General features: G+C 39.6%; 64 protein-coding genes, 3 pseudogenes and 1 riboswitch (1 of these 68 running past the window's edge). Of the genes and pseudogenes, 59 read left to right on the forward strand and 8 right to left on the reverse strand.

Annotation, left to right across the window (positions count from 1 at the left end; genetic code table 11):
• Positions 1-72 precede the first annotated feature (72 nt).
• The 3 genes and pseudogenes from ABD010_RS15225 to ABD010_RS15235 all read left to right on the forward strand — a co-directional run.
• Positions 73-1,023: pseudogene (locus tag ABD010_RS15225) on the forward strand (transposase); the annotation flags it as partial.
• Positions 1,016-1,816, forward strand: coding sequence for an ExeA family protein (locus tag ABD010_RS15230; RefSeq protein ID WP_343814929.1), 801 nt, complete (start codon positions 1,016-1,018; stop codon positions 1,814-1,816). The pseudogene ABD010_RS15225 and the gene ABD010_RS15230, both read left to right, overlap by 8 nt.
• A 14-nt stretch (positions 1,817-1,830) precedes the next feature.
• Positions 1,831-2,076 (forward strand): hypothetical protein, encoded by a 246-nt coding sequence (locus ABD010_RS15235; protein WP_343814931.1) that lies wholly within the window; start codon positions 1,831-1,833, stop codon positions 2,074-2,076.
• Positions 2,077-2,215: 139 nt separating this feature from the next.
• On the opposite strand, the gene ABD010_RS15240 is transcribed toward ABD010_RS15235, so the two are convergent.
• Positions 2,216-3,277 (reverse strand): GerAB/ArcD/ProY family transporter, encoded by a 1,062-nt coding sequence (locus tag ABD010_RS15240; RefSeq protein WP_343814932.1) that lies wholly within the window; start codon positions 3,275-3,277, stop codon positions 2,216-2,218.
• A 697-nt stretch (positions 3,278-3,974) separates the two neighbouring features.
• Here ABD010_RS15240 and ABD010_RS15245 point away from each other — a divergent pair.
• The 27 genes and pseudogenes from ABD010_RS15245 (at position 3,975) to uppS (ending at position 25,461) form a co-directional block, all read left to right on the forward strand.
• Positions 3,975-4,208 (forward strand): DUF3951 domain-containing protein, encoded by a 234-nt coding sequence (locus ABD010_RS15245; protein ID WP_343814934.1) that lies wholly within the window; start codon positions 3,975-3,977, stop codon positions 4,206-4,208.
• Between the two features lie 139 nt (positions 4,209-4,347).
• Positions 4,348-4,737 carry a UPF0715 family protein gene (locus ABD010_RS18400; protein WP_390350824.1) on the forward strand — a complete coding sequence of 130 codons (390 nt, stop codon included), beginning with the start codon at positions 4,348-4,350 and terminating at the stop codon, positions 4,735-4,737.
• 181 nt (positions 4,738-4,918) lie between these two features.
• The gene (locus tag ABD010_RS15250) at positions 4,919-5,287 is read left to right on the forward strand and encodes a hypothetical protein (protein ID WP_343814936.1); all 369 of its coding nucleotides are present in this window, start codon (positions 4,919-4,921) and stop codon (positions 5,285-5,287) included.
• Between the two features lie 1,004 nt (positions 5,288-6,291).
• Positions 6,292-6,402: riboswitch (TPP riboswitch) on the forward strand.
• Positions 6,403-6,525: 123 nt separating this feature from the next.
• Entirely contained in the window at positions 6,526-7,119 is a 594-nt protein-coding gene (locus ABD010_RS15255; RefSeq protein ID WP_343814938.1) for a thiamine phosphate synthase, read from the forward strand.
• 12 nt (positions 7,120-7,131) lie between these two features.
• Positions 7,132-8,298, forward strand: coding sequence for a glycine oxidase ThiO (gene thiO, locus ABD010_RS15260; RefSeq protein WP_343814940.1), 1,167 nt, complete (start codon positions 7,132-7,134; stop codon positions 8,296-8,298).
• Positions 8,295-8,498: a sulfur carrier protein ThiS gene (thiS, locus tag ABD010_RS15265; protein ID WP_343814943.1), complete on the forward strand. Its 204-nt coding sequence runs from the start codon at positions 8,295-8,297 to the stop codon at positions 8,496-8,498. Before thiO ends, thiS begins: the two co-directional genes overlap by 4 nt.
• A 1-nt stretch (position 8,499) precedes the next feature.
• Positions 8,500-9,264 (forward strand): thiazole synthase, encoded by a 765-nt coding sequence (locus ABD010_RS15270; RefSeq protein ID WP_343814946.1) that lies wholly within the window; start codon positions 8,500-8,502, stop codon positions 9,262-9,264.
• A complete protein-coding gene (locus ABD010_RS15275) occupies positions 9,264-10,280 on the forward strand; it encodes a thiazole biosynthesis adenylyltransferase ThiF (RefSeq protein ID WP_343814949.1) in 1,017 nt (338 codons plus the stop codon). The genes ABD010_RS15270 and ABD010_RS15275 overlap by 1 nt, the downstream gene beginning before the upstream one ends.
• Before the next feature lie 11 nt (positions 10,281-10,291).
• Positions 10,292-10,747: a PTS sugar transporter subunit IIA gene (locus tag ABD010_RS15280; RefSeq protein WP_343814952.1), complete on the forward strand. Its 456-nt coding sequence runs from the start codon at positions 10,292-10,294 to the stop codon at positions 10,745-10,747.
• Between the two features lie 80 nt (positions 10,748-10,827).
• On the forward strand, positions 10,828-12,162 hold the full coding sequence (locus ABD010_RS15285) for a PTS galactitol transporter subunit IIC (protein ID WP_343814955.1): 1,335 nt from the start codon (positions 10,828-10,830) through the stop codon (positions 12,160-12,162).
• Positions 12,159-12,443, forward strand: coding sequence for a PTS sugar transporter subunit IIB (locus ABD010_RS15290; protein WP_343814957.1), 285 nt, complete (start codon positions 12,159-12,161; stop codon positions 12,441-12,443). Before ABD010_RS15285 ends, ABD010_RS15290 begins: the two co-directional genes overlap by 4 nt.
• 395 nt (positions 12,444-12,838) lie before the next feature.
• Positions 12,839-13,306 carry a hypothetical protein gene (locus ABD010_RS15295; RefSeq protein ID WP_343814959.1) on the forward strand — a complete coding sequence of 156 codons (468 nt, stop codon included), beginning with the start codon at positions 12,839-12,841 and terminating at the stop codon, positions 13,304-13,306.
• A gap of 351 nt (positions 13,307-13,657) precedes the next feature.
• A pseudogene (locus ABD010_RS18405) lies at positions 13,658-13,879 on the forward strand (aminoglycoside phosphotransferase family protein); the annotation flags it as partial.
• 261 nt (positions 13,880-14,140) lie between these two features.
• Positions 14,141-14,272 (forward strand): annotated as a pseudogene (locus ABD010_RS15300) (DUF6429 family protein); the annotation flags it as partial.
• Positions 14,273-14,321: 49 nt separating this feature from the next.
• Positions 14,322-14,717 (forward strand): VOC family protein, encoded by a 396-nt coding sequence (locus ABD010_RS15305; RefSeq protein ID WP_343814962.1) that lies wholly within the window; start codon positions 14,322-14,324, stop codon positions 14,715-14,717.
• 146 nt (positions 14,718-14,863) lie between these two features.
• Positions 14,864-15,277 (forward strand): hypothetical protein, encoded by a 414-nt coding sequence (locus ABD010_RS15310; RefSeq protein ID WP_343814965.1) that lies wholly within the window; start codon positions 14,864-14,866, stop codon positions 15,275-15,277.
• A gap of 216 nt (positions 15,278-15,493) precedes the next feature.
• Complete coding sequence (locus tag ABD010_RS15315) at positions 15,494-15,745, forward strand: hypothetical protein (RefSeq protein WP_343814967.1); 252 nt, start codon at positions 15,494-15,496, stop codon at positions 15,743-15,745.
• 428 nt (positions 15,746-16,173) lie between these two features.
• Entirely contained in the window at positions 16,174-16,710 is a 537-nt protein-coding gene (locus ABD010_RS15320; protein WP_343814969.1) for a GNAT family N-acetyltransferase, read from the forward strand.
• A 154-nt stretch (positions 16,711-16,864) separates the two neighbouring features.
• Positions 16,865-17,752, forward strand: a complete 888-nt coding sequence (locus ABD010_RS15325; protein WP_343814971.1) for a CPBP family intramembrane glutamic endopeptidase — start codon at positions 16,865-16,867, stop codon at positions 17,750-17,752.
• A 237-nt stretch (positions 17,753-17,989) separates the two neighbouring features.
• The gene (locus ABD010_RS15330; RefSeq protein WP_343814974.1) at positions 17,990-18,586 is read left to right on the forward strand and encodes a TetR/AcrR family transcriptional regulator; all 597 of its coding nucleotides are present in this window, start codon (positions 17,990-17,992) and stop codon (positions 18,584-18,586) included.
• Positions 18,587-18,658: 72 nt separating this feature from the next.
• On the forward strand, positions 18,659-19,261 hold the full coding sequence (locus tag ABD010_RS15335) for a GNAT family N-acetyltransferase (protein WP_343814977.1): 603 nt from the start codon (positions 18,659-18,661) through the stop codon (positions 19,259-19,261).
• 422 nt (positions 19,262-19,683) lie between these two features.
• Entirely contained in the window at positions 19,684-20,172 is a 489-nt protein-coding gene (locus tag ABD010_RS15340; protein WP_343814980.1) for a DinB family protein, read from the forward strand.
• 580 nt (positions 20,173-20,752) lie between these two features.
• Positions 20,753-21,718, forward strand: coding sequence for a quinone oxidoreductase family protein (locus tag ABD010_RS15345; protein ID WP_343814983.1), 966 nt, complete (start codon positions 20,753-20,755; stop codon positions 21,716-21,718).
• A 490-nt stretch (positions 21,719-22,208) separates the two neighbouring features.
• A complete protein-coding gene (locus ABD010_RS15350; protein WP_343814986.1) occupies positions 22,209-22,541 on the forward strand; it encodes a PadR family transcriptional regulator in 333 nt (110 codons plus the stop codon).
• Entirely contained in the window at positions 22,538-23,167 is a 630-nt protein-coding gene (locus ABD010_RS15355; RefSeq protein WP_343814989.1) for an HAAS signaling domain-containing protein, read from the forward strand. The genes ABD010_RS15350 and ABD010_RS15355 overlap by 4 nt, the downstream gene beginning before the upstream one ends.
• Positions 23,168-23,274: 107 nt before the next feature.
• Complete coding sequence (locus ABD010_RS15360) at positions 23,275-24,756, forward strand: DUF4153 domain-containing protein (protein ID WP_343814992.1); 1,482 nt, start codon at positions 23,275-23,277, stop codon at positions 24,754-24,756.
• A 6-nt stretch (positions 24,757-24,762) separates the two neighbouring features.
• The gene (gene uppS / locus ABD010_RS15365) at positions 24,763-25,461 is read left to right on the forward strand and encodes a polyprenyl diphosphate synthase (RefSeq protein WP_343814995.1); all 699 of its coding nucleotides are present in this window, start codon (positions 24,763-24,765) and stop codon (positions 25,459-25,461) included.
• Positions 25,462-25,661: 200 nt separating this feature from the next.
• On the opposite strand, the gene speD is transcribed toward uppS, so the two are convergent.
• Positions 25,662-26,054, reverse strand: coding sequence for an adenosylmethionine decarboxylase (speD, locus tag ABD010_RS15370; RefSeq protein ID WP_343814998.1), 393 nt, complete (start codon positions 26,052-26,054; stop codon positions 25,662-25,664).
• 226 nt (positions 26,055-26,280) lie between these two features.
• On the opposite strand from speD, the gene ABD010_RS15375 reads away from it, so the two are divergent.
• From ABD010_RS15375 to ABD010_RS15405, 7 genes are all read left to right on the forward strand, one after another.
• Entirely contained in the window at positions 26,281-26,793 is a 513-nt protein-coding gene (locus ABD010_RS15375; protein ID WP_343815001.1) for a DUF4178 domain-containing protein, read from the forward strand.
• A 76-nt stretch (positions 26,794-26,869) separates the two neighbouring features.
• The gene (locus ABD010_RS15380; RefSeq protein ID WP_343815004.1) at positions 26,870-27,541 is read left to right on the forward strand and encodes a PspA/IM30 family protein; all 672 of its coding nucleotides are present in this window, start codon (positions 26,870-26,872) and stop codon (positions 27,539-27,541) included.
• 69 nt (positions 27,542-27,610) lie between these two features.
• On the forward strand, positions 27,611-28,219 hold the full coding sequence (locus ABD010_RS15385) for a DUF4247 domain-containing protein (RefSeq protein WP_343815007.1): 609 nt from the start codon (positions 27,611-27,613) through the stop codon (positions 28,217-28,219).
• 15 nt (positions 28,220-28,234) lie between these two features.
• Positions 28,235-28,630: a DUF350 domain-containing protein gene (locus ABD010_RS15390; protein WP_343815010.1), complete on the forward strand. Its 396-nt coding sequence runs from the start codon at positions 28,235-28,237 to the stop codon at positions 28,628-28,630.
• Between the two features lie 75 nt (positions 28,631-28,705).
• Positions 28,706-30,256: a polyamine aminopropyltransferase gene (locus tag ABD010_RS15395; RefSeq protein ID WP_343815013.1), complete on the forward strand. Its 1,551-nt coding sequence runs from the start codon at positions 28,706-28,708 to the stop codon at positions 30,254-30,256.
• A 495-nt stretch (positions 30,257-30,751) separates the two neighbouring features.
• A complete protein-coding gene (locus tag ABD010_RS15400) occupies positions 30,752-31,840 on the forward strand; it encodes a type III polyketide synthase (RefSeq protein WP_343815016.1) in 1,089 nt (362 codons plus the stop codon).
• Positions 31,840-32,352 carry an isoprenylcysteine carboxyl methyltransferase family protein gene (locus ABD010_RS15405; protein WP_343815019.1) on the forward strand — a complete coding sequence of 171 codons (513 nt, stop codon included), beginning with the start codon at positions 31,840-31,842 and terminating at the stop codon, positions 32,350-32,352. Before ABD010_RS15400 ends, ABD010_RS15405 begins: the two co-directional genes overlap by 1 nt.
• An 80-nt stretch (positions 32,353-32,432) precedes the next feature.
• On the opposite strand, the gene ABD010_RS15410 is transcribed toward ABD010_RS15405, so the two are convergent.
• Together ABD010_RS15410 and ABD010_RS15415 are read right to left on the reverse strand one after the other, a co-directional pair.
• Positions 32,433-33,107: a queuosine precursor transporter gene (locus ABD010_RS15410; RefSeq protein WP_343815022.1), complete on the reverse strand. Its 675-nt coding sequence runs from the start codon at positions 33,105-33,107 to the stop codon at positions 32,433-32,435.
• Positions 33,108-33,650: 543 nt separating this feature from the next.
• Positions 33,651-33,851, reverse strand: a complete 201-nt coding sequence (locus ABD010_RS15415; protein ID WP_343815026.1) for a cold-shock protein — start codon at positions 33,849-33,851, stop codon at positions 33,651-33,653.
• A 345-nt stretch (positions 33,852-34,196) separates the two neighbouring features.
• Between ABD010_RS15415 and ABD010_RS15420 the strand changes: the two genes are divergently transcribed.
• Both ABD010_RS15420 and ABD010_RS15425 read left to right on the forward strand, forming a co-directional pair.
• On the forward strand, positions 34,197-35,867 hold the full coding sequence (locus ABD010_RS15420) for a formate--tetrahydrofolate ligase (RefSeq protein WP_343815028.1): 1,671 nt from the start codon (positions 34,197-34,199) through the stop codon (positions 35,865-35,867).
• On the forward strand, positions 35,867-36,463 hold the full coding sequence (locus ABD010_RS15425) for an HD domain-containing protein (RefSeq protein WP_343815031.1): 597 nt from the start codon (positions 35,867-35,869) through the stop codon (positions 36,461-36,463). The genes ABD010_RS15420 and ABD010_RS15425 overlap by 1 nt, the downstream gene beginning before the upstream one ends.
• 34 nt (positions 36,464-36,497) lie before the next feature.
• On the opposite strand, the gene ABD010_RS15430 is transcribed toward ABD010_RS15425, so the two are convergent.
• Positions 36,498-37,502 carry a C40 family peptidase gene (locus ABD010_RS15430; RefSeq protein ID WP_343815033.1) on the reverse strand — a complete coding sequence of 335 codons (1,005 nt, stop codon included), beginning with the start codon at positions 37,500-37,502 and terminating at the stop codon, positions 36,498-36,500.
• Between the two features lie 133 nt (positions 37,503-37,635).
• On the opposite strand from ABD010_RS15430, the gene ABD010_RS15435 reads away from it, so the two are divergent.
• The 11 genes from ABD010_RS15435 to ABD010_RS15485 all read left to right on the forward strand — a co-directional run bounded on the left by ABD010_RS15435 (position 37,636) and on the right by ABD010_RS15485 (position 44,323).
• Positions 37,636-38,592 (forward strand): thymidylate synthase, encoded by a 957-nt coding sequence (locus ABD010_RS15435; RefSeq protein WP_343815036.1) that lies wholly within the window; start codon positions 37,636-37,638, stop codon positions 38,590-38,592.
• Positions 38,593-38,616: 24 nt separating this feature from the next.
• Positions 38,617-39,123, forward strand: coding sequence for a dihydrofolate reductase (locus ABD010_RS15440; RefSeq protein WP_343815038.1), 507 nt, complete (start codon positions 38,617-38,619; stop codon positions 39,121-39,123).
• Positions 39,120-39,698, forward strand: coding sequence for a molybdenum cofactor guanylyltransferase (gene mobA, locus ABD010_RS15445; protein WP_343815040.1), 579 nt, complete (start codon positions 39,120-39,122; stop codon positions 39,696-39,698). Before ABD010_RS15440 ends, mobA begins: the two co-directional genes overlap by 4 nt.
• A gap of 115 nt (positions 39,699-39,813) precedes the next feature.
• Complete coding sequence (locus tag ABD010_RS15450; protein WP_343815043.1) at positions 39,814-40,020, forward strand: twin-arginine translocase TatA/TatE family subunit; 207 nt, start codon at positions 39,814-39,816, stop codon at positions 40,018-40,020.
• Positions 40,021-40,039: 19 nt separating this feature from the next.
• Positions 40,040-40,228, forward strand: coding sequence for a twin-arginine translocase TatA/TatE family subunit (gene tatA, locus ABD010_RS15455; protein WP_343815046.1), 189 nt, complete (start codon positions 40,040-40,042; stop codon positions 40,226-40,228).
• Between the two features lie 67 nt (positions 40,229-40,295).
• On the forward strand, positions 40,296-41,051 hold the full coding sequence (gene tatC, locus ABD010_RS15460; protein ID WP_343815047.1) for a twin-arginine translocase subunit TatC: 756 nt from the start codon (positions 40,296-40,298) through the stop codon (positions 41,049-41,051).
• Positions 41,052-41,061: 10 nt separating this feature from the next.
• Entirely contained in the window at positions 41,062-41,274 is a 213-nt protein-coding gene (locus tag ABD010_RS15465; RefSeq protein WP_343815050.1) for a YozE family protein, read from the forward strand.
• A 570-nt stretch (positions 41,275-41,844) separates the two neighbouring features.
• Positions 41,845-42,243 (forward strand): VrrA/YqfQ family protein, encoded by a 399-nt coding sequence (gene vrrA, locus ABD010_RS15470; RefSeq protein ID WP_343815053.1) that lies wholly within the window; start codon positions 41,845-41,847, stop codon positions 42,241-42,243.
• Between the two features lie 95 nt (positions 42,244-42,338).
• Entirely contained in the window at positions 42,339-43,298 is a 960-nt protein-coding gene (msrA, locus tag ABD010_RS15475; protein WP_343815055.1) for a peptide-methionine (S)-S-oxide reductase MsrA, read from the forward strand.
• 29 nt (positions 43,299-43,327) lie between these two features.
• Entirely contained in the window at positions 43,328-43,534 is a 207-nt protein-coding gene (locus ABD010_RS15480; protein ID WP_343815058.1) for a DUF6501 family protein, read from the forward strand.
• A 237-nt stretch (positions 43,535-43,771) separates the two neighbouring features.
• Complete coding sequence (locus ABD010_RS15485; protein ID WP_343815061.1) at positions 43,772-44,323, forward strand: histidine phosphatase family protein; 552 nt, start codon at positions 43,772-43,774, stop codon at positions 44,321-44,323.
• Here the strand turns inward: ABD010_RS15485 and ABD010_RS15490 are convergent.
• Positions 44,320-45,516, reverse strand: coding sequence for a M14 family metallopeptidase (locus tag ABD010_RS15490; protein WP_343815063.1), 1,197 nt, complete (start codon positions 45,514-45,516; stop codon positions 44,320-44,322). The genes ABD010_RS15485 and ABD010_RS15490 overlap by 4 nt on opposite strands.
• A 146-nt stretch (positions 45,517-45,662) precedes the next feature.
• Between ABD010_RS15490 and ABD010_RS15495 the strand changes: the two genes are divergently transcribed.
• Entirely contained in the window at positions 45,663-45,902 is a 240-nt protein-coding gene (locus ABD010_RS15495; RefSeq protein WP_174613540.1) for a DUF362 domain-containing protein, read from the forward strand.
• A 38-nt stretch (positions 45,903-45,940) separates the two neighbouring features.
• Here the strand turns inward: ABD010_RS15495 and ABD010_RS15500 are convergent, their stop codons facing one another.
• Complete coding sequence (locus ABD010_RS15500; protein ID WP_343815068.1) at positions 45,941-46,210, reverse strand: acylphosphatase; 270 nt, start codon at positions 46,208-46,210, stop codon at positions 45,941-45,943.
• Positions 46,211-46,457: 247 nt separating this feature from the next.
• Here ABD010_RS15500 and ABD010_RS15505 point away from each other — a divergent pair, with 247 nt between their 5' ends.
• The 8 genes from ABD010_RS15505 to ABD010_RS15540 all read left to right on the forward strand — a co-directional run bounded on the left by ABD010_RS15505 (position 46,458) and on the right by ABD010_RS15540 (position 55,821).
• On the forward strand, positions 46,458-46,880 hold the full coding sequence (locus tag ABD010_RS15505; protein WP_343815070.1) for a hypothetical protein: 423 nt from the start codon (positions 46,458-46,460) through the stop codon (positions 46,878-46,880).
• Positions 46,881-46,914: 34 nt separating this feature from the next.
• Positions 46,915-47,229: a hypothetical protein gene (locus ABD010_RS15510; RefSeq protein ID WP_343815073.1), complete on the forward strand. Its 315-nt coding sequence runs from the start codon at positions 46,915-46,917 to the stop codon at positions 47,227-47,229.
• A 111-nt stretch (positions 47,230-47,340) separates the two neighbouring features.
• On the forward strand, positions 47,341-47,631 hold the full coding sequence (locus ABD010_RS15515; protein ID WP_343815074.1) for a hypothetical protein: 291 nt from the start codon (positions 47,341-47,343) through the stop codon (positions 47,629-47,631).
• Positions 47,618-51,310, forward strand: coding sequence for a nitrate reductase subunit alpha (locus ABD010_RS15520; RefSeq protein ID WP_343816344.1), 3,693 nt, complete (start codon positions 47,618-47,620; stop codon positions 51,308-51,310). The genes ABD010_RS15515 and ABD010_RS15520 overlap by 14 nt, the downstream gene beginning before the upstream one ends.
• Positions 51,300-52,805, forward strand: coding sequence for a nitrate reductase subunit beta (gene narH / locus ABD010_RS15525; RefSeq protein ID WP_343815076.1), 1,506 nt, complete (start codon positions 51,300-51,302; stop codon positions 52,803-52,805). The genes ABD010_RS15520 and narH overlap by 11 nt, the downstream gene beginning before the upstream one ends.
• A complete protein-coding gene (narJ, locus tag ABD010_RS15530) occupies positions 52,802-53,404 on the forward strand; it encodes a nitrate reductase molybdenum cofactor assembly chaperone (protein WP_343815079.1) in 603 nt (200 codons plus the stop codon). The genes narH and narJ overlap by 4 nt, the downstream gene beginning before the upstream one ends.
• Before the next feature lie 37 nt (positions 53,405-53,441).
• On the forward strand, positions 53,442-54,134 hold the full coding sequence (narI, locus tag ABD010_RS15535) for a respiratory nitrate reductase subunit gamma (protein ID WP_343815082.1): 693 nt from the start codon (positions 53,442-53,444) through the stop codon (positions 54,132-54,134).
• A gap of 115 nt (positions 54,135-54,249) precedes the next feature.
• Positions 54,250-55,821, forward strand: a complete 1,572-nt coding sequence (locus ABD010_RS15540) for an FAD-dependent oxidoreductase (RefSeq protein ID WP_390350827.1) — start codon at positions 54,250-54,252, stop codon at positions 55,819-55,821.
• 638 nt (positions 55,822-56,459) lie between these two features.
• On the opposite strand, the gene ABD010_RS15545 is transcribed toward ABD010_RS15540, so the two are convergent.
• A protein-coding gene (locus ABD010_RS15545; RefSeq protein WP_343815088.1) for a DHA2 family efflux MFS transporter permease subunit crosses the window boundary here: on the reverse strand, positions 56,460-57,671 show its 3' portion. Its footprint extends 228 nt past the window's final position; the window shows 1,212 of its 1,440 coding nt (coding positions 229-1,440); its start codon lies off the right edge, out of view; its stop codon occupies positions 56,460-56,462.

A 57,671-nucleotide genomic window follows, 5' to 3' on the forward strand; every position in this document is an offset into this window, starting at 1 on the left:
GGTGGACTTCGTTAAATCGCTAAGCTAAGAAATTTCTACATTTAACTTGTCCGAATTCTTGACATAAGACCAGAACAACTAACTAAACAAGGGGAGATACAAAAACACGAAGTCTCCTATGCCACCATCAATCGATTATTGAAAAAACATAATTTGGCTGGTAAGCATCATATAAGTTTTCATCCGGAAAAAGAACGAAAACGCTTTGCGTACGATAAGGTGAATGTATTGTGGCAGGCAGATTTATCCCATGGTCCATATATATCAATAAATGGAAAAATGAAGAAAACCTTTTTGATTGCTTATATTGATGACTGTACTAGGATCGTTCCTTACGCACAGTTTTTTACTTCGGAGAAGTTTGATGGGTTGCGGGAGGTCACAAGGGAAGCATTGATACGGCGTGGAAAACCAAGCATTATTTACGCAGATAATGGTAAAATCTATCGTTCAGAAACGCTTCAACATGCATGTGCCCAATTGGGAATAACATTAGCCCATACGCAACCATACGATCCCAAAGCGAAAGGCAAAATAGAAAGGCTGTTCAAAACGATACAAACGCGGTTTTATCCGTTATTAAAGGCCAATCCCGTACATTCCTTGGAGGAATTAAATGAACGATTTTGGGAATGGTTGGAGGTGGATTACCATCGTAAAAAGCATGCCTCGCTAGATGGTAAAACACCTCATCAACTATTCCAATCTCAATTAAATCATATCACGTTTATGGAGGATTTGTCCATTTTGGACACGATCTTTTTAAAACGCGCGGAGCGTAAAGTGAAGCTGGATGGAACCATAACATTAGAAAAAAGGTTATACGAGGTGCCATCTAAGTATATCGGGCAGAAAATCGAGGTTCGATTGGATGAACAGGCTGTGTATGTTTTTGAGGACGGCGAAAGGATAGCTGAAGCTAGCCCAGTTACCATGCATGATAACGCTCATGTCAAACGGGGACCATCACCATTCGCCGTTTCTCCGTCTTCCCATCAACAGGAGGATTCAGATCATGTATAAAACCTATTATTCATTAGCAAAAGAACCTTTTTCGAAAGATATGCCGCCAACAGACGCATTCCGTTCTACAGGCTATCAGGAAGCATTGAACGGTCTTGAATATTTACAAAGATCCAAGAGGATTGGTTTAGTTATCGGTGATCCTGGCGCCGGTAAGACATTTACCTTGCGATCCTTTAAAGATTCCCTTAACCCCGCCTTGTATCATGTGGTCTATTTTCCACTGTCCACCGGAGGAGTGATGGATTTTTATCGAGGGTTAGCCTACGGCTTGGGAGAAGAACCAAAGTTTCGCAAGATAGATTTATTCCGTCAAATTCAACAAGGCATTGAACGAATGGAACAAGAACGGAAGGTGACACCCGTTTTTATTTTAGATGAAATGCATATGGCAAAAGATGCCTTTTTACAGGATTTAGCGATTCTATTTAATTTCCAGATGGATTCATCGAATCCGTTTATCCTTATATTGGCTGGTTTACCACATTTAAAAACAAAATTGAATCTGAATCATCATCGACCGTTAGCGCAGCGAATCGTTATGCGCTATCAATTGCAGCCTTTAAATAAAGATGATGTTTATGCTTATGTAGAGCATCATTTAAAACTAGCTGGGGCCAACATGCCCATATTTACAGCATCTGCCCTTGAAGCCATTGCGCTACGTTCACAAGGATGGCCGCGTGTTGTTAACACATTGACCATTAATTCTCTACTGTATGGGGCACAATTAAAAAAAGAGCAAATTGATGAGGAAATTGTCCAAATGGCTGTTGAGGAAAGCGGTCTATAATGCGGCGAGGGATTATGATTTTTAACGTAATGGAACAGGAATGGAAAATATGGATTGGTCAGCAGGCATATGTGGTACAAGCAGGAATGGGCATTGAACTACGTATTAAAAATCGATATTTTCGAGCGCATCTGTTAAAAAATGACCATTGGAACGTGCTGCTTGATCAAGAAGTACTCTTTGACCTCAATATATTTGAGGTATATAAGGTACGGGTTCACCCATTGGATTTACTTGAGGATTTTGATCTCCCTTTTTAAGGGGGATCTTCTTGTATATTCAGCTGAATAAAATTGCATAAAGATGTTCAAATCTGAAATAAAGTGACCGGAAAATCGAATTATCCCAGATTTTTGACTGAATTAATTTGATGAACAGGTGCTGGGATAAAGCGGTGATTTACAAGAATGGAACGAACAAACTGTAAATTAATGATATTTTAAAAAGAATGGATCCATACGATTCCACCTCAAATATGTCTCGTGGAAACATACTTGTACTAAATACAATCGGTGATAATATGAGGATTATTTTGAATTTGTTTGTATGCTTAAAGATAGAATTGAGTGAAAGTACAACGATATCTAATGCCATCGAAGTTGTATTAAAGATGGCCATTGTCCAGATAAGAAAAAAGAGTAACTCAAATCGATTAAAAAAGCCCCCCGGGATTTCTGTGTTCTTAGCCAATTCCATTGTCGGATAGTGCAGCTCAGATGTTACTGCATGCCCAAATACACCTATAGATAGAATAAAAATCATTATGTATATCACTGCAGGTATACAAGCCCCAATTGCCACCATTTTAGGCGTTTTTCGGGGATTGTCCACTAACCCCGTATAAAATAAGACAATGACAAATCCGACATAACTATATATACTCGTTTCTATTCCTTTTAAATAGCCTTGTATGTCTGTTTCGAACATTGGAAGCAACTGATTTCCTTCAAAATGTCCTAAATTCAATACAAAAACAGCGAAAGCAATAAAAAGAATAATCGGTAAGAACAGCATATTTAAACGAAATAATCCTGCTCTGGATCCCGAAACAGCATAAACAACAACAAGGAGAAATAAAAGTGCAATCACCTCAATAGGTGTCCGATCAAACAAATATTGTTTTGTCACATGCGCGATACTACGAACTTCAAATGCTGTAACACCTATCCATATGACAGCAAACAAAGACAAGATAATAACGGATATCGGCTTTGGGAGAACATATATATATGTCAACAATGATTGGTTATGAAATCCCAGCATAATCTTAGCTAGCAACCACAACACTATAACAGAAATTATGCCACCTGCAACCAGTGCTACCCATCCATCTGAAGACCCCATTACATTTGCCAGTTCTCTTGGCAATGTTAGGATCCCTATGCTAATTATATAGGAGGGCACAGCAATCATAATTTCACCATTGCTTATTTTGTCATCCCCATAATCGAAGCTTTTCATTATGTTACTCCTTTGCATTGTTTCTTTTAACTTTCCATATAACTTAAATATTATTAGGACATTGTAGGGCTATTTTGAGGAAGATTATTAGGAAATGAATGGGATATATATGTTAGAATTTATGGTATGTGAAGAAATGTACTTAAGCTAACAAACAGGATTACCTAATAAAAAAAGGTGTGATGTTCGAATTAGTCTAACATATGAATTTTGGATTGGGTTATGTTGTGTAGGAACTATTGTTGGAGTATATCTAATACTTAGAGACAAAAAGAATGGGACAACAATACCAAAAGAAAAGAAAGAACTCCTAACATCGACCTTTTTACTTTTGTAATATTTTGTACCTCTGTTGTATCTTTCTTTGAAATGGGTTTCTCATTTATCCTTTTTATCACTGCTTTTTCTTCCTAATGGATTGGTAATGGTTAATCGCAGTATCAAGAAAAGGAGATTCCAATACTCCTAAATAAACGGGCACTTGTCACAAGTAAGGTAAGTGCCATTTTTTAAAAAATTGATTTAATCCCTGGAATTTGAAATAATCGGTATCAAGTTTAAGGGCTAATGTATAGAATAAGCGCTTATAAAAAGAACAGATACTTTTTGAAATAATTGTTATTAAGCAAAGAGAACTTTATCTTTCTACTTCTATTCCACAAAAAATCGGTTACTTTTAATCGAAGGCAGGGATCCAATGTTTATTTTACCAATTTTTCTTGTCATCTCGTTGGCAACTGTACTTACACTAATGATTTTTATTGCCTGTAAAATTGCTATTACAGGTAAAATTCCGAGAAGTTATTATACCCCATTGGAAGCAGCGTATGGACAAGACAAGGAATTCCACGAAGAAGTGCAGCAGGAAGAACAAGAAGATGAAGATGAAAACGGTGATGATAAAGACAAAAATATCAAATACCCTCAATGATTATAAACACCTTTCTATGAATTAAATGAGGACGTAAGAAGTTAAAATACCATAGGAAAAGCAACAAACAATCTTCTTGAATACTAAACTAAAACTGTTCCATAAACAGGTGCCATTCCTGAATAAGAGAGGTTGTTTTATGCTAAAAAGACGTTTGACATTAATACTTTTATCAGGGTTATCTATGTCGGTATTTTATTTATTGATGGAGTCTTTTCCGTTCAGTTTTTCGCTTGATGCAATATACATTGTTTTCTTTTTTGGACTAGTGTTTGGAGTGTCATATGGTTTATTTGCTTTACCAATCCAATTGTTGTTGAATAAATACCTCGATTCTCGTAAGTTCAATATTATATATTTTGTAGCATATCTATTAGGATCTTTAATCGTATATATACCAATTTACGGGGTCTATAATAATTACGAACCATTTTATGCAAATTCGGCATTTTATTTGTATGCGTTTATTTCAGCATTGTTTTTTTGGACATGGGATTCAATAATTACGTCCAGGAATAATGTTGAATGAAATTGCCATTAACGGCGCTTTAACGGAATAAAGAAGTTTACAAATATATTGGGAATGTTAATATGCTAACCTAGCAATTAACTTGGTGCATTTAAGAAGCTGTCGCAGAACCTTTTTCATTTCCAATCAAGTAAGACAATATATAGCAAAAAATAATCATATCCAAAGAAAGATGGTTTTCATGAAAAATCATATAAATGTAAACGGAAAGCTCCTTCAAACCAATAAACGTTTTTCGCAACTGAAGGAAAGACAAAAGAATTGGATCACGGAAGAGCTTTATAAACTTTACCATAAAAAAATGAAGGAAAGACGTATAAATGGGAAACTTCCCCCACCCTATCGTGATGAGGTAATTGAATCAATATATGAACAGATTCGGGATAGAGACATATGGATTCCATTCGGTGAGGTAAAAAAATATGCATTTAGAAAAACCACAAAGATGGTAAAATCATTTAATAAGCTTTATCCCGAATTAAGTGATAAGATTGAGATCGAGCGTAGTGAAAGGAAAAAACAAGCTTTTAACAATAAAAGCCAAAACTAATTAGCTGTAATTTTTAAAAAAAGGCATATCTTAAAGCCTATAATTGCTGGATAATTAAGTGCGCTATATCGTTTCATGATAAAAGTTACGCTCCTTGGTTTTAGTTCCCGTAATGGACACAACGACAGGTATCATTATTCCAGTAATCTATATTATTTATACTCGCTGGTGGTGTAGCAGCTTATATTGGTGCGATTTTATCAACATTGATTATTAAAGATAAAGATTGTATTCGTAAATGGTTAGGAAAAGACATAGCAGAATTAAAGAATAAGTAATACCAACTAATAAACGAAATTGATATGCACTAATCATGGAACAACCATTTGCCTTTCCAGCCGCATGATGGGAGGCTATATACATAATAGAATGTTGGAGGAAATAATATATTTAAAAATAAAAATGCAATCATACCAGCTTTAGTATTTTTTGTTGCATTTATGGCTGATGATATATTTTCTAAAGATCAAATTGATTGGCTACTGAACATTATGATTTTTGTTACCACATATTTAGGATATTGTTTTTGGGACTGGTCAAAAACACCATACGATTGGAATAAGCATAAGAAAAAGAATGAACATTAAAGTGAATAAGCTTAATAAAAACTGAAATACAAATGGAGGGAGTCCATTGTCATATTTATGGGTTCCGGATTGGTATATTTGGACAATTTTAGTGGTAGCTATTCTTTTTATTATTTTTGGGGAGTTGTGGCTTAGGAAATAGCATAAGTCTTCCATTGACGGGTGCAGTTGCTAAATAAGCACTGTGCCTGAATCGGGTCAGTAAAGCATTAATATGAGGTAAGGGGTCAAGAAAATGAATAAAGAACGATATGGTATGTTGTCAAATGTTTGTTTTCTGTTAGGTATAATAGTATGGATAACTGTTCCGTTAACGGGCGCGCTCATTGAATAACTCCGATGTACCAACAGATAAATTAATATGTTGACTTTTTCCGTGATCTATATTAGCGTAGTATTCAATAATTGAATATTTTTACAGACCACTAGGGGTGCCTTTATGAAAGGCTGAGATCAGAGTGAATGACTTTGGGACTCTTTGAACTTGATACGGTTGATACCGGCGAAGGGAAGTGGTGGGACGGATGCTGTTTATTTGTTTTTCAAAATATTTACGGTCGTTCAAACCACTTCCTTATTTTTAGGGGAGTGGTTTTTTATTTTATCTCTATTTCTTATAAAAAAGGGTGAATTGATATAGCAGAACTTCATGTGATTTCCACGGGTAAACAGTCGCCGGGAACACTGGCTTGGATTCTTGAAAAAATACATCCGTATGTTGACTTTTTTCATCTAAGGGAAAAGCGCTGGATGAATCAGGAAATGGTTGCAACAATACAGCTGCTTATTTCTAAAGGGATTCCCCTTGAAAAAATAATGATTAACAGTCGTATAGAAGTTGCACAGAGCATGCATACACATGGTGTCCAGCTGACACACACTGCGGATGTGGGAATGGTGCGAAAAGCGTATGGTTCACTGTATATTGGCTGCTCAGTGCATTCTTTGGAGGGAGCAGTTTACGCGGATGGGCATGGTGCTGATTTTTTGCTTTATGGTCATATTTTCGAAACGCAATCGAAGCCGGGGCTGAAACCCAGGGGCTTGAGCAGTTTGAAAAATGTTGCTCAGAATACAGAGACACCAGTGATTGCGATTGGCGGGATAACGCCTAAAAATACTCCGGTTGTGGTTGAAAAAGGTGCAACAGGAGTAGCGGTATTGTCAGGTATTTTACTGTCAGATGATCCAGTTAAAGCTGCCCAAAAATACCGAAAAACTTTAGATGTAAAATCGCTTGATTAAGGGAGGGAAACGATGAAACAGCATTATGATGTCATTATTATCGGCGGGGGAGTTATTGGCTGTTCTATTGCATTTCAGTTGAGTAAACGTGATTATCGTGTACTGATTGTTGAAAAAGATTCTCTGGGAGGAAAAGCTTCAGGGGCAGCGGCAGGCATGCTGGGAGCCCAGGCAGAGTTAGAAAAAAATAATCCGCTGTTTCCAATTGCAAAAGAAAGCAGGGCGATGTTTCCTGGCTTGGCTGAGGAACTCCGATCATTGACCGGTATCGATATCGAACTTCTCCAAAGTGGTATTTTGAAAATTGCACGGACTAACGAGGAAGCTGCTGAATTTAAGGATATCGCTGCATTTCAGCGAAAACTGCACAAGGTAGATCACCATCAAGTTACAGTCTCCAAATCTACTAGCGAGGTTGCACAATGGCTTACCCCGGAAAAAATCGTGCAGCAGGAGCAGGCACTTTCCGAAAACCTGTCTGGTGGCTTATGGATGCCGGAAGATGGTCAGGTAAATCCGCCGCTTCTAACCAAAGCATATGCACAGGCCGCCGCGGTACTGGGGACAAAAGTAATGGAATATACAGCTGTACAAGGTCTTGTAATCGAATACAATTGCGTTGTCGGTGTGAAAACCGGTACAGAGACCATTTTTGCGGATGAAGTTATTGTGGCGGCAGGTGCATGGTCCGAACAACTTCTTAATAACACAGGATTGAAGCTGGATTCTTATCCTGTAAAAGGGGAATGTTTTTCCGTCCGTCATCATGGCCAACTTATCACGTCCAGTATTTTTTCAACAAGCTGCTATATTGTCCCAAAAGTCGGTGGGCAAATAATCATTGGGGCTACCCAAAAGCCGCATACATTTGATGAAACGGTCAGTCTTAATAGTCTGTCACGTCTAATGGAAGATGCCGTATCTATTATCCCAGCATTAAAGGAAACCAAATGGGAAAAAGCGTGGGCTGGAGTCCGGCCGCAAACAGGTGACGGTTTGCCATATTTGGGAAGGCACCCGCGATTGGGAAGGCTAAGCCTTGCTGCCGGCCATTACCGAAATGGGATTTTGCTGGCTCCAATCACAGGCCTGCTTATGGCTGACTTAATGGGAGGTAGCGAGATTGATAGTGTTTTCCGTACTGACCGGATGTTGACGCAAAAGGGGGGGTCTACATGAAACTTGTCATCAATGGCAATGATGTTCAGTTGGATGAAAGTGTGTTTACCATAACAGATGTCATGGACCATTATCATATCGACAATAAGGTTGTGATTGTTGAGCATAACGGGGAAATAATCGACCAGTCGATTTATTCGAAATGCACTTTAGCAGACGGCGATAAAATTGAATTAGTACAATTTGTAGGAGGCGGTTGAAATGTTGACAATTGGAGAAAAAAATCTAAAGTCACGATTACTGTTAGGTACAGGAAAATATCCGGATTTTGACATGCAAAAGAAAGCTGTGGATGTGTCAGAAACGGATGTATTAACATTTTCAGTTAGAAGAATGAATATTTTCGAGCCATCACATCCAAATTTTCTGGAAAAATTGGATGCTAAAAAGTACCATTTATTACCGAATACTGCAGGTGCGAAAACAGCGGAAGAAGCGATACGAACAGCAAGATTAGCCAAAGCATCCGGCCTTTGCGACATGATTAAAGTCGAGGCGATCGGTTGTGACAAAACACTACTGCCCGATCCGGTGGAAACGTTAAAGGCAACAGAAGAATTGCTGAAGGAAGGCTTTACGGTATTGCCATATACGTCCGATGACCTTGTCCTGGCGCGAAAGCTTGAAGAACTCGGAGCACATGCCATTATGCCTGGTGCATCGCCAATTGGATCGGGCCAGGGGATTCTCAACCAGTTTCAATTAAGTTTGATTATTGAACAGGCGAATGTACCTGTCATTGTTGATGCAGGTATTGGGTCCCCTAAAGATGCGGCAATAGCCATGGAACTTGGTGCTAGCGGAGTACTATTGAATACAGCTGTTTCTGCCGCCGACGATCCAGTCAAGATGGCGGAAGCGATGAAATATGCCATAAAAGCAGGCCGCCTCGGTTATGAAGCGGGACGGATTGCAAAAAAGCGCTATGCAACAGCAAGCAGTCCGATGGAAGGAATCAGTGTTTAATGGTCGAACGGTATTCCAGACAAATCCTATTTCCGGGCATTGGTGAAACGGGGCAGCAGCTGTTAAAAGAAAAACATGTACTGATTGTCGGTGCAGGCGCACTCGGAACCGGGAATGCCGAAATGTTAACACGTGCAGGAATTGGAAAGCTAACTATAGTGGATCGTGATTATGTGGAATGGAGCAATCTGCAGCGCCAGCAGCTGTATACCGAAAACGATGCACGCGAACGAATTCCAAAAGCAGTCGCAGCAAAAAGAAGGCTGAAGCAGGTGAACAGTGACGTTTCCATTGATGCACAAATAATGGACGTAACACCGCAAGAGTTAGAGCGTATTTGCGATGGGATCGACTTAATTATCGATGCAACAGACAATTTCGATATCCGGATGATGATGAATGATATTGCACATAAGTATAAGGTTCCATGGATTTATGGCTCCTGTGTCAGCAGTTATGGAATTAGTTACACAATTATCCCTGGAGTTACACCATGTCTGCACTGCTTGATGCGGCAGGTTCCGGTTGGCGGGATGACATGTGATACGAACGGAATAATCAGCCCCGTGGTACAGATGGTCACAGCCTATCAGTCAGTGGAGGCATTGAAACTGTTGACAAAGAATGAGAATGCACTACGCAACAAGCTCGTTTCGTTTGATTTATGGACCAATCAGCATACTTCCATAAATGTGGAAAAACTGAAAAATAAGGATTGTCGGACTTGTGGTGAAAGGCCGACATATCCGTTTCTGGCATATGAAAACCAGACAAAAGCCGCAGTCCTGTGTGGCAGAGATACGGTCCAAATTCGGCCAAAAAAACAAGGGAACCGTGATTGGGAAAACCTCGCATTTAACTTATCCAAAATTGGAAACGTCGAGCAAAACCCGTTCCTTTTATCGTTTACAACCGACGGCAATCGGCTGGTTCTCTTTCAAGATGGACGTGTACTCGTGCATGGAACGAATGATGTTGTTCACGCAAAAACGTTGTATAATCGTTATTTTGGCTAAAAGGTGGGCAAATGATGAACAGCTCAGAAATTGAAGTAATGAAACTTAACGCATCGACGGATAAAGAAGCACTGAAGTACATGGGAGACTACTTGGTAAATCTACAGCTGGTAACCACCAATTTTCCGGAAAAAGTCATCGAAAGGGAAGGGAAACTGCCTACCGGATTACCAGTTAAACCTTTTGGAGTTGCTATTCCACATACATGCCCGGAATATGTTTTCCAAAGTAAACTTCTGATTGGGGCTTTGAAACATCCGGTTGTTTTCCGGCAAATGGGAGATTCTCATGAACAAGTGGACGTATCCTTCGTTTTTATGCCAGCAATCCTGGAATCAGGACGCCACTTGACATTATTGGAAAAATTGTTCAACAGTCTGCAGGATGATCAATTTATCGACGCATTAACCAACTGGGATGGGAAGAAAAGTACTTTAACTCGGCTGGTCCGATCTGGTGTTAAGTGAATGGCTGGGATTCGGCTATTAAAGTATTTTTCGGTAGCAATCTAAATGATACAGAAAAAGGTTTGTTTTTGGGGGAGCTGATGGTGAAAATTTTACAATGGTTTGTTGATTTGGGAGCGAGCGTCATGCTCCCAATCATTATTTTTCTTTTTGCACTACTTCTTGGTACAAAGGTAAAAAAGGCAATCCGATCAGGGCTCCTTGTCGGAATCGGTTTTGTTGGTATAAATTTGGTTCTAAATCTATTGACCACCACATTGGGACCGGCAGCAAAATCGATGGTTGACCACTTCGGCTTTGATTTACATACCATTGATGTCGGGTGGCCAGCTGTTGCTGCAATTTCTTATGGAACTGCACTCGGCAGTCTTGCCATTCCAGTTGGCATCGGAATCAATTCTATATTACTGATTTTCGGTCTTACCAAAACATTGAACGTTGATATTTGGAATTATTGGCATTGTGCTTTTACAGGCTCACTCGTATTTGCATTAACAGATGATTTTGCTTTAGGGCTTTTTACGATAGCGGTTCATGTGTTGATCATTTTTTGGCTGGGTGACATGGTAGCCCCTGATATCGAATCCTATTTTGGCTATAAACAGATGACATTTCCACACGCTACATCCGCACCATCCTACTTTTTAGCCAAACCATTAAATGCAGTTGTTGACCGGGTTCCTGGATTGAATAAGGTGGAAGCAGATCCCGAAACCATACAAAAACGATTTGGTATATTGGGTGATACAACCGTCGTTGGTGTCATACTTGGACTTATCATTGGGGTACTGGCAAACTATTCCTTCCAGGAAACATTGCAGCTGGCTATACAAACAGGGGCGGTGATGGTTTTACTCCCGAAAATGGTTTCCCTTTTAATGGAGGGATTGAATCCAATTTCCGAGGCAGCAGGAGAAATGATTAGGAAAAAATTCCCTGGACGTGACCTGTATATCGGAATGGACAGTGCAATAGTGGTGGGGCATCCGGCTGTGTTGTCAGCGTCACTGTTAATGGTACCCATCACATTGGTGCTGGCAGTTGTTTTGCCGGGGAATCGTGTCCTCCCATTCGGTGACCTGGCAGCCATTCCATTTTTAGTATGCCTGATGGTTCCTGTGTTCAAAGGGAATATTATCCGTACAGTGATTGCAGCAACAATTTACATGAGTGTCGGGCTGTACATAGCCACATGGATTTCCCCGCTGTTTACCGAAATGGCCACGAACGCAGATTTCGATATGGGAAGCAACTCAAGTATTTCCGCTCTCGTTGATGGCGCTGTATGGACAACAGGGGTATTCGTTGCACTTGGAAAAATGCTGAACTGGTTTGGAATCGGATTGCTCGGCATAATCGCACTGAGCGGATTGCTGTATGTGAATAAATTGAAGAAAAGAGGGAACAAGACATGAAAAAAGTGTTGGTCATTTGCGGTACAGGTGTTGCTACATCAACTGTTGTTATGGAAAAAATACACGATATACTGGAAAAAGGAGGATTTTCCGGGGAGGTGGAACTTCATCAAGGCAAAATAAACGACGCCATCCATAATCAGGAAGACTATAAATTTATTATATCGACAACTATCGTTCCAAATGGCGTGAATGTTGATGTTGTTGATGCCGTACCATTGTTAACCGGGATCGATGCAGAGGAAGTTTATGATAAAGTTTTGAGGAAGATAGGTGATTAGCTTAACCTCTGTATAATTATTGGTAAAACCCATCAGATTTTGGAATCAAAAATGATGTACTTGTGTAAAAATTGATTGATTTTCATTCTTCCGCAATAGAAGCGCTATTCACTAATAAGGAATGCCGTCAATATGGTATATAAGGGCATATAGATGAATAGACAAAAGGCTTTTACGCATTAAAGTTATATTTGTTGTATTGATCTATTTTTGTAGTTTATAATTTACAAATTTACTATTACCTGGTTAATTTGTTATTTGGAATGATAAAAAGGAATGATTTGTTTGAACGACAAGCTCTGGAAAATTATACAATCTGGAAGTTTTTCAGTATTAATGCTGTTAGGCCTATACAATATTATAGCTCTTCCACTCGAACCATTACCAGGTGGAGGGTGGCAGGCCACCTTTCCAAGTGTAACCTATCAGGTAACAATGGTTGTTATTGCTGGAATACTTCTTTTAACTTGGGCGTTCGCCACTTTAGAGAGTCGTTTATTGCTTATGATTGGCAGATAGAAGTGTTTGCACATAACTTAAAATCTTATCAACACTATTTTGAAAGCGATTATAATCGAGGTAGACCATCACTGCCTCGAATGGTATCAGAAGGTATAATTCTAAAAGGTGATGGGATAATTGATTCAATCAAATGTGAAGCAAAAGAATTATTTTCGAAAGGTCCAGAAAAATGGTCAACTGAGATAATAAATACGAAACGATACTTAATTACGGACATTCTTGATGATTTTATTGGTTGTAATAATAGAGCAGAAGAAATTTTTATTGCTAATACACTTGCTGAAGTTGTCAGTGAATTTGTATTAAGAACAAATAATAAGTGGATTGGTTCCTCTAAATGAATAATACGTTCATTAAGAGATTATGACATAAATTTCGTAGAGCAGTTTGTTGAAGCCTTTGATATATTTTATAAAAGTGGTTCCAAAAATGAAGTTATCAAGTTGGTTGATGAAATATTGTATCCATATGGTGGACGTTTATTTGATGGTTTTTCTTTAGGTAAGGATTAATCTCTATTAAGCAATCGGCGCCTTTCTGGAACAAGTATTGGTGTCCGATTCTACCGAAAAGGCCAGATTGTTGATTAAGGGGGGAAGATATGACTTTGAATAACCATATAGCAACAGGGAATACAGCAAAGATATTTCTTTGTGGCGACAAGGTCATTAAATTATTTAATGAGAACTTGCTCCGGTAATGTTTGTGCCGGTGTGTACAGGACGTACCTGCTCTATTGTCAATCATCAGTGGAATTGGCTGAAATGTATTTAAATTGCTATTGTGAAATGAGTGGAGTATCAAAAGGCGATGTCCTCAGTTGGGCTCCAATTATTGCAGGTGCAAGATTAGCAGAAAATGTATCATTGGAAAATAGGAATCAACTTTTGGCGATTGTAGATCGGTACTGTTGACGTTTGAAACTCCATCTTCCGTTAAAAGGGCGCGCTTAAAAAGTAACTCCGCGACTTAATCCTGCTATAATACTTTTGTGGGAGTTAGCTTTTTCTATATAGCTTCTTCATCTATAATAGATGTAAAAGTAAAGGGAAGGGAAGGGCGTTTTTAATATGAAAGATCAAATTGACGAACTTACATTACTTCTATTGTATTTAACTTCGTTTCCAGATGATTACGGTTTAGGAGAAGCCCAGAGAAGTTGAAAAGGATATCCTTTTGAGTCATTGAACGAATTGAACGATAATAATTACATTGTTGGAAGCAAACGGGCAAAATCTGTCCATCTAACTGAGGATGGAATTAAACAAGCTCAAGAACTAATGAAAAAATATAATATTATGGATTAGACGTGAAAAATAAAGGCAGTTTAACAGAATAAAGTGGGAGGGCTATTTCTTGTCAAAAGGATTACTTCACCATATTGAGCTATATGTTTCCGATTTAAAAAGGTCAATAGATTTTTGGGGATGGTTTCTGGAAGAAATGGGATACAGCCCTTTTCAGGAATGGGATCGTGGAAAAAGTTTTAAAATGGCGGATACTTACATCGTATTTGTTCAAACAGAAGAACGGTTCCTGGACGTTTCATATCATAGATGTCGAGTAGGTCTAAATCATTTAGCATTTCACGCAGAATCACGCCAGCACGTTGATGATATGACTAGAAAATTAAAAGATAAAGGGATTACTATTCTTTATGCTAATCAGCATCCATTTGCTGGAGGAGATGATCATTACGCCGTTTTCTTTGAAGATCCGGACAGAATGAAAGTGGAACTCGTAGCACCCTAACAGTTCAACGAGGGCGTACTTTTTGGATAATACGATTTATAGGAAGGGTTGATCTTATAAGTATTTTTGCTTTTTGTCTATTTTTTATCATTCTCCTTTACATTGGAGGGCCTTTAAGTGTACTTCTACATGAATTAGGTCACGCTTTGGGGCTATTACTTACTACCAAAGATGAAGTGGCAAAAGTGTATTTAGGCGATTTAACTGATTCAAACAAAGAAACCTTTCGAATAGGCAGGATCCACTTTCATTTAAGTTGGGGGTTTGTGGGATTTTGTTCCTATATAAGAAATGCAGAGGAATACACAAAAGTTCAATGGATTGTTTTCATGTCGGGAGGTCCATTGGTAACGCTTGTCTTTTTTGTTATGTTGATTTTATTCTTATTTTCGGGTCATGAATATGGACTTTTAAAAAGCATTGCTCTATGGTTAGCGATATATAATTTCTTCCAATTTTTTTGGACAATTATCCCTATGAAATATCCAACTTGGCTCGGTGCATATGCGGGTATGCCATCTGATGGGTATCAATTATTAGATGAATTAAAAAGTAAATAGTGTCGTAAAATCGAATGGTAGGTTATGTATAATAATTGCAGGATTACAGGAAACCCAATCTTCAATCATCGGGCGCACTTCCGGAATAAAGTGCTGCTTCCAAATTCCCATTGTAGGACCAATATTCAAGATATATCTTTACCATATCGATATTCCACTTCAAATGTTGTATAATAAGTATAGGGTTCATTCAGAATATCCTCGAGGAGGGTTAAAATGAGGAAGATTGAAGGTCAAATGGCAGAAGTGATGAAAGAAATCATTTCTGACGATGATCCGGTTGTTGAAATTGAAGGAAAAGAGTACTACCTTTCTGTAATGGAGAAACCGGAAACAACGGTCGCTAACGATGTGGAAGCTGATCCAGAATTAAAACAAAAATTGCTTCAAGCGAAAACGGATATATTGAACGGCAAAACCTACACAACAGAGGAAGTAGTTGAAATGATTGATCAGGGAGAACTATAAATGAAGTTGGAATGGGCCGAGCAAGCATTAGAAGGTTTTCGCAATATACGTAGCCAGCATTATACACAGTTGAGACTGCAGAATATTAAAAACGCTTGCTCAAAAATATTCAAGAAAAAATCTCTCTTCTTGGTACAAGTATTCCAGTAAAAGGTGTTGAATGGAAAGGCAGTTATAAAATCATCATTGATAAGTTTATTGTCTACTGAAAAGCGAGACATCTGTTATATAGAATACTTCAAGCATTCAAGTCAGAATAAATTTAATTTATAACAATAGGACGCAAAAACTAAATAAATGCGTCCTTTTTTATATAAGGTGAACATAAAAAGGATATTTCATTGTTCCGTAATCGGGCGCTGTTCTGGAATAAGATGTGCGTTACAATTGTCATTGTAGGGCCTTATTCTGCAGTTGGGAGTTTGTATATGAATTTTATTATTAGACAAGAACAAAAAAGTGACTATGTATTAACTGAGAAGGTTGTAGAAATTGCATTTGCTTCTGCAGAACAAAGTGATCAAAATGAGCATAAGTTAGTTTCGCGAATCAGGCAATCAGAAGCATTCATTCCCGAGTTATCGCTAGTGGCTGTTAGTAAGGATAATGATAAGATATTAGGACATATACTTTTATCTAATATTTTAATTAATGATGGCAATCAAAAGGCAGATTCATTGGCGCTTGCACCTGTTTCTGTTTTACCTGATTGTCAAAATAAAGGTATAGGTAGGACCTTAATACAAAAGGCATTAGAAAAGGCAAAGAAACTTGGATTTCAGTCTGTTATTGTGCTAGGTCATCCGGATTATTATCCGAAATTTGGTTTTAGGAAGTCATCTCAATGGCAAATTAAAGCACCATTTGAAGTGCCTGAAGAAGCATTAATGGCTATTGAATTACAGGAAGCTTCTCTTAATAATGTTTCTGGTGTAATAGAGTATCCAAGTGTTTTTTTTGAATAAGGTTTTCCATTATCGGGCGCAAGAACCGAATAAGTTTCCTTGATTTGTTTGGCCAGATTGTGGTGTAACAAAAGTCCATTTAAATAATATTTGAGTAAAAAACACAATTCTTCTGTATCTGGAACGCAATAATGGGATGAAAGGTCGGGTATTTATGAATAGTTATTTTCCCAGAACAGGGAAGCTAATTGGCGTTATAAGTATTCTTGTCATTTTACTATCATCCCTTTGGCTAATATGGATTGGGGAAACAAATATACGTTATAGTGGGGATCATAAGGGAACAATGCCCCTTTGGAACAAGTGGATACCTATAATTGTCGGTATACTCCTCATCCGATTCTTACCGTTTCAACGTAATAAATACAATCCCCTTCAACATTTTGATCCAAAGAGTATCATAATCCAAATCGTTGTCTTAATCTTGTGTGGATCTCTTTTCACGATTGGCCTTCTCTTTGTGAACTTTCAAGGTATGGCGTTCCAATTGTGGTTTATGATATCCAAAATAACTTTATTATTGTTCACTCCACTAATACTTTTTTTGTTTTATCGAAGTAACCCCAAACAACAGCAATCAAAACCTATAAAATCAACAGTGAGTATTAAATGGTATTGGCCGTTTATTGTCATTATAATATGGGTTTACCTTAACTTCTTTTCGGTATTTTCTACACCCTTTGTTTCAATGGGTATAACTGATCCAGCGATGTTAATCGTCACTTTACTCGTAGGTTTTCTTATTAATAGTCTACTCGAAGAGCTCTTTTATAGAGTTTGGTTGCAAACACGTCTGGAATTAATACTAGGTACTTGGCCGGCAATTCTTCTTACATCACTCTTATGGGCGAGCTGGCATATTGCGGTACATGGATCTGGTCAATGGAATGTTGATATGGCAACGGTTATTACAAACCATGGAATCGTAGGACTATTTTTGGGGTATTTGTGGGCACGTTATCGCAGTGTGTGGGTGATTATTATTGTCCATGGATTAATAAATGCGCATCCACAGCAACTACTTGAGATTCTATTCAATTAAATGTGCTTAGTTCAAAAAGGAAGGTTAGTAACCGTTATTGCATTATAGGGCCCCTATCTGGAATAAGGATAGGCGTCTTGACTTGGCGGAAACAGGCCAGGTTGCACCTGCTAAAATAATGAAAGGTTTAGAAGGATAATCTTTAAATGAAGTTGCAATTTTAAGGTTCATAAATTATAATTAATAAAACGATCGGTCAGTTTATTAATATAAAACAAGAATGATGAGGTAATCACTATGGCGAGACCTGTTGGCCAAGGCGAAAAAACGAAAAAACACATTGCAGAAAAAGCCAAAGTTCTTTTTGAACAAAAGGGTTATGCTGCTACTTCCATGGAAGAAATCCGTGAATTCACAGAAATTAGCAAAGGCAGCATTTATTATCACTTTAAAAGCAAAGAAGAATTATTTTTATACACTGTTGAAACAGCCAATAAATCCTGGATGCAAGAATGGGAAGCTCAAGCTAATCAAGTTATAACTGCTACAGAGAAATTATACTTGCTCGCCCAATACTATGCTTCGGATATGCAAAATCCACTGTCTAAAACCGTTCCAGAGTATATGGGCATGGAGAACATCGAAGATATGGTGAAAGAAAAGATTATCAATCTACTTCAGCCTGAATATGATGTATTTTATCAGATCATCGAGGAAGGCATACGTGATAAAGAGTTTGTAAGTAATAAAACGGTTGATGATTTAGCTTATATTCTTTATAGTACACTCACTGGTATGAGTGTTACACAATTCCTTGGTTACGATGAGGAAAAGTTTTATCTTCTTTACGAAAATGCGATTGATGTTTTTTTGAATGGGATATCTAAAAAGTAAACCCCTACTCAAGGGGTTTTTAAACACAAGTTTATAAACTGTACGGTCAGTTTAATATCAGGGGGAAGTTAAATGGAAAGCTATGAAATTAGAGTAAGGCCAATGAAAGGGTTTAAAAGAGTTGTATCTCATGAGGTAGCAGCCGTTTTTGTTAATGGATACGAGAAAAACTTAGCGTTTCTCTCAAACAATCGAGAAAAGTTAATTGAAGCGTTTCAGAAAATGATTTGTCCAGATGTTTTTTATTTTGCCACTTTAGAAGGAGAACTTGTTGGGATTTTGGCTTGTTCCAATAACCAGAATCGAGCATTGGCAATTGATAAGACAATTTTGAGAGACTACTTTGGCTATGTGAAAGGGAGTATAGCTTATCATTTTATGAAAGATGAGTTTAATAAAAAATTGGCATGCCAAGATGACACAGGTTATATTGAATGTGTTGCCACTGCAGTTAAATCGAGAGGTAAAGGGGTTTCAACTGCTCTTGTGAGTTACGTCTTGGAGAAGGAGGATTATCATCGGTATTTTCTGGAAGTTGTGGATACAAATGAGGTTGCTTATCGAATATATACAAAATTGGGTTTTAAAGAGTTCAAGCGAAAAAAGGAAAGTTTTTCAAAGATAAAAGGATTTAAGCATAGAATTTATATGGAATTGTATGTCTCCAATAAGTAAATAGGAAAGAATTTAAATATGGCATTTAATCAGTATTTCTTTTTTTGCTTATTTTGGTAAAGGGGCTACGGGAATTTTACTTTCCTTATCATTCATATTTCTTGCAGCGTTTTTTAGTAAGCCCAGATTTAATAAAAAAGACCAGTAAAGCAATTTGACAGGTTTAAGCAATACGATCGGGCGCTATCTCTGAATAAAGGGTAGGCGCTCTTTTTTCTGTTTAGGGTCATTTTGCGGAATAAGCAGGATTCTTCTAAGGGTTGTCGAAGTAGTATTTATACCTGTTCTTTTTTTGCATCAAACAGTTTATTTTCATCGGAAGGTAATTAGATGGTTTGTAGTTATGCCGGAACAACACGCCGCAAATGATTTTTGACCAAAGGGATTATTTATTAAAGGGATTAAATTGGAGGGAATAGAAAATGGATGTAAGGACACTTTTGTTACAACAATGGGCAAGTTGCTTAGATGAAGAAGACTGGTTTCCGCCACTTGAAAAAGTACTAGAGAATATTACTTTGGAACAGGCAATTTGGAAACCAGTTGAGGGGGCACATTCCATTTGGGAATTAGTTTGTCATTTGCTTTTCTTTGAAAAGAGAATTCTGTTACGCTTTCTTGGTGAAACAGAAAATGAACCAAAGGCAGAAAATAATGACGCTACATATCGATTACCAACTGAGACCTTTCGAAATTGGAAGGAAACAAAACAAGAATACTTTTCTGTTCATCGTGAACTTGAAAAAATACTAGCGAAATCAGATATAGAAGATTTGTATAGACCGATTCCTGATGACAATCCATTAGTGCTTGAACTGAAAAGTTTAGCAATGCACGACGCATATCATATTGGGCAAATTGTATTCCTAAGTAAAATGCAAGGAGCTTGGCCAGGGAAACGCAGCTTCTAAAAAAGCCTCTTTAGCTTTACAGTTATTCCTTCATAGTGCGCTTTAACCGCATAACACAATATTTTTGAAGGCTTATTGATTTAACAGGAAAAACGTTTAACAGAGGGGTGTAATAAATAGGAGTATTTTTTCAAGACTAAGGGATAAGTATAAAACCAATGAGAATAATTAGGATAACAATCGCAATATTATCGGTGTAATGAAAAACGGAACAAAATGATATTCAATGATGTATTAAAGGAACTTGAGAATAATGCGTATCCAATTATATTGACAGAGCGGATTGAACATGTGCATTAATTGGAGAAGTCATTTGAAGGATTTGCTAAAAATATAATCGTATTAACAGGTAAGCTGAGTAAGCAGGAAAAGAAAGACCGTTTAAAGCTTCTGGAAAGCCTTGTGTACAAACGTGAAAAGCAGTAAAGGGCGCTTATCTCCAATAAGAATTAGTGTCAATATCGCATTATTTGGCCAGATTACTGAATATATAGGATCTATTCGTTAACAGTTATTAACCACTTTACAGGAACATTTGTTCTGATATACTTAAGACATACTGTATAAAGGGGTGTATGAAATGAATGATGGTGAAATGAAAGCTGCCGTACTTCAGAGATTCGGGGATGCTGAAGAGCTTGTATTACAGAATATCTCTGTCCCTGCGATTGGATCTAATGATGTGCTTATACAAGTTGATTGTGCTGGGTTGGGAGAATGGGATGTCTTTGAACGAGAAGGCGGATATGCAGAAATGCTCGGATTAGAGTCTGTTTTTCCCTATGTATTAGGTTCTGAAGGCGCTGGTACTGTTGTTGCTGTTGGAGAAAAAGTTAGTGAGTTTACTATCGGGGACAAAGTGTGCGGTGTTGGATTTCTCAATGCAAAAGGCGGTTTTTATGCAGAATATGTTGCTCTAAATTCGAATTATGTATCTCCATTATCAGATCATTTAACACTTCAGAAAGCTAGCTCGATTTCCGGAGTTGGTCTAACAGCTTTGCGAGGACTTGAGGATGTGTTGAAGATCAAACAAAGTGAATCTGTAATGATCTTCGGTGCTAGTGGTGGAGTAGGACACTTAGCCGTACAATTAGCAAAAAGTATGGGGGCTCGAGTTTTTGCGGTGGCCTCTGGTCAAGATGGTGTCTCTATGGTTAAGGGACTAGGTATTGATGTCGTAATAGATGGTCGAGAAGATAATCTTTTATTAGAAGCTCATTCGTTTGCACCAGAAGGATTTGATGCTGCACTTTTCACTGCTGGTGGCGAATCTACTCAAAAAGCAATTGAATGTGTTCACAAGGACGGTCGCATTGCTTTCCCAAATGGGATAGACCCAGTACCACAGGTGGGAACAGACATTATGTCTATTGGGTACAATGGGGATCCAGATTCAGAAATAATACAAAGACTCAATCGTTACATTGATTTAAATCAAATAACAGTCAATGTAGATCGATCATTTTCCCTTGAAGATTGTCATGAGGCTCATATTAAACTGAATAACCATTATTTAGGGAAACTTTGTCTGAAGGTCCGTTAAACTTTATGGCGCTAACTCGGTGATACTCAATTATAGCGCTACATAAAGAAAACGCCCATTTTGTATTACGCGTTAGGCGGGGGCAGTTTCGTTTATTCAAATGAAAAAAAGAGTGTGCCAAAAATATATTGGTTATTATATGGCGCCTATCTGGAATAGGAGGCGCCTTTCCTATGTATATGGGCCACATTGAATTAGACGTTTACATAAAATTCGATTTCAGTAACTTTTTATACCGAGTAGTGAAAATAAGTGACACTAAATTAATGAGTAATTCCGATGGTTCACCAAAATGTAAAAAACCATACTACTAAAAGGTTTTCAGTAAACAATTTTTTTGCCAGATAACTGTTCATCAAACGGGCACAATTCGTTCTATCATTAGTAAGATTCTATAAAATTTTTGGTGCGGTAAAAATGAAAGTACTTTACAAATCTCATTTTAATGGTTACAGTAAAGATACCTAATAATTCTAGGTAGGTGAAAGACATGTTCAACCGGGAACTTATTAAAGGGAGCACATCCCTTTTAATTTTGCAGTTGCTTAACGAACGGGATATGTATGGATATGAACTAGTGAAAGAGATGGATCAACGTAGTGACCACAATTTCCAAATTAAGGAAGGGACCCTGTATCCAGCACTTCACAAACTGGAGAAGCAGGAATATATTGTGTTTTACTGGCAGAATCCGGAAAAAGGGCCAGCTAGGAAATACTACCACATTACGGAGCAAGGTAAGGAAATTCTCGGGGAGCGAACCAGTGAATGGCATCGTTATGTTCAGGTTATGAACAATCTAATCCGGGGAAATGAATCGTGACCGACCAGGTTGAAAAGTTCCTCTCAAGGCTTGAGACATTACTTGGAAATCATCCGGATAAAAATAAAATCATGGAGGATTACCGCCTGCATGTTGAAGAGCTGCTATACGAGGAATCGATTGATCCGGAAAAAATATATGATGAACTCATACAGCGGATAGGCTCACCGCGGGAAATAGCCCGTCAATGGCGCAAAGAAACAGTTACTCCGGGCAGGGTGCAATTGCTATTTATTTTGTTGAATATTGGTATTTTTGCCGGGGGGATCGCACTTACCCTAATCTATAACTACTTTAACTGGGGATGGGTAGAGACGCTGTGGACCAGACTTACAACGATTCCATTTATTATAATGGCAGGCTATATTATGTTCTGGGGATTGCTTGGCTATGAGATTGGAAAGGAATTTGGTGCCGGCGGGAGAAAGCTTTTACGGCGCACGTTCCTCATCTCGATCGTACCGAATTTATTGTTTATGTACTTGGTTTTGTTTAAAATAGTGCCGCATGAATGGTTTGATCCATTGCTCAGCTTTCCGTTCATTATTGTTTGTATTGTTTTTACCGGATTCCTCTATCCTGTATGTCTGGCGGGTTTTCGCTGGGGAAGAAGAGCGTCTGTATAAGGGACTGATTATCCGGCGGGAATCGGTCCTGTTTGAGTAGAGGTTTTTTGCATATCTACATAGAATTACTTTGTATATAGAATGACATGGTAAGGAGTGGCTGTTAGATGGATACCGTAGTTAAAAAAAATGAATGGCTGATTATGCTTAGTTGTCTTGGGCTTGGCATACTTGCAGAAATCAGCTTTTTTCATGCCCGGATAGGTGTTTCGTATTTGGTTTTTCTCACAGGGTTCTATCTGGTGGTGTTTGTGCGGTTTAGACAAGGGTTCAATCACCGGAGGATCGGCCTCTTAATAATGGGGTGTATCTGGCTTCTGGCAGCGAGTTATTTATTGTATGACAATGCGCTTTTTTACCTGCTGAATATTGTGGTTATCCCATTTCTTGTGCTGTTTCACGTGTTCTTGATTACAAGTCCCGGCAATCTGAAATGGGGTAAACCCATATTTCTGGTACGAATAGCAGCCAAAATTGGGCAGGGCATTGCCTATAGTACCCGATTTTGCAACAGATTATTTAATCAGCTGTTTCGAAATATGAGTAAATCCACATCACAAACAGTGAAGCGGGTGCTTCTCGGCGTTCTTCTTGGACTCCCTCTTCTTGGCTTGATAACCATGTTGTTAATGTCCGCGGATGCTGTCTTTCAGGAGGTAGTGCTTGGCCTGCCACAGTATTTGTTTGAATTAAACTTAGAAGTGGTTTTCCGGATAGTGGCTGTATTGGTATTAACATTTTTATTTTTTGGCTTTTTACAAGTACTGCGGGTTAACCAACGGATGCCCGCTCAGAAAAAAATAGATGAGGTGAAAGAAACCATCAGCTGGAACGGGGTTACTGCAGTGACAATTCTGGTACTGCTTAATGCGGTTTACGCCCTTTTTACCGTCATCCAATTTACCTACTTTTTCGGTGATGGGCTCCAGGAGGGTTTTACTTATGCGGAATATGCAAGACGCGGGTTTTTTGAACTGGTAATCGTCACATTAATCAACTGGACGATTTTGATTTGCTGTCTGAAGCTTGTGCGTGAACAGGGAGCAAGATTAAAGCTGGTGCTTAAACTGATGTATTCGCTGTTGATTATCGTCAGCGGAGTGATGCTGGTGTCCGCATATCAGCGATTAAGTATGTATGAGGCTGCATATGGATTTACCATGGACCGGATTTTAGCACATGCATTCATGATTTTCCTGATTGTGGTTTTTACTTATACATTTATTCGTGTTTGGATTGAGCGACTGGCACTTTTGCATTTTTATCTGATTGCGGGTTTAGTGTTCTATTCAGTACTGAATGTTATGCATATTGAACAGCTAATCGTAGATGAGAATCTGGATCGTTACGAAAAGACCGGTAAGATTGATATTCATTATCTTAATTCGCTTTCATACACAGGTGTTGAGGGATTAATAGAATTGTACAAAATGAATCCGGATTATCCGGAGCTTGAACGGGTGTTGTATTTCCGCCAGCAGACGATGAGGAATAATCCACTGGATGACTGGCAATCGTTTAATTTTACAAAGCAGGAAGTGCGTGAGCGGTTAATCAGTCTGGAACTGGATAAATATGAAGGAGGATGAGGTCGAATGTATCAAAGCAGTCCTGACCATGTGGCAATCATAATGGATGGAAATGGCAGATGGGGTAAAAAAAGACGTCTGAGCCGAAGTGAAGGCCATTATGCAGGATCAAAGCGTATGGAAGAGATTATTGATGCTGGTATTGTATGTGGTGTTAAGGTCCTGACACTGTATGCCTTTTCCTCGGAAAACTGGTCCAGACCGTCTGATGAGGTTAATTATCTGATGGATTTGCCAGTAAGATTTTTTAATAAAAAACTCCCTGAATTTATGAAGAGAAATATTCAAATCAGGATCTCCGGAAACACATCTCCACTTCCTGATAAAACCCGGAAGGTGCTGGCAAAAGCGGTTTCCCGTACAGAAAATAACACCGGCATTATCGTCAATTTTGCTTTTAATTATGGTGGCAGGGGTGATATTGTGCATGCCGCTAAGAATCTGATTGAGGAAGTTCGAAATGGGAAAATCAGCAAGAATGATATAACCGAAGAAAAAATACAGCAATATTTGTACACAGGGAACCTGCCATCACCCAACATAATCATCCGAACAGGCGGGGAGAAGCGGATAAGCAATTTCCTGCTCTGGCAGTCTGCTGAATCGGATCTGTATTTCTCAGATGCATATTTTCCCGATTTCACAGGGGAAATGTTTGCCGAAGCAATTGGTCAGCAGCAGGTGAACAGTTATTTGAGCGGGTGAGTAAATACAGTAAGTATCGGGAAGTGAGTGGGTATGACAGCCAAAACAATTTGAAGGGGATTTCACATTCCAGTAGTTCGCCGGCTAATCCGCGAACAACGCTAGTCGGAATCACAGGGTTGATTGTGACATTCATTGTTTACTTGCCATATTTTATATAAATGCGTATGAAATTATTTACAACCTGTTCAAGTAAAAAATCAGGAATGATCGTTGTTAAAACTTTTAACTGGGTGTGGTTTAACCGGCCCCATACCCCGGGGAATTTCCTTTATCTCATTCGTTTTTGACTCCAGGGCGTAAACAATATGTTCGACAGCAATAGTCGGATCTATTTTCGTGCCGCATGTATACACGTCGATACTGGCATATCCATGTTCCGGGAAACTGTGGATGGTTAAATGGGATTCTGAAATAATGACAACACCACTAACGCCATGTGGTGCAAATTGATGAAATAGAACATTACGTACCGTGGCACCTGCTTTTATTGCCGCATCTACAAATATGCGCTCCAATAAATTAATATCATTTAATATATCTATGTTACAATCCCATAGTTCCGCTATTACTTGTCTCCCCATTATTTCCATTTAAGACATTCCCTTTGGCATATTTTTTTCCATTTCGTCAATATCGTATATAAAGGAGTATAAATCGTTTTTTTGCTATTTGCAATTGCTGGTTGATCACTTGCTTTTGTAAAAAAATGGTGTGCACATTTTTCCGGATAAAAAAATGTAATTTTATCGTGAAACCTTTATAATGGAAATACGTACTATAAGTGAGGTAAATTATTTTAAGCAATGAGGTGACACGGTGGGTCTGTTTTCTAAAATCTTTTCCAAGAATAAAAAAAGTGAGCCGCCGCCTGAGGAAAGAACGGTGCTATCGATACAGATCGGGGACATTTTAACCTATGATCTGGTTGATTATGAAGTGGTGGGGAAGATCACATATCGGGATGGAAATTATGAATGGTACGGGTATCAGTTGTTGGAAGGACACGATACAATTTGGTTATCCGCAGAAATGGATGATGAACTGGAACTAGGCATTTACAAGAAAATTCAGTTACCATTGTCCAAAACCTTTCCCAAAGAACTCACGTATGAAAATAACACCTATTATTTGGAAGAATCGGGTACGGCAAGGGTTGTTGGAGAAGGAAGAAGCTCTAATTTAAACGGAACAGAAATGAGGTACGCTGATTATACGGACACAGATGCTGCGTATAATATTAGTTTGGAAGAATGGGGGACTGAAATTGAAGCAAGCCTTGGATATCCAGTGGAACCATATGAGATTAAAATTATGGCAGGGTCAATATAACAGGCATTGATCAACCGTACTGTTTGTGAGTAATAAAGTTATAATAGATGTCAACTAAATTTTAGGAGGAATATACGTGTTTAAATTTTTTAAACGAATGTCAACGGTAGTAAGTTCAGAGTTAAATGCCATGCTGGATAAAGCGGAAGATCCGGTAAAAATGCTTGACCAATTCATGCGTGATATGGCTAAGGATATTCGCGAGGTGGAAACTGCTGTTGCAAAACAAATTGCGAATGAAAAAAAGCTGAAACGCAAGCTGGATGACGCTAATGCCATGGTGGAAAAAAGACAGAAGCAAGCTGAACAGGCTATTGAAGCAGGAAATGAAGATTTAGCGCGCCGTGCATTACAGGATAAAAATGATCATGAATCAACCGTAACCACGCTACAGGAGTCTTGGGAACGAGCTAAAACTGATTCTGAATCACTGCGGACCAAATTGGATGAAATGAAAAAAGAATATCAGGAAATGGAGCTTAAAAAGGATTCCTTAAAAGCTCGTGCTGAATCCGCGAAAACACGTACAAAAATTAATCGTACGATGTCATCTATTGGTAATGATGAATCGAAACAAGGCTTTGAACGGATGGAAGAGAAAGTAATGCAGTTTGAAGCAGAAGCGGAAACGAGTGAAGACTTATCTAAAGAAAGCCGCACATTAGATGATGAGTTTGAAGAATTAAATAAGAAGAACGATGTTGATGATGAGTTGGCAGCGTTAAAGGAAAAAATGGGTAAAAAGTAGATGGGCAGAAAAAGGAGCAGCATTGATTGTGGAGTAGGGCTGCTCCTTGTGTCAGAGGGGGATTGATTTGTGAAGAAATGGATGTTGCTGACAGTGATATTGTCCTTTCTATTTTTATTAGCTTCATGTTCTTTTAGGGGAATGCAAGGAGAATCTTTTACAGCGGAAAACATTCCGGATGAGCCTCCAAAAGATGAAATTATAACCGCTATTAAACAGTCTGCAAACGATGAAATGGACGATATTATCGAGTCTAATTTTCCTGAAATGCTTACAGTAGAGGGAGACGGCAATAATGCGGAAGTCTTTGCCACAAAACAATTTAATCTTACGGAGCTTAGTTCTGTCCTTTCTGAAACAATTGAACCAGAGGAAATAAGTGACGTAAAGGACGACCAGCAAATTTTAATTTATCCGGACGATTTCATTACATTGCGGGAAAGTGAAGAGGATCAGGATGTACTGCTGATTGAAGTTGCAAGTGATGAGTTTGTGAGACGAAATTATTCACCGAATTTTTTAAGTACGTATTTTGCTATGAGTTTATTGGGTAATATGTTAGATGTAAATGATTGGGGCAGCCGGCGTCAAGGGAACTACAAGGGGATGGGGAGTTTAAATGTACCCCACCGTGGAAACACAACTTTTAGAGGGGGCGGCCCTGGAGTAGGTAAATAAAGGGGAGGTGAAAATATGGGGCCATATGTGGCTACTATTGTTTATTTTTTTATTTCGGTAATCATTGTGTTAATCGGTTTATTTATTTTTGAGAATATGACCCGGAAATATAAAGATATGGAAGAAGTTAAAAATGGCAATACCGCAGTTGCGTTATCAGTTGTTGGAAAGATAATCGGAATTTGTATTATCTTATCCTTTGCGATCTACAATAGTAATGTTATTTATGAAACAATCATTTGGGGTGCCTTTGGTGTTGTTTTACAAATGATTGCTTATTGGCTGTTTGATATGTTTACTAGGAATTTTTCTGTGGAAGAGCAGCTACATAAAAATAATGTTGCGGTTGGCATTATGTCATTGGGAGTATCAATCGGGCTTGCATTCGTTATCGGTGCATCAATTACGTAAAAAATTGATTTGCGGTCAGGCTTTTGCCCTGGCCGTTTGTCATGTTTCAGTGAGGTTTTGTGGAGTGGATGGAAATTGAATGAAACAGCAATAAGACAAAGCAAAATTATTTATTGGTCATCTGGAATTGTATCGATTTGCGGTATAATTTTTGAGGTGTTATTTGGAGCATTGGGGTCGTACATATTAGGGGATGGTGTTAAGCAATATACACTAACGATTTCTCTTTTCTTGACTGGTATGGGAATTGGAGCTAGTTTAAGCGAAAAGTTCATGAAAAATTTAATCATAACATTTGTGTGGATTGAGTTTGGCGTGGCAATAATCGGCGGGTTTTCCAGTTTTACCATGTTTGGGATTACGGCTTTTGCACCAGCTGGAACCGATGCATTATATATATATATCATCACATTAACTATTGGTGCATTAACAGGGGTTGAACTGCCGATTCTTATCCGTAAAGCGAATGAAATTGGTGTTACTATAAATAAAAGTACAGCCAGAGTATTGTTTTCAGATTATGCTGGTGGGCTGATTGGCGGTTTACTGTTCGTCTTTCTATTCCGTCCTTATTTTGGCATGGTAAAAACTGCATTTTTGGTTGGGTGTATTAATTTAACGGTAGCATTAATTGTTTTGTGGCTATTTCGTAATGAAATTCGTCACTTTGCAGTACATGCGGTTATTGGTGCAGGTATCGGGGTTTTACTATTAATCGGATTATTTTTTGGCGAAGCAATGGCATTCAGTTTTGAACAGAAGCTTTATCAAGATCCGATTATTCATATGGAACAAAGCAAATACCAAAAAATTATCTTAACCAAAGATGGCAAGGATGTAAGACTTTATTTAGATGGATCATTGCAATTTAGTACAATCGATGAGCATCGTTATCATGAAGTGCTTGTCCACCCACCCATGGCCTATGCTGAAAATCCTGAAAATATCCTGATCCTTGGTGGTGGCGATGGCATTGCAGCCAGGGAGGTCCTCAAGTATGACGAAGTGGAACAAATTACACTTGTGGATTTAGATCCAGCAATTATTGAATTAGCCAATTCCAATCAACTTTTACTGGAGACAAATGAAGGCTCATTAAAACGTGATAAAGTACATGTTAAAAATAAAGATGCTTTTCAGTTTTTGGAAAATACAAATGAGTGGTATGATGTCATAATTGTTGACTTACCCGACCCAAATAATGAGAGCCTGAACAAACTTTATACAAGGGAATTCTATTCACTAGTACGGAATCATTTAAAGCCTGGTGGAGCCGCAATGATCCAAGCGACGAGTCCCGTTTTTGCCACAAAGGTTTACTGGACCATTTCAAAAACGGTTGCATCTACTGGATTAAGTATTGAAAATCTTCATGTGGGCGTTCCGAGTTTCGGTAATTGGGGATTCGTTATGGCAAGTCGCGATCCGATTGATCTTAGTAAAACTGAAATATCTGTTCCAACAAAATTTTTAACGGACGATATATTTCCTGCCTTAACCACTTTCGGCAAGGACGAGGATAAGAAAATAGTAGGAAAAAATGGCGAATTGACAGAATTAAAACCGAATACGTTGATAAATCCGCATTTGATTCGAATTTATGAGAGCGCCTGGGAGAACTATTAACATATGCGAACCATTTGGCTTTTATTTGCTTTACAAAAAGATAAGTATCGGAAATCGTAGAAATATAAAAACTGAAAAAGTATTACAAAACGAATGGGTGTCATGCCAGAATAAGAAAGGTGGGTATGGATGTTATTAAGTAAGTTTAACAGAAAAGGTAAAATCTGTGCATTCATAGGAATATGGACTGCTGCTTTCGGAATTGCTTTTAATAGATCGATAGGGATTTCAGACATCCCTGATTTGTTAGCATCGTTTTCCATCCCGCTGATTGTTATTGGTATATTACTATTGATCTTGTCTAATTTCTTCAAAAGGAATCGTGCGGAATAATCTGAAGCAATCAATGAAAGCTGTAATCAACTAACAACATGGCTCAGAGATATAATGGAGGAGTCAGATACCAGTTAGTGGAGAAAAAACAGGGTAACTCCCTGTTTTTTTATGTATGTTTTTAGGATTCATGTTGCAAACTGTATAGAAAAAGGTGACGTTATGACATATATTTCTTCAGTTGGAAAAGGCATTCCAGAGCATGACATGAGTCAACAGGATGTAAAAATGCTTGTTCAGGATATATTCTCGATTTCTGGAAGGGAGGCAAGCCGGTTTCTGCCGGTATTTGATCATGCAAAAATTGAGCACAGGCAGCTTGTGACAGATGCGGATTGGTTCAAAATCGATCATTCATTTAAAGAAAAAAATGATTTGTACCAACAATATGCCCGTGCATACTCGTTGCAAGCCATTGATGATTGTCTTGCCAATTCATCTTTTTTGAACAACACTATACCGTATGAAGCAATAGATTTGATTATTTTTGTGTCGAGTACCGGACTCTCTACACCTTCAATCGATACCTTCTTAATGAATGAACGGCCATTCCGGGAGGATGTTTCCCGCATGCCGTTATGGGGACTTGGCTGTGCTGGCGGAGCAATCGGACTTTCGCGTGCATTCGACTGGTTAACAGCGCATCCGGATAAAAATGCCATTCTCGTTTGCTGTGAGCTGTGCAGTCTGACCTTTCAGAAAGCGGACCGGCAAAAAAGTAATCTCATTGGAACAGCGCTCTTCGGTGACGGTGTTAGTGCAGTATTGTTAATGGGGAGAGATTCACCATACCTTTCCTTTAATCAAAACCATAAACCGTTCATACACCGAACAAGTTCCGCAACAATGAAAAACAGTAATGATGTCATGGGGTGGGATGTGACCAATAACGGCCTGGAAGTAATTTTTTCAAAAAGTATCCCCTCACTTGTAAAATCCTTTTGGAGCAAACATATCAGCACGTTTTTACAAGATAGCCGGCTGACAAAAGAGGAGATACATTCGCTTGTCGCACACCCGGGAGGTATGAAAGTGCTTAAGGCAATGGAGGACGTGCTGCATGTATCTGAGGAAAAATTCAAGCATTCCTATCATGTGCTGCGTGATCATGGAAATATGTCATCCGCAACCGTATTGTATGTACTGGAAAGATGGATGAAGGAAAGCATGCCAAAAAATGAATTAAGTATTGTTTCGGCTTTGGGACCGGGATTCAGTTCCGAAATGCTGTTAATGGAGTGGGATGGATAATGACAATATGGATGTGGCTTTTTATTATAACGGTAATTGCACAGCGGCTGATTGAACTGTATATTGCGAAACAGAATGAGCTTTGGATGAAGGAGAGAGGCGGGGTTGAAAAAGGTGAGAAGCATTATAAATGGTTTATTTTGCTGCATGGTTTCTTCTTCGTGTCTATGATAACGGAAGCTGTAGTTGATGGAAATTCAGTTACGGAAATCAGCTACTTTTGGTTTACCGTTTTTTTGCTTACTCAAATGTGCAGAATTTGGTGTATTCAGGCACTAGGTCCGTTCTGGAATACAAAGGTCATTGTTCTGCCAGGGGTTGCATTAATTCGAAAAGGTCCATATAAGTATGTGAAACATCCGAATTATATTATCGTTGCAATCGAATTGTTCGTTATTCCTTTTATCTTGGGTGCACAGATTACAGCGGTGATTTTTCCAATTCTTCACATACTATTGCTGCGGGTGCGTATCCCCCGGGAGGAAAAAGCATTACGGAATGCGGCAACGTAAAAATCGGGAACAGTTATATTTACTGTTCCCGATTTTTACTGTGAGGTTTTCCATAATCCTGGAATGAATGGTGCAAACCTTCATTTTTTATGCATATATTTAGCAATGTACATGAAAGGTGTATCGATTAGTGCTACTACAAATTTGATAATATATGTTGTTATGAAAATTTCCAGCCAGACTGTCATCGGAAATTGCCCCAGAAATGCGATGGAACAAAAAACGGCGGAGTCCAGAAGCTGACTGAGCATCGTGCTTCCGTTATTCCGGATCCACAAAAATTTATCTGCAGGGAATAATTTGCGCAGTCTGTCGTATATCCACACATCAAAGTACTGACTTACTGCATACGCAGCCAGGCTACCGGCTGCAACCCTTGGAATCATTCCAAAAATCATTTGCAGCGACTCATGGGCGACATCATCCGGAGCTGGGTTAAACACAAGAGATATCTGCATCATTACCGTCATGGCAATCAGTGTTGAAAATCCCATCCAGACTGCCTTTTTGGCATCGTTTTTTCCATATTTTTCATTTAAAATATCCGTGGCCAGATAGGCGGTACCATAAATGATATTTCCAAGTGTCGCTGTCATTCCAAACAGTTCAACCGTTTTTAACACTTGAATATTGGCAATCACTGTGGCCATGCCAACCCAAACAAACAAGCCCATTTTCCCAAACATGCGATAAAAAAGCAGCAGTAATGAAAAATTGAGCAGTGCAAATAAGATCCAAATTAATTCATTTGGCATTTTTCTTCCTCCTTAGTTTTGATAACGCGGGAGTTTGCGAACCGCGTAAAACAACAACGTTTATTATACGGATTCGGTATTAAAAAGGCAAGGTTAAAACTTACTGCGGGCAAGGAATGTAAAACTACGAACAAAAGCGGAAGCGCCCGTTTAGCAACGTACAAAGTGGAGTACTCCGCAATGAGATAAAGGAAACATGCCCTGACAAAGGGTATGCCGACGTTGGCGCGGGAGGCCGGTTTTAGTCGGCCTTCCTTAAAACACGAACCGGTGTTGACTTTCACCACAAGGGTATAAGTGCTACTAAGCCTCTGGTTTCACCAATCGGCAAGTCTTCTTTATCGTAGTGAGGAAGTGTGAAGTTTGGGACTGCGCTAAATGCTCGCCCCACCAAAATCTCTGCTAGTCGCTGGGCGCTGGAGCTGGACGTGGCTGATTAGGGGCCAGTGCATTATTCACATCTACAAAATTTATAATTTCCTGGTAGAGATACCAAAAAAAGCGGTAATCCATTACAGATTACCGCTTTCGTATATGACTTCGTTATTTTTTGATTACGTTTGCAGCTTGTGGGCCACGTTCGCCTTCAACAATTTCAAAGTCAACTTCCTGGCCCTCTTCCAGTGATTTGAAGCCTTCTTCCTGAATTGCGGAATAATGAACGAATACGTCGTTTCCTTCTTCAACCTGGATAAAGCCGTACCCCTTTTCAGCGTTGAACCACTTAACTACTCCATTTTCCATGTGAATAATCCTCCTAAAAACTTTCACGTAAAACGTGGTAATACAAAGGCAGATAAATGAATACCAAAAAAGACACCCTCATATAGAAGTGTAGAATCACATGTACACCTACTTCTATAGAAGCTGTCTGTCAATAATGATTCCATACATCTTCTTTGCTTACGTCTAATATAGCGCATTTTAGGCTGTCAGTCAAGAAAATGTCATGCTTATTTGCGATTTTCTGACTTTTTATACCATGAAATGAATAAACATGTATTTTATAAAATTGAGTGAAAGTTATGTAAAAAACAGGATAAGTACGTTAAACTATAAGTAACCGATAGAGAGGAGTGAGCTTCACGTATGCCTACTGATATCGAAATCGCACAAAATGCTACACTGAAACCGATTGGTGAGATTGCCGAAAATCTTGATCTGGCCGATAGTGACTGGGAACCGTACGGCCACACTAAAGCTAAATTGTCGGACAAACTGTTGGAGAAACTAGAGAAAAAGCAAGACGGAAAAATTATTTTGGTAACTTCCATTAATCCGACACCAGCAGGGGAAGGAAAGTCAACTGTAACTGTCGGTCTCGGACAAGCGCTTAACCGTCTTGGCAAAAAAGCAATTATTGCACTCAGAGAGCCTTCACTTGGTCCGGTTATGGGAATGAAAGGAGGCGCTGCAGGCGGAGGATATTCACAGGTGCTCCCGATGGAAGACATTAACCTGCATTTTACCGGAGATTTGCACGCCATCACAAGCGCCAACAATGCCTTGAGCGCTTTTATTGATAACCATATACATAGAGGGAATGAACTCAATATTGACCCCCGTCGGATTGAATGGAAGCGTGTAATGGACATGAATGATCGCGTTCTCCGGCAAATTGTAGTCGGACTTGGCGGACCGTTGCGCGGTGTCCCAAGAGAAGATGGTTTTAATATTACGGTAGCTTCAGAAATAATGGCAATCCTCTGTTTAGCAACCAGCTTGGAAAATTTGAAAGAACGAATCGCAAAAATTGTTGTTGGTTATACGTATGATGAAGAACCGGTAACCGTCAAAGATCTTAAAATGGAAGGTGCACTTACATTACTGTTGAAGGATGCCATTAAGCCGAACCTTGTCCAGACGGTTGAAAACACACCGGCAATTATACATGGTGGTCCTTTTGCAAATATTGCCCACGGCTGTAACAGCATTATGGCTACCAAAACAGCGGCCAAGCTTGGAGATTACGTTGTTACGGAGTCAGGATTTGGTGCAGACCTCGGACTGGAGAAATTTCTCGATATAAAATCACGAGCAGGTGAATTTGATACGGATGCAGTCGTGATTGTTGCTACTGTCCGAGCATTAAAAATGCATGGCGGCGTTGCAAAAGATGATTTAAAATCAGAGAATATTGATGCCTTAGAAGCAGGCATGGTCAATTTACAGAAGCATATTGAAACAGTTGAGCAATTTGGTCTGCCATATGTTGTTGCCATCAATAAATTCCCGAACGATACAGAAGCGGAAACAGATTACATTACAGACTGGTGTGAAGCAAGAGGAATTGACGCAGCCTTAACTGATATTTGGGCACATGGCGGGGAAGGCGGAATGGAACTGGCCAGAAATGTCGTTCAAACAGCTCAATCACCGGAACGAAATTTTCAGCGAATTTATGAGCTGGAGGATTCCCTCGATACAAAAATACGAAAAATCGCCCAAAAAGTGTATGGTGCTGATGACATTGAACTAACCGCTAAAGCTCAAAAACAGCTTGCTTTTTACGAAAAACAGGGGTGGGGCAATTTACCGGTATGCATGGCAAAAACACAGTATTCCTTATCCGATGACCCGTCATTGCTTGGCAGACCATCCGGTTTTACGATAACTGTCAGGGAATTACGTGCATCCATTGGAGCAGGCTTTATTGTCGTATTAACCGGCGACATGATGACAATGCCCGGTCTGCCTAAAAAACCAGCAGCATTAAATATGGACGTGACCGAAGACGGGAAAATCAGGGGACTATTTTAATGAACAATGAAAATAAACTTACTGCAATCCGGAGGTACGTGTTTTCCATTTTCAACAATGATGCTACAGGGCACGATTTTTATCATATGAAGCGGGTTGCGGATGCAGCAAGAACAATTGCAGAAGCGGAAAATGCGAATTCATTTATTTGTGAGGCTGCTGCCTGGATTCATGATATAGGGGATGGGAAACTATTTGCCGATCAATCTGAAGCAATTAGTGACCTTAGAGCATTTCTCTTGTCCAATGGTGTTACGGAAGATGAAACCCGCAGAATTCTGCAGGCGGCAAAAGATGTATCATTTCGAAAAGGGAACATTCCAGAAACGTTGGAAGGAAAAATTGTTCAGGATGCGGACAGACTTGATGCTATCGGTGCAGTCGGCATTGCCCGAACGTTTGCCTATGGAGGTTCAAAGGGACAATTGATTTGGAACAGCGCGGAAAAAGATAATTCGTCCATTCAACACTTTTATGATAAATTATTGCTTTTAAAGGGATTGATGAATACTGACAGTGCCATCCGGATTGCTGAGGAAAGACATCGCTTTATGGAAATGTATCTGGAACAATTTTTTAGTGAGTGGGGCAGGTGAAAGGTAATTTCCTTTCCACCTGCATCACAGGTTCCTATTTAACAACTCGGGCACCAAGATATCTGGAACTCCAGTATGAATTGCTCAATTTGCTTACTTCCACCCCTCTTGATGTACCTGCATGGATAAATTTCCCATCACCAACATAAATACCCATATGTGAAGGGCCAGGCTGATACGTTTCAAAGAAGACTAGATTGCCAACTGACGGATGCTTCACAGGTACGGTGAAATTCCACGTTTCACTAACGGTTCTGGGCATCACTTTTTCCTGTGTCCGGAAAATATATTGAATAAATCCGCTGCAATCAAATCCGTCGGGACTTTCACCACCCCAGACATATGGCGTGCCAATAAGCGAATATGCCGCATCCACAACATTTGCATAATTGTTTCCGGTAACATCGGCTGTTATAGGCTCTGTCGTTTCTTTCGTATCTTTTATTGTCTTTTGCTCAACTTTTTCCTCTTTATTGGTTTCATACAGTGCCGTCAGGGAGGAGGAAGAAACATCTTCAGTCAAATTAATTTCATGCTCATTCTCCGCAACCTGAAGGGCTTTTTGAGTGAGCGGGCCATAAATTCCATCGATATCACCGGTATAGTAGCCAAAATACTGCAATGATTCCTGAACGGTTTTAACATCCTCACTTTTCATTCCGGGATGGATCGATTCTGACATATCTTTAAGCTTTTCGATTTGTTCTTCTTTCTCTTTCCTGATTAGTTGATGAATAGTTATTCTGTTTGCTGTACCGGTAACGTCCATATTATGCTGATCCTGAAACTTTTTGATTGCGTGCTCGGTCAATATACCAAAGTCATCATCAATTTTATCATCAAAATAAGACAGCTTATGAAGCTTGCGCTGCAGTATTCCTACTCTTTCGTTATGCTGGCCAAATTGAGGTGCCTGTTCCAGCAGTTGTTCATTTTGAATCATCGGATACGCGTCAACGTAGACGGCAAACGGTTGACTTATTGCATAGCTGTAGAGGACGGATTGTTTAATTACGTGTTGGACAGTGCTATAAGGCATGCAAATATATCCCCTTTCCTGAAGTGACTCCTAACCAGATTTATGTCGATTAAATAATAAATATGCTGCTGCCGGTTTTACGTTTATGTTACAATGGATTTAATTAAATATGTTCGGTATGGAGGGGAACAACATGCAATATGGCGAGCAGGCTTATTTAGAGCTATGCAGACAGGTATTGGAACACGGAAATAAGAAAGCGGATCGGACAAATACAGGCACGTACTCCGTATTCGGACGCCAGATGCGATTTGATTTAAGTGAAGGATTTCCGCTCCTGACAACCAAAAAAGTGCCATTTCGACTTATTGCAAGCGAATTACTATGGTTTATCAAAGGGGATACGAACATCCGCTATCTTTTGCAAAACAACAATAATATCTGGAATGAATGGGCATTTAAAAAATGGGTGGAAAGCGCAGAATATGATGGCCCGGATATGACGGATTTCGGAAATCGCAGTCAACGTGATCCTGAATTCAATAAGAAATACCAGGAACAAATGGCCATCTTTAAAAAACGAATACTTCAGGATGATTCATTTGCACATAAATACGGTGATTTGGGCAATGTATATGGAAAACAATGGAGAGACTGGAAGACGTCCAACGATGAGACCATTGACCAACTGAAGCAAGTGTTGGACTCGCTGCAAAACCAACCTGATTCCAGAAGGCATATTGTAACGGCTTGGAATCCGGAAGATGTTCCAAACATGGCACTTCCGCCTTGTCACACATTATTTCAATTTTATGTTGCCGATGGGAAATTGTCATGTCAGCTTTACCAGCGCAGTGCTGATATATTTCTGGGAGTACCATTTAATATAGCCAGTTATGCACTATTAACTTACCTGATTGCCCATGAATGTAATCTTGTACCAGGCGAATTTGTTCATACATTGGGAGATGCACATATTTACACCAATCATGTGGACCAGGTAAAAACGCAACTAGGCCGTGACATCAAACCGCTGCCGAAACTTCTTATCAATCAGGACAAGCAATCGATATTTGACTTTGAACTGACTGATTTTAAGCTGGAGAATTATAATCCGCATCCATCGATTAAAGCGCCGATTGCTGTGTAACATACAAAGGGAGGATCGATAGTTATGATTTCATTGCTTGTTGCCATGGATAAAAATAAAACAATCGGACTGAACAACGATCTGCCATGGCATTTACCGAACGATTTGAAATTTTTTAAGCAAAAATCCACTGGGAACACGATTATCATGGGCAGAAAAACGTATGAATCAATGGGAAAGCCACTCCCAAACCGCAAAAATGTCGTGTTAACAAAAAAACAAATGGATTTTCCCGATGAAGTGAACGTAATCCATGACGTTGACACAATTTATGATTGGAATAATGATAACCCGGAAAAGGAGTTATTGGTCATTGGTGGAGCCAACATATTCAAACAGGTGTTACCATATGCTGACCGAATGTATATAACGTGGATTGAAGCATCATTTGAAGGAGATACCTTCTTTCCGGATTTTTCTCCGTCTAACTGGAAGCTGACATCGAAAGTAAAAGGAGAAAAAAATGAAAAAAACCCTTATGAGTATTACTTTCTGCAGTATGATCGAAAAGACCAGGATGCTGAATCATGAATCCTTTTGGAATTATTTTATCAGGCGGAAAATCATCCCGTATGGGAACCGATAAATCGCTCCTGCCGCTTGGAAATAAACTGGTGATCGAACATATAGCAACGAAAATGAAAGGAATTACGTCGCAGCAGGCAATCATCACAAATACTCCGGAAAAATATGCATTTCTCAATATGGAAAAGTATTCTGACCGGCATCCAGGGAAGGGTCCGCTCGCAGGTTTGGAATCAGCGCTATATCACATCGATGCACCTGTTTTTGTTTGTGCTGCTTGCGATATGCCATATATCAGTGCGGAAGTATACAATAGATTGCTCCATGAACTTGGACATTATGATGCTGTCGTTCCGGTCTATAATAAACGAATACATCCATTATCCGGAATATATACGAGAGGGATACTGCCGTTAATTCAGCAGCAATTGGAGCGGGATCAGTTGAAAGTAAAAGACGTATTCCGTTTCATAAATGTTTATTATGCAGATAATTTCACCGGAATTGCGAAAGATACACTTAAGAAGCATTTTTTTAATATGAACCATCCCGGACAGTATGAGGAAGCAAAACAATTTTAAGTTGTTAATCTGTGGAATTTCATGTTAAACTAAAGACGCTTGCACGAGCTGTTTTTATGAATCAGGAATGATAATTAATAAACTGTCCAATAATACATATAAAGAGGGTGTTTTGATGCTGGCAAATATAGGTTTTCCAGGTCTTATTCTTATACTGATTATCGCGTTGGTTGTATTCGGACCAAAAAAACTTCCGGAAATTGGAAAAGCTGCTGGTAACACGTTGCGTGAATTCAAGAAATCAGCACGTGATTTGACTGGTGATGCGACAGACGAAATTAAAGAAGCCCGTGATATGATCAAAAGTGAAGAAAGCAAATAATTTATTGGAGTGATTCTGCATGTTAAGCAATATTGGTATTCCCGGATTAATCTTAATTCTGGTTATTGCGTTAATTGTCTTCGGACCGTCGAAATTACCGGAAATCGGCAAAGCTGTTGGTGGATCACTGAAAGAATTCAAAAAAGCAACAAAGGATATTGTTTCAGATGATGACGCAGATGATAAACATAAATCATCAAACAAATAGTTAACTTCTGATGGTGTAGGGGATTCCTTACATCTTCTTTTATGCCTGAGTACTGGGAGTGTGAAAAATGTCTGGAGAAAAACAGTATGATGATGAAAAGGAAATGAATCTAGTTGGGCATTTATCTGAATTACGAAACAGGCTGATTGTTACCGCGGTAATATTTATTGCTTTATTTTTCATTGGATTTGTTTATGTAAAGGATATCTACCACTTTTTCGTAAAAGATCTTGGCTTTACTTTAAATATTACAGGGTTGACCGATACAGTATCTGTTTATATTACAATGGCAGGATTGGTAGCAATTATTGGAACGCTGCCGGTACTTTGTCTGCAGATTTGGCTGTTTATCAGACCGGGATTGACTAAGCAGGAGCAAAAAGCATCGTTACCCTATATTCCGGCAGTTTTTCTATTGTTTGTTGCCGGATTGACTTTCGGCTACATTGTGTTCATTGAACTTATTGTTCCGTTTTTGCTTTCCTTGAATGAAGGAATGTTTAATGAAATATTTACATATGACCGATACTTTAAATTACTTTTCCGGGTAATTGTCCCATTTGCAGTCCTTTTTGAAATTCCGGTGATCACCATGTTTTTGACGAGTCTTGGCATTCTGACACCAGCCTTTATGCGGAAAACGCGGAAATATGCCTATTTAATTCTGGCAATCGTTGGTGCAGCAATTACACCGCCTGATTTTGTACTGCAAATTGTAGTTGCAATCCCGTTGATCCTTTTGTATGAAATCAGTATCTATCTATCAGGTATAGTGTATCGCAGAAAACTGAAAAAACATCAGGAATTTATGGAAAACGATTGAGGTGCATGTTATGCGTTCATTTTACCATTATATGATGACTTATCGGGGAAAGAAGCAAGCTGATGCTAAAAGCAATTTGGCCGATTGGATGTTCTATGATCATGACTTTCCGAAACATTCAACGGACTATGATGAAATCAGCAACTATCTTGAATGGAACAGCCCGTTCACAAATGCTTTGCAGGTCTTTGACGAACTCTGGGATGACTATAATAATGACTGATTTATTTAAGAGGTTGGGACAAATCAGAAAGTGAGATCAAAAGCCGAACGATTCAAGGGAATAGCGTAGGAAATATACGTATATTCCAGCGGGAGAAAAGGCCTAGATGAGACCCCGCAGTGCGTAAGCACGAGGAGGACTCAACAGCCGCCCGCGGTAAAGAAGACACAGCGAAAGTGATTTTCTTGATCTGATGTCGCACTTATGCTCGAAAGTGAAAGCGGAGTATATTTCCAGAGCGGCTGAACCTATCACGTTAATTCGTCTTTTCTTTTGACAAAACACTTTTTGTCCCAGCCTCTTCATTATTAAAAAAACAAAATTAAACAAACGTTTGATTAAGTGATGCAACATGATGTTTTATAATAGGAAGACAACTTCTGTCAGAATTCGTCATTATACGTTAAATAAACGTTTGAATATGTAGTTTTTTGCGGTTGCCCGGGAAATATTAACAGAATTATTGGTCAAATACATTGTATTTCACTTGCTGATGCACGGTGATAGCCTACACTATTTCGTGTTTATTACGTACAATAACCTAGAATATAAATCGCGAAAAGAGGGATTATGATGGTATGGCCAATGCAGCAGCAACCCGAGAGAAATTATATTGGAAATTTTCCGTTTGACCAGCAAATGCCACCGGATAACAGAATGAATCGAATGATGCCTGCCCAAAAGATACAAAGTTTCCTTTCACCTGAACGGATCGGTACGATAACAAATACACTGACTAAAGTTCAGCAGGTTCTAAAAACGGTCGAAAATGCTGCACCAATTATCCAACAGTATGGTCCAATGGTTAAAAATCTCCCGATGATGTTCAAAATCATGAAGGCATTAAAGGAAAACGATGGTACGGAGGTTGATGAGGATGAAAGCATGGCAGAAAATATGGAAGAGGAGTCCTTTCATGAGGATGAAGCGGAATTTACGGGAAGCTCCCAACCGAAATTGTTTATTTAGTTTAGATTTCCAGGCACACAACTTGATTTTTTAACCAAAAAACGAAAAAATAAAGATATACGCAATAAGTAATAAATGATGGAGGTTCGTGATACATGGATTCTCAAATAAAACATGCAACTTTTGCCGGCGGGTGTTTCTGGTGTATGGTTGAACCTTTCGATCAGCGACCAGGTATTGTAAATATCACTTCCGGTTATACAGGAGGCACGGTAGCCAACCCAACTTACGAACAGGTATGTTCTGATACAACAGGTCATGTGGAAGCAGTACAGATTGCTTTTTATCCGGAAGTCATGCCATATGAGCAGTTAGTTGAGACGTTTTGGCAGCAGATTGACCCAACCGATGCAGGCGGACAATTTAATGACCGGGGAGAACCATACCAGACCGCTATTTTTTACCATGATGAACAGCAAAAAAAGATTGCGGAAGCATCCAAGGAACGACTGGAGAAGAGCGGAAAGTTTTCCAAACCAATTGTCACTCCGGTCCTACCGGCGAAAACATTTTATGAAGCTGAAGAGAATCATCAGGATTACTATAAGAAACAGCCATTTCATTATAAATTATATAAAAAGGGATCAGGAAGGGAGGACTTTATCATGAAAAACTGGCGACAAACACCGGATAAAAAAGATTTGAAGAAACGCCTTACACCCATTCAATATGCTGTGACACAGGAGAACGGCACCGAACGGCCGTTTGAAAATGAATATTGGAATAAGAAATCTGATGGCATTTATGTTGACATCGTTTCCGGTAATGTCCTATTCTCTTCCTTGGATAAATTCGAGTCTGACTGTGGTTGGCCAAGCTTTTCCAAACCAATCGACCCATATCAGGTTACGGAAAATACCGATACCACTCACGGAATGATTCGGACGGAGGTTCGGAGCAAACATGCTGATTCACATCTTGGGCATGTTTTTGAGGATGGACCGAAAGACAGGGGAGGATTGCGCTACTGCATGAATTCTGCCGCAATGCGATTTATTCCAAAAGAAGAATTGGAACAGGAAGGGTATGGTGAATACCTAAAATTATTTAATTAGACTATTTCACAATATGCAGGAGGATACAGATGATTCACATCAATTGGGAAAATCGCCAAACGGTTAAACAAGTGGAATGTATACATGCTGACGCAAAGAAGTTTATTGTTCATAATAAACTGACCCCAGGTAAACAATATGATGTAAAAAATGAAACGGACGAATTTTACTTTATCATTGATAACAGCAATCGCGTCGGTGGATTTTACAAAGATTATTTTAAAGAAATAAACTAGGATAAATAGCAGGCATTAAGACCTGCTATTTTTGTTTGCAGATAAAAAAGTATAAAACTTTCTTACTGCATAAGTGCAACTATGGCTGTCACCTAAAGGCTTGGTGACAACCAAGTTTTCTAATAATTTTTATTCAAAAATTGTTTTATATCCTACCTATTAATGCTATACTTATATTATTATTTTCAAAATATTGAATAGGTTCCATCTAAACTACTGGAGAGGAGCTGGATCATCTTGAAAAATTTAATTATAGTCCGACACTGTTTGGCTGATGGTCAGCACAAAGATTCACCACTGACAGACGTTGGAATGAGGCAGGCGCATCTGTTGTCGGTATTCTTGGCAGAAAATGAATTCGCAATTGATAAAATCATTTCCAGTCCTTATCTGCGGGCAATTGAAAGCATCCGGCCTTATGCTGAAAAAAAAGATTTAACAATTAACACCGATGATCGGCTGCAGGAACGTATATTAAGCAATGAACCAGTAGACGACTGGATGGAAGTACTCGAACAATCCTTCTCAGACCCGAATTTTAGACTTCCCGGGGGAGAATCCGGAAATGATGTTATGAAACGGACAAATGAACTGATTAATAATTTGCGTTCCGAACCAGATATTTCAAATGTATTACTGGTCAGTCACGGGAACCTTATTGCACTTCTGTTAAGCAGATTTAATCCGGACTTTGGATTTGAGGGATGGAAAAACCTGCAAAACCCGGATGTTTTCCTGATTAATTTGGAAGAAAAGAATCACATTGTTAAAAGTTTGTGGTCTAATTAAAATGACATGTACAGATTGGCCAGCATTATTCCCAAGCTTTCCTGGTATATTTCCTCAAATTGTGCAAATGGCAGCGGGTTAACGCCAGTTCCCAACTCGATTGTAAAGCCTGGCTGCCTGAAATCCTGTATATACCAATCTTTATATCCGGCATAATTGTCAATATATCTAACCTGTTTATAACCGCTTACACGAGCGTATTCATTTACGATAACCTCGGAAATGGGGGGCTCCAATCCTTCAATCCCCCAATAGATTTCTTCCCCCTGCGTATGAAATGCGTTTAACCGCAAAAAATTCCTATCATTTGCTAAATTAGCCATGGCAATTGATTCCGGTTCGGATAAAGGGTGTAATCCGGGATAATCTCTTGGTTGTGGGGAATCCGGCTTGCGTTCAGCTTCAATCTGCCAGAGAGCCGGGAATTGATTATTCAAATCGACCCCTTTAATATTGGCTTTCCAATTCGTAAAGTCATTGCTCTGATCATTCATTGCCAATACTTTTTCCTGGAAATTCCCTGCTGATGATGCACCGTTTAGTACAAGGTTTACCCCATCCGGATTTACCATGGGAACAATTGACAAGGTTGTTTCATTAAATAATGGAAGCATTTTTAAATTGCGTATGGGGCGATTATTTGTAATAGCAAGTACATATTCATTCACAAACCGCATGATCGTTGAAGTTGTAATCCACTCATTTGCGTGAAAAGAACCATCTATATGAACTTGTTTATTGCCGCTTCCAATCTGCAGTTCAACAAGGTCTTTTCCCATAACCGAATTGCCTATGGATTGCCTGCCTATAAAGGGATACACTTCCAAAAGACTATTAATGTCGGTTTCCATTTTATTGAATGTATAACGGTCAAAATTAGAAATCAGCATCTGATTAACACGTTCTGGAATACGAATGGTTTGCCCAATCTGCAAGTTATCAGCATCAATCGATGGGTTTGCCAATTCAAGCATTTCAACTGGAATGTTGTATTGGTTTGCCAGTTTCCAAAAAGTATCGTTAACTGTAATCATATGATTATTGCTCCGGTATCCCGGAATTTGTACACGCTGTCCTGCAGTTAGTTGTTTAGGATTGGTTTGCTGGTTGGACTGTTCAATTAAAACAAGAGGTATGTCAAACAGTTGACTGTAGTACCAGAATGTATCGCCAGGACGTATTAACACTTCCATCTGCATTCGCTCCTCTTTTCCTCGATATAATAAATAGTATGTATGGACAATTGACTATGTGTATTTAGGTTGAAACAATTAGTGATTTTAGATAGTATTATTATATATTCAATGATAGTGCTCGCTATTCGAAGGAGGAGATTTATTTGGCATTTGTCATTACATCACCATGTAAAAATGAAAAATCAGGCGAATGTGTTGAAGTTTGTCCTGTAGATTGCATAGAAGAAGGCAAAGATATGTTTTACATTGATCCGGATATCTGTATTGATTGTGGCGCGTGTGAAGCTGTCTGTCCCGTTGAAGCCATATATATGGAAGATGAAGTACCTGAAGAGGAAAATGAATACATCGCATTGAATCGTAAGTTTTATGAAGAAAATTAGCCATAAAACGAAGCCGCTGTCTGTTATAGATTGCGGCTTTATTTTATGAAGAAGTTTGAGAACCCTTCTTCTGTATTGTATTTGTTCACATTTGTTTGGTTCACTTTTATAAATTGATTAAATCCTGCTTTCATATCTTCCAAAAAGCGCTCAATCTTTTGTTCGGAACCCTCCACTTTAAGTTCAACACTTCCATCGGCTTTGTTTTGAACCCAACCTGTCAAATTATATTGTGCAGCTTGCTGTTGTGTGGAATACCTGAATCCAACCCCCTGTACACGGCCCGTAACTATAATATGTGCCAACATTTTTATCACCTCTGTATACTATTCTATTACCGTCTGAAAACAGTTTAAAACAATGATTTTATAAAAAACATGAATTTATGACAAATATCGTACGAATTCTGTGTGATAATTATCACATAACTGCCAATCTTCACTATAATTTATTGTTCATTAATTTAATGCGTGATAAGCTGAAGATGTAGTAAAAGTAACTAATTTCATTATATACAATCTGGAAGAGAATAACAGTTATTGAGGTGAACATTTTATGTCAGGTCCTGCTCTACGAAAAGTTGACAGTCATAGCGCAATTCATGAAGCAGCTCTGAACGAAGCTGTTGAATTAACGGAGCTGCTATCTAAACTTCTAAAAGGCGATCACACAGAAAAAGCCGAGGAAATGGCTTACGTGCTGATTGAGCAGTGGGAATCACGAATACTTCAGCATGCAGATTCAGAGGAAGAGGGACTTTATAAGGAAATTGTTGATGAAAAACCGGAATTACGTGATGATATTGTTGCCCTAACAAGAGATCACAATTTACTGCGTATTCTTGTAAATGAAATTAAAGAAACCTTGAAGGAAAGGAATATCAACCAATCTGTCCTTCAACAGTTTCAGTCATTGATTATTATTGATGAACTCCACAATCAAAAGGAAATGGAAGTACTTCCAGATCATGAGCATTAAGATTTTAGAATCCAGTGTTGGAGGTGTGAAATCAATGGAACCGTCCAAAATGGGACCGATGCAATCACTTCGGGTGCTTTTTCCCGATCTCTATCAATTTGTGGTGAATCACCTGGAAGAGACGCACAATATTCACCCGTACGATGTCCAGGCGCATGCATTAAAGGATCAGAATGGCTATCAGCTGATTTTTCATTTTGGTGAGGGCTATGCACATGAAGAGTCTAAGTTTTTTACACTTGATTCGATTAAAAACATGGATGCAGAAATAAAAGAATTCACCAAAACAGTCGGAGAGAAATGTAAAGAGGTAATGATAGCGGATTATTTTAAAATGATGAAAATGTAATTACTTACATCAGAAACTTGGTTATTACCATGCTCATTGGTGACAGCCATAGTTCCACTTTTGCAGTAAAAAAGATTATCTTTTCTTACTGCCAGAAAAGGAGCGGACAGCATGTTTTTGTTTGAAAATGAGGCTAGTTTTGTTGATGACCGCGAGGATTTGCTGGCAATACTTAAAATGCGATTTGGTGAAATACCACCGGGAATTATTCAGGCTATTTATGATATTAAAGAATATGATGCCATCGAACGGTTAATTCTGGTGGCATCGAATGTTCCAAACTTCGAAGTATTTATTGAGGAACTGGAAGAGGGTTCCGGCAGCTTCCGGATATTGGGTGATCGTTTTAATCCAATCCAATCATTTAACGAAAAAGGTGATTTAAATGATGAAAAAAAGTAACAAGCTATTCGAAACCCTTAAACATATCCGTCATGGAGAACGGATCAACAATAACTTCACAGAGGAAAGTCCCCGTCCGCGTGATGCAGAGGATATTTACCGGAGAAGATGGCAGCATGATAAAATTGTCCGGTCGACTCATGGGGTTAACTGCACCGGTTCATGCAGCTGGAAGATTTATGTGAAAGATGGGATTATTACGTCCGAAACACAACAGACTGATTATCCCAGCACAGGCGATGATTTTCCTGAATACGAACCAAGAGGGTGCCCGCGGGGTGCGAGTTTCTCCTGGTATACGTACAGTCCCATCCGTGTAAAGTATCCTTATGTCCGCAGCGATTTATATGAACTGTGGAAACAGGAATGTGAACAGGCAGGCGACCCTGTAAAGGCATGGGAAAACATCACAGGTAACCCTGAAAAACGTGCAAAATATGTCAGTGCACGCGGGAAAGGCGGATTTGTCCGGGCTACATGGCGAGATATGTGTGAAATTATCGCCAGCGCAGCTATCGTTACGATCAAAAAATACGGACCGGATCGTATTGCTGGTTTCAGCCCTATTCCTGCCATGTCAATGGTCAGCTATGCAGCCGGAACCCGATTCTTGTCCCTGATCGGAGGGACCATTTTAAGCTTTTACGACTGGTATGCAGACTTACCGCCTGCATCACCGCAAGTCTGGGGTGAGCAGACAGATGTACCGGAAAGTGCTGATTGGTATAATTCCAAATACTTTATCATTTGGGGAACGAACCTGCCGCAAACCCGGACGCCGGATGCGCATTTCATGGTTGAGGCCAGATATAATGGTACGAAGGTTGTTGGGGTAAGCCCTGACTTTGCTGAATATGAAAAGTTCGCTGATATTTGGCTGCCTGCCCGTGCCGGAACGGATGCAGCACTGGCCATGGCCATGACACACGTTATTTTAAAAGAATTTTACGTAAATAAAGCAACACCTTATTTTAACTCCTATACAAAAAAATACACTGACCTTCCGTTTCTTGTTACGTTAAAAGAAGAGAATGGTGCGTACCGCAGCAACCGTTTCCTTCGTGCATCTGACTTGAATGACAATCAGACAAAAGGTGAATGGAAAACAATTGTATGGGATGACATCACGAATACGCCTGCAACACCGAATGGCAGTATGGGGTTCCGTTGGGATAACGACAACAAATGGAATCTGGACCTTGAAAAACGGGATGGAAGCTTTATTGACCCGACATTGTCGTTTATTGATAAATCGGATGATGTGACCATGGTCCAATTTCCTTATTTCGCCGAAGAAAATGGGGGAGTCGTGGAAAGAGGCGTTCCTGTCAAACATATTCAAAACAAAAATGGTGAGATGATTAAAGTGACGACGGTATATGATCTCATGATGGCACATACAGGTGTTGGCCGCGATTTGCCTGGTGATTACCCAAAAGATTACGATGACCCGAAACCTTATACGCCTGCCTGGCAGGAAAGCATGACAGGTGTAAATAAACATCACGTTATTAAGGTTGCCAAAGAATTTGCTGATAATGCCGAACGTACAAAAGGAAAATCGATGATTGCCATGGGCGGCGGAACAAACCACTGGTATCATAGTGACCAGATTTACCGTGCCATTTTAAACCTTGTCTTATTGACCGGCTCACAAGGAGTTAATGGCGGTGGTTGGGCACATTACGTTGGCCAGGAAAAAGTACGCCCGCAGGAAGGCTGGCAGCAGGTATCTTTCTCTGGTGACTGGCAAAAGGCATCCCGGCTGCAAAACGGTACATCCTATTTCTATTTTCATACGGACCAGTACCGTTATGAAACACAATTAAATGAAGCGGAGTCCGCTTGGGGCAATAAGTATGACTCGATTCACCCAGCTGATATTAACGCACTTTCAGCGAGACTTGGATGGTTGCCGTCTTATCCGCAGTTTACGCAGAACTCAATCGATATTGTAAAAGAAAGCCGTGAAAACGGTGCAAATACGGACCAGGAAGTTATCAACGATGTTGTCGAAAAGCTGAAAGAGGACAAACTGGAATGGGCGATTGAAAATCCGGATGACCCCAGAAACTTTCCAAGGCTTTTCTTTAACTGGCGATCCAATCTTTTGGGTGATAGTGGCAAAGGACACGAATTCTTTGTGAAGCATCTAGTCGGCGGCGACAATCAGGTCCTGGCTGAGCCGGAAAATTCCTGGCAGCCGAAAGATGTAAAAGTAACAGAGGAAGCACCGACTGGAAAGGCCGATTTGCTTGTCAGTGTCGATTTCAGAATGACCAGTTCCGGTTTGTTTTCGGATATCGTTCTTCCGGCAGCAACCTGGTATGAAAAATTTGATATCAGCAGTACGGATATGCATCCATTTGTTCACCCGTTCAATGCTGCTATTTCGCCACCATGGGAAGCAAAAAGTGACTGGAACACGTTCAAAGAGATCAGCAAAGTGTTTTCAGAGCTGGCTGAAAAACATTTACCAGAAACAGAAGAATTGGTGACATCACCCCTGGCACATGACTCGGAAGATGAGGTTGCTCAACCATTTGGGGAGATAAAAGATTGGCGAAAAGGTGAAGTGGAAGCTATTCCAGGCAAAACCATGCCAAACATGAAAGTCGTCAGCCGTGATTTTCCGAATACGTATCAGAAAATGACAACCATGGGACCACTGATCAAAAAGGGTTACGGTGGAAAAGGGGTCACCATCCCCGGTGAGCCAGTTTACGAAGAATTAGGAAACAGGCTTGGAAAATCCAGACGGGACGGAATCGGAAAAGGGAATCCGGATCTGTACACGGACCAACAGGCAATTAATGCGATATTGTTAATGTCCGGTGCAACCAACGGAAAACGTGCAGTTGCCGGCTGGAAGTCACTCGAAGCGAAAACCGGTCAGAAGCTCGGCGATATTTCAGCTGCAAGAGAAGAAGAAGATCATACATTACGTGATTTAACCATTCAGCCGCGAACAGCCATTTCAACACCGGTATGGAGCGGGCTTGAAAAAGACCATCGCCGGTATTCGCCATTCACTGTCAATACGGAATATAACATCCCATGGCGTACACTGACCGGCAGGCAAAGTTTTTATTTGGATCACGAAATGATGCTGGACTTTGGTGAGGGGCTGCCGTTATATTTACCGCCCTTAAACTACGGTCCATTCCTGAAAAACGAACAGGGTGTTAAAGCAAACGGGGATTCCATTACAGTACGGTACCTTACTCCACACCAAAAATGGGGTATCCATACAATGTTTACGGACACTACAAACATGTCAACCTTATTCCGCGGCTGGCAAACGATTTGGATGAACGAAAAAGATGGTGCCTCCATCGGATTGAAAGATAACGATTTTGTTGAAGTATACAACCGGAATGGTGCAATCGCTGCGCGTGTTGTTTTGACTTATCGAATACCAAAGGGAATGGCTTACATGTATCACGCACAGGATCGTACATTAGGTGTTCCGGCAACAACTGTCAGTAAAGATCGCGGCAAGAAAAAGCGCGGTGGTACCCATAACAGTGTCACCCGCATCAGTTTGAAACCGACACACATGATTGGCGGATACTCTCAGCTTAGTTATGGGTTCAATTACTATGGACCTACAGGACACCAGCGAGACACAATCGCGGTTATCAGACCACTTAAGGAGGTTGATTGGCTTGAGAATTAAGGCACAAGTCGCAATGGTAATGCACCTGGATAAATGTATTGGCTGTCATACTTGTTCTGTCACCTGCAAAAATACATGGACAAATCGACCGGGTACGGAATATATGTGGTTCAATAATGTTGAAACGCGTCCAGGTACAGGCTATCCGAAACGCTGGGAAGACACGGATCATTTTAAAGGCGGCTGGGTTTTGAAAAACGGCAAACTGCAGCTTAAAGCAGGCGGACCAATCACTAAACTGATGAATATTTTCTATAATCCGGACATGGCTTCCATGGATGATTACTATGAACCGTGGACATATGACTATCAAAACCTGATTCATAGTCCAAAAGGGGAAAATCTTCCAGTTGGTAGGCCACAATCAGCGATTACAGGCGAATATATTGATAAGCCGGAATGGGGACCGAACTGGGATGATGACCTTGCAGGCGGGAGTGAGTCAGTTTCCAAGGATCCGACCGTTGAAAAGTTACAGGAGCATATCTCGATGCAATACGAAAAAACATTCATGATGTATTTGCCAAGGATATGTGAACACTGCCTTAATCCGTCCTGTGTAGCGTCCTGTCCATCAGGTGCCTTGTATAAGCGGGATGAAGACGGAATTGTGCTGGTTGACCAGGAAGCATGCCGCGGCTGGCGCTTTTGTATGAGCGGCTGCCCATATCATAAAGTTTACTATAACTGGAATACACACAAAGCAGAAAAATGTAATTTCTGCTATCCCCGGACAGAGGCCGGGTTGCCAACGATTTGTTCAGAAACTTGCGTCGGACGTATCCGTTATATTGGAGTTGTTTTGTATGATGCTGATAAGGTGAAAGACGCCGCATCTGTAGAAAATCCCAAAGATTTGTATGAAGCACAGCTTTCCGTGTTCCAGGATCCGTTTGACCCTGAAGTGATTAAAGAGGCGAAAAAAGCAGGAATTAATGATGACTGGATTGAAAGTGCACAGAACTCACCAGTTTATAAAATGGCATTAAAGTGGAAAATTGCATTGCCGTTACATCCGGAGTATCGTACACTGCCAATGGTTTGGTATGTGCCGCCGCTAAGCCCGATTATGAATCATATAACCAATGAAGACGAGCTGGACACAGATGGCTACATTCCAGCTGTCGACCAGATGCGGATTCCAGTGCAATACTTGGCCTCCATCCTGGCAGCAGATGATACAAGTGTAATCCGTAATGTGTTGTTGAAATTGACCGCAATGCGTGTTCACATGCGAGGAAAAACAGTAGGCGGAATCGATGAATTCAGACAAAGCGAATTATTGAAAGAAGCGAATACAACACCGGAAGAAATTGAAGATATGGCACGACTGTTGGGAATTGCCAAGTACAATGAACGATTCGTAATCCCGACCGGTCGCAGGGAGATGGATGGCGATGCATTGTATTACGAACAAGGCGCATGCAGTCTGGAGGATCTTGCTCCACCTGAAGGAGTGGTAACATATCCATTCGGAAAGGGAGTCAGACAATGAATGTTCAAGAGCGTACGCTACTCGTTATCGGTTCCCGGTTGTTAGCATACCCGGATGAGAATTTTATAAATGAACAAATAGATATCCAGGAATGTGTGCAGGATAATATTACATCGGAAGAGATGAAAAAAGAATTAAACAAGGCATTAAAAGCCTTGCACAGCTTATCACCGGAGGAACTCAAACAAACCTATGTTGCAACATTCGACCTAAAAGCAAAACACGGGTTATATCTTACCGCGCATGAATTTGGTGACAGCAGCAAACGTGGTGCGGGATTAATCAAACTGCAAAATATCATCAGCGATGCTGGCTTTGAACGTGTTGATGACGAATTGGCAGATTATTTACCAATGTTATTTGAATTCCTGGCTGTTGCTCCGGACAGCCAGGAAAATGACCGGTTATTACGAAGGCTGGCAGCAGCATTAAAAAGAATACTCAGCAGCATGCCGCTTGACAGTCCATACTATGACATTTTGCATATTTTAGCTATCTATGTTTTTCCGGAACCGACAAAAGAAGAAATTGACAAACTTGAATTTGAGAGGGAAGAAGCGGACCTGGAGGAATTACCATACCCGATTATGTACAAATGATGTAAAGAAAACTCAATATTTAAAGGAGGCGAAAGATATGACCGGGATTTTCTGGTGGGTTATCTTTCCGTATGTAACATTGGCTATCATGGTTTTCGGTCTGTTATATCGCTTTGCATTCCGACAATTAACGTGGGCCGCACCATCAACGGAGTTTTTTGAAAAGAAATGGCTGCGTCTTGGTTCACCGCTCTTTCATTGGGGTATTATATTCGCTTTTATCGGACATATCATGGGAATTGTCATCCCAATGGAATTTTATCATGCGCTAGGAATTTCAGATCATTTGTACCATATGGGTGCAGTTTATGGAGGGGGACTTGCAGGCATCGCAACAGTAGCCGGTCTGGTTATTCTGCTCATTCGTAAAATAGTAATTGACCCGGTAAGAATTCATGCAACATTTGCCGATTTCTTTACTGTTATTGCTCTCTTAATTGTAGCCGGAATTGGTATGGGTATGACAGTTTTTGGGAATTTCACGCCTGAAGAATTTGATTATCGTTCAGCAATCGGTCCATGGTTCAGAAGTTTGTTTATCTTCCATCCGCAATATCAGCTGATGACAGGTATTCCACTTGTTTTCAAATTGCATACGATAACAGCTTTCGGTCTTTTTGCTTCGATTCCGTTTACAAGACTGGTTCATTTTTACAGTATACCAATCACATATCCGACCAGAGCCCCACAGCAATATCGGTCAAGAGCTCAGTACAAAAAGGCAAAATAATGATTTCACATACAATAACGACCAAAGGCGGTTTACAAAAACTTCCTTTGGTCGTTAATTTGTGGCCGGTTAATCCTCATACAGCATAATACCAATCACTTAGAGCAATAATAATATGCATGAAAGCATTCCATATAAGGAGGAAAAAGACGTGTCAGCAAATATTCATATACCACAGTTTCCTGAACCTTACTGGCGGGATTCAGTTAATCTCTCAACGTTTCCACAGCTTCAGGAGTCTGTTAAAACAGATGTCGGTATTGTTGGTGGCGGAATTACCGGGATTACTGCAGCATATTTACTTGCCGAAGAAGGCTTGGATGTGACACTAATCGATGCCGGAGTATTTCTAAACGGAACAACCGGCCATACAACTGCCAAAATCACTGCCCAGCATGGATTAATTTATGATGAATTTTCCCGCCATTTCGGTGTGGAGAAGGCATCTATGTATTACCAGGCAAATATGGAGGCTAAACAATTAATCGAAAATTTGATTGATCAGCACGAGATTAAATGTAATTATCAGCAGGAAGATGCATTTGTCTACGCTACTTCAGAGCAATACCAAGAAAAACTGGAAACCGAAAAAAAAGCATATGACGATCTTGGCATTTCTGGAGAGTTCACCAACAGTATTCCGCTGGGTCTTTCGGTGAAAGGTGCACTTCGTATGGACAACCAGGCACAATTTCATCCATTGAAATATTTAAAGACAATTGTAAAAGAGGCAGAGAAAAACGGTGCGGCATTTTATGAAAATACAACAGCTGTTGATGTTGAATATAACAAACATCCGGCTATCGTAACACGTAACGGCCAACGGATCACCTGCCGCTATGTCATCCAGGCATCACACTATCCGTTTTACGATGGACAAGGATTTTATCCAACCAGAATGTATGCAGAACGGGCGTATGTAATCGCTACTAAAACGCCTAAAAAATTTCCGGGCGGGATCTATATAAACGCCGAATCACCCTCACGATCAATTCGTTCTGCACAAATGGACGGGAAAGAAATGTGGCTGTTTGCCGGAGAAAATCATAAAACCGGACAAGGACAGTCTACGATGGAGCATTACGATGCATTACAACAGTTTGCTGAAGAAAAATTTGGTATATCAGAGTACATGTATCGATGGTCAGCTCAGGATTTAACTACATTAGACAAAATGCCGTACATCGGTCCGGTTACTGGCGGTGAAAATTCCGTCTTCGTGGCGACAGGTTTCCGGAAATGGGGCATGACAAATGGTACAATTGCCGCACGTATTATCACTGATCGAATCCTGAAAAAAGAAAATCCGTATTCCGAATTATATAGTCCATCCAGATTCCAGGCTGATCCCGCTATACGCAAATTTGTGCGCACTAATGCAGATGTAGGAAAACATTTGATAAAAGGAAAATTGGAATATACGAACAATAATATTGATGAACTTACACCAGACAGTGCGATCACAACCCGAATAAATGGAATGCGCGCTGGCGTGTATATGGATAAAGAAAAGAATTTATACGCAGTAGATACAACATGCAAGCACCTTGGCTGTGAAACACACTGGAATTCCGGGGATCGTACATGGGATTGTCCTTGTCACGGCTCACGATATTCTTACACTGGAGAAGTACTGAATGGTCCGGCAAATGAACCATTAAACAAGGTTGACATAAATAAAAAATAAAACGTATGCTTCCCATAAGTTACAGAAAAGCGGCCAAATTGGCTGCTTTTTATGTTCTTCCAAGAATACGGACATAATTGTGTATCAGTTGGACAACAGGATAATGAAATCATTAATGGATTAAATATTCTGAAAAATATCCCGAAGTCGATATAATTAACAAAACAGATGTTAAAATTAAGATTTGATAACAATATACAGAGGTTGTAATGAAATGCCAATTAAAAAACCGGACAAGCTAAAATTATCATTAAGCAATCAGATAAGAACTAAGTAAACTTAACCTGATATGGCACACAAATTTGATTTATATACAAAAGCGGAATTAATCTCAGCGTCATTTTAAACTAAATTTAATGTCAAATGCCAGTTGATATGCACATGTTAACAAATCACATTGACTATAAGCGTAAATTTATAATTTATCTCACTATCATAAGTTTACTTTGTTTTTGAGACAAAACAATGGAATTTATTATGACTTCCGATAATAAATATTATGTAAACTAGAAAATATATTAAAATGAACAGATGTTTTCATGGACATTCCTTCCCCCTTTCCTGCTGGATGTCCATAAAAACACTGGATAAGGTTTTAATACTTTCTAAAAGCGGATTTCTTCACCACGACTCTTATTTCACATATTTTCCACATTGTTCTTACCATCTTCTGTTTCCACGACTGTATCAGCAGGCGGATAAGTTTTTTTAACGAATATAGATAAGATTATCGCAATGAATGATAAAACGGCAATCACCAGAAAAGCGATGTTTACTCCATAAATACCAGGATTTGAAATGGTTGGATCGGTCTGAGTATTTTGTGCTGTCATCGTCATAATTGTAACGAGGATAGCTGTTCCGACAGATGCCGCAATTTGACGCATCGTATTATTCATTGCAGTCCCATGTGGAATCAATTTTTGTGGTAATTGATTCAAACCTGCTGTCGTCACAGGCATCATTACCATTGAGAATCCGAACATACGAATAGCATACGTAACAATCAGGAATGTCAGCGTTGTTGTTGTGCCCAGAAATCCAAAGGCAAAAGTTGCGCCGGTCATAATCGTCAAACCAACGATCGACAACGAACGGGCTCCAATGCGGTCAAATATGCGCCCTGTAACAGGAGACATTAACCCGGAAATAAGAGCACCAGGAAGAAGAACAAGGCCGGATTCTGTCGCTGTGAAACCTCTCATATTCTGCATATAAAGCGGGATTAACGTTTCCGAACCGATCAAACCAAGGAACGTAATCATGCCAATCACTGTTGCAATAGTAAAGATCCTGTATTTGAATACCCTGAACTCTAACATCGGATGCTGCATGCGTAATTGCCGCAAAATAAAGACTGCTAGAGTTAAAGTGCCAACCGCAAGAATGACAATCGTCCTTCCACTGTCCCATCCGTAGTTACCGGCACTTGAAAAACCAAACAAGAGTCCTCCAAAACCTACGGATGATAGAATGATTGATATTATATCGAGTCTTGGATACGTAAGCTCCGTAACATTTCTTAATATAAAATAAGCAACCAAAATAATTACAATAGCTAAAGGTAAAATCAGTAAAAATAAAAATCTCCAGGAATAATTGCTTGTAATCCATCCTGACAGCGTTGGTCCAATAGCCGGAGCAAATGAGATTACGAGTCCAATGTAACCCATCGCCGCCCCCCGTTTATGAATCGGGAAAATTAACAGGAAAACCGTCTGCATTAACGGAAGCATAATCCCAGCTCCAGCTGACTGAATTATTCTTCCCACCAGCAACATGGTGAAATTTGGAGCAAGTCCTCCTACAATTGTTCCTGCAGCAAATACACTCATGGCAGTTATAAACAG

The sequence above is a fragment of the Virgibacillus siamensis genome (assembly GCF_039522605.1).
In the GTDB taxonomy this organism is placed as follows: Bacteria; Bacillota; Bacilli; order Bacillales; family Amphibacillaceae; genus Lentibacillus; species Lentibacillus siamensis.

Excerpts from the sequence above, each read along its gene's own strand:
- ABD010_RS15505 (WP_343815070.1), top strand. The coding sequence starts at position 46,458 with ATGTCAGGTCCTGCTCTACGAAAAGTTGACAGTCATAGCGCAATTCAT.
- ABD010_RS15510 (WP_343815073.1), top strand. The coding sequence starts at position 46,915 with ATGGAACCGTCCAAAATGGGACCGATGCAATCACTTCGGGTGCTTTTT.
- ABD010_RS18400 (WP_390350824.1), top strand. The coding sequence starts at position 4,348 with ATGCTAAAAAGACGTTTGACATTAATACTTTTATCAGGGTTATCTATG.
- ABD010_RS15245 (WP_343814934.1), top strand. The coding sequence starts at position 3,975 with ATGTTTATTTTACCAATTTTTCTTGTCATCTCGTTGGCAACTGTACTT.
- ABD010_RS15520 (WP_343816344.1), top strand. The coding sequence starts at position 47,618 with ATGAAAAAAAGTAACAAGCTATTCGAAACCCTTAAACATATCCGTCAT.
- vrrA (WP_343815053.1), top strand. The coding sequence starts at position 41,845 with ATGATGGTATGGCCAATGCAGCAGCAACCCGAGAGAAATTATATTGGA.
- ABD010_RS15400 (WP_343815016.1), top strand. The coding sequence starts at position 30,752 with ATGACATATATTTCTTCAGTTGGAAAAGGCATTCCAGAGCATGACATG.
- ABD010_RS15465 (WP_343815050.1), top strand. The coding sequence starts at position 41,062 with ATGCGTTCATTTTACCATTATATGATGACTTATCGGGGAAAGAAGCAA.
- ABD010_RS15420 (WP_343815028.1), top strand. The coding sequence starts at position 34,197 with ATGCCTACTGATATCGAAATCGCACAAAATGCTACACTGAAACCGATT.
- ABD010_RS15230 (WP_343814929.1), top strand. The coding sequence starts at position 1,016 with ATGTATAAAACCTATTATTCATTAGCAAAAGAACCTTTTTCGAAAGAT.
- ABD010_RS15280 (WP_343814952.1), top strand. The coding sequence starts at position 10,292 with ATGATGAACAGCTCAGAAATTGAAGTAATGAAACTTAACGCATCGACG.
- ABD010_RS15425 (WP_343815031.1), top strand. The coding sequence starts at position 35,867 with ATGAACAATGAAAATAAACTTACTGCAATCCGGAGGTACGTGTTTTCC.
- ABD010_RS15340 (WP_343814980.1), top strand. The coding sequence starts at position 19,684 with ATGGATGTAAGGACACTTTTGTTACAACAATGGGCAAGTTGCTTAGAT.
- ABD010_RS15290 (WP_343814957.1), top strand. The coding sequence starts at position 12,159 with ATGAAAAAAGTGTTGGTCATTTGCGGTACAGGTGTTGCTACATCAACT.
- ABD010_RS15320 (WP_343814969.1), top strand. The coding sequence starts at position 16,174 with ATGAATTTTATTATTAGACAAGAACAAAAAAGTGACTATGTATTAACT.
- ABD010_RS15405 (WP_343815019.1), top strand. The coding sequence starts at position 31,840 with ATGACAATATGGATGTGGCTTTTTATTATAACGGTAATTGCACAGCGG.
- ABD010_RS15315 (WP_343814967.1), top strand. The coding sequence starts at position 15,494 with ATGAGGAAGATTGAAGGTCAAATGGCAGAAGTGATGAAAGAAATCATT.
- ABD010_RS15440 (WP_343815038.1), top strand. The coding sequence starts at position 38,617 with ATGATTTCATTGCTTGTTGCCATGGATAAAAATAAAACAATCGGACTG.
- ABD010_RS15275 (WP_343814949.1), top strand. The coding sequence starts at position 9,264 with ATGGTCGAACGGTATTCCAGACAAATCCTATTTCCGGGCATTGGTGAA.
- ABD010_RS15410 (WP_343815022.1), bottom strand. The coding sequence starts at position 33,107 with ATGCCAAATGAATTAATTTGGATCTTATTTGCACTGCTCAATTTTTCA.
- ABD010_RS15515 (WP_343815074.1), top strand. The coding sequence starts at position 47,341 with ATGTTTTTGTTTGAAAATGAGGCTAGTTTTGTTGATGACCGCGAGGAT.
- msrA (WP_343815055.1), top strand. The coding sequence starts at position 42,339 with ATGGATTCTCAAATAAAACATGCAACTTTTGCCGGCGGGTGTTTCTGG.
- ABD010_RS15540 (WP_390350827.1), top strand. The coding sequence starts at position 54,250 with ATGCATGAAAGCATTCCATATAAGGAGGAAAAAGACGTGTCAGCAAAT.
- ABD010_RS15480 (WP_343815058.1), top strand. The coding sequence starts at position 43,328 with ATGATTCACATCAATTGGGAAAATCGCCAAACGGTTAAACAAGTGGAA.
- ABD010_RS15250 (WP_343814936.1), top strand. The coding sequence starts at position 4,919 with ATGAAAAATCATATAAATGTAAACGGAAAGCTCCTTCAAACCAATAAA.
- ABD010_RS15240 (WP_343814932.1), bottom strand. The coding sequence starts at position 3,277 with ATGAAAAGCTTCGATTATGGGGATGACAAAATAAGCAATGGTGAAATT.
- ABD010_RS15415 (WP_343815026.1), bottom strand. The coding sequence starts at position 33,851 with ATGGAAAATGGAGTAGTTAAGTGGTTCAACGCTGAAAAGGGGTACGGC.
- uppS (WP_343814995.1), top strand. The coding sequence starts at position 24,763 with ATGTATCAAAGCAGTCCTGACCATGTGGCAATCATAATGGATGGAAAT.
- tatA (WP_343815046.1), top strand. The coding sequence starts at position 40,040 with ATGTTAAGCAATATTGGTATTCCCGGATTAATCTTAATTCTGGTTATT.
- ABD010_RS15350 (WP_343814986.1), top strand. The coding sequence starts at position 22,209 with ATGTTCAACCGGGAACTTATTAAAGGGAGCACATCCCTTTTAATTTTG.
- ABD010_RS15235 (WP_343814931.1), top strand. The coding sequence starts at position 1,831 with ATGATTTTTAACGTAATGGAACAGGAATGGAAAATATGGATTGGTCAG.
- narJ (WP_343815079.1), top strand. The coding sequence starts at position 52,802 with ATGAATGTTCAAGAGCGTACGCTACTCGTTATCGGTTCCCGGTTGTTA.
- speD (WP_343814998.1), bottom strand. The coding sequence starts at position 26,054 with ATGGAAATAATGGGGAGACAAGTAATAGCGGAACTATGGGATTGTAAC.
- narI (WP_343815082.1), top strand. The coding sequence starts at position 53,442 with ATGACCGGGATTTTCTGGTGGGTTATCTTTCCGTATGTAACATTGGCT.
- ABD010_RS15360 (WP_343814992.1), top strand. The coding sequence starts at position 23,275 with ATGGATACCGTAGTTAAAAAAAATGAATGGCTGATTATGCTTAGTTGT.
- mobA (WP_343815040.1), top strand. The coding sequence starts at position 39,120 with ATGAATCCTTTTGGAATTATTTTATCAGGCGGAAAATCATCCCGTATG.
- ABD010_RS15390 (WP_343815010.1), top strand. The coding sequence starts at position 28,235 with ATGGGGCCATATGTGGCTACTATTGTTTATTTTTTTATTTCGGTAATC.
- ABD010_RS15335 (WP_343814977.1), top strand. The coding sequence starts at position 18,659 with ATGGAAAGCTATGAAATTAGAGTAAGGCCAATGAAAGGGTTTAAAAGA.
- ABD010_RS15325 (WP_343814971.1), top strand. The coding sequence starts at position 16,865 with ATGAATAGTTATTTTCCCAGAACAGGGAAGCTAATTGGCGTTATAAGT.
- ABD010_RS15450 (WP_343815043.1), top strand. The coding sequence starts at position 39,814 with ATGCTGGCAAATATAGGTTTTCCAGGTCTTATTCTTATACTGATTATC.
- ABD010_RS15270 (WP_343814946.1), top strand. The coding sequence starts at position 8,500 with ATGTTGACAATTGGAGAAAAAAATCTAAAGTCACGATTACTGTTAGGT.
- tatC (WP_343815047.1), top strand. The coding sequence starts at position 40,296 with ATGTCTGGAGAAAAACAGTATGATGATGAAAAGGAAATGAATCTAGTT.
- ABD010_RS15285 (WP_343814955.1), top strand. The coding sequence starts at position 10,828 with ATGGTGAAAATTTTACAATGGTTTGTTGATTTGGGAGCGAGCGTCATG.
- ABD010_RS15490 (WP_343815063.1), bottom strand. The coding sequence starts at position 45,516 with ATGGAAGTGTTAATACGTCCTGGCGATACATTCTGGTACTACAGTCAA.
- ABD010_RS15500 (WP_343815068.1), bottom strand. The coding sequence starts at position 46,210 with ATGTTGGCACATATTATAGTTACGGGCCGTGTACAGGGGGTTGGATTC.
- ABD010_RS15435 (WP_343815036.1), top strand. The coding sequence starts at position 37,636 with ATGCAATATGGCGAGCAGGCTTATTTAGAGCTATGCAGACAGGTATTG.
- ABD010_RS15430 (WP_343815033.1), bottom strand. The coding sequence starts at position 37,502 with ATGCCTTATAGCACTGTCCAACACGTAATTAAACAATCCGTCCTCTAC.
- ABD010_RS15330 (WP_343814974.1), top strand. The coding sequence starts at position 17,990 with ATGGCGAGACCTGTTGGCCAAGGCGAAAAAACGAAAAAACACATTGCA.
- ABD010_RS15345 (WP_343814983.1), top strand. The coding sequence starts at position 20,753 with ATGAATGATGGTGAAATGAAAGCTGCCGTACTTCAGAGATTCGGGGAT.
- thiO (WP_343814940.1), top strand. The coding sequence starts at position 7,132 with ATGAAACAGCATTATGATGTCATTATTATCGGCGGGGGAGTTATTGGC.
- thiS (WP_343814943.1), top strand. The coding sequence starts at position 8,295 with ATGAAACTTGTCATCAATGGCAATGATGTTCAGTTGGATGAAAGTGTG.